Below are 55888 nucleotides of genomic sequence, written 5' to 3' on the forward strand. Positions count from 1 at the left end.
CTGCCATCTCATGAGACCCGATCCCTCCCTCGACATCGAGCCTGCGCCGCTGGGCTGGCGCCACCTCGGACTGGCGGCGTTGATGGCGCTTTGCAGCACGGTCTACGCCGGCATGCCGCTGAATCCCTACGCACCTTCCAGCTTCGCATTGCTGGCGACCACCTGGGCCAGCCATCTGCTGCAGATCGGCCTGCCTGTGCTGCTGTTGACGCGCCTCGCCGACCGGGCCCTGGCGCGCGGCGCAGCCCTGCTGCCGGCCTATGGCATCGTGCTGCTGCTGGTGCTGCTGTGGGGCCAGGCCCTCGTAGTTCCGTTTCAGGAGCTGATCAGCCAGGGCCAGGTCAAACTGGATCTGGCACGCCGCTGGGGTGAGACCATGAAGCTGTTCCTTCCGCTGGCCTTGGGCCTGGGCGCCTACGCGCAATGGCGACGCGCGCAGCTGTCGGCCGCGCGGCTGCGGGCCTGGCAACTGGCCGGCCAGCAGGCCCGCGGCGAGTTGCAGGCCGCGCGGCTGCAGGCCTTGCAGGCGCGGGTCGAGCCGGAGGAATTGCTGCAGCGCCTGCGCGCCGTCACGACGCTGGCTGGTCAGGACGCCGCTGCGGCGGACGGCGCGCTGGTCGACTTGATCGCGCAGTTGCGCACCCGACTGGCGCAGGGCGCCGAAGCACGATGAGAGCCCTGATCGCCGAGGACGAACCGCTGCTGGCGAACGGCATCCGCGACGCTCTGGCGCGGGCCTGGCCCGAGCTGGAGATCTGCGCCATCGCGCATGACGGCCAGACCGCCTGGCGCGAGTTCGAGCGGCTGAAGCCCGACATCGTCTTCCTCGACGTGCAGATGCCCGGTCTGTCGGGGCTGGAGCTGGCGCGACTGATCGGCGCCCAGGCGCACCGGGTCTTCATCACCGCCTTCGCGCATTTCGCCGTCAGCGCGTTTGATGAGGGCGCGGTGGACTATCTGCTCAAGCCTCTGGATGCAGCCCGGCTGGCGCTGTGCGTGCAGCGGCTCAAGCAGCGCCAGGCGCAGCCGCCGGCCGACCTGGAGCAATTGCTTGCACGGTTGAGCCGGCTGGAGGCCGCCATGCCGGCGCCGGCGCAGCAGGCGCCGCTGCGCTGGCTGACGGTGCAGCAGGGGCGGGATCTGCTGCTGGTGACGGTCGACGACATCCTCTACCTGCAGGCCGACAACAAATACGTGGCCGTCGTGACGGCCGAGCGCGAGGCCCTGGTCAGCAGTTCGCTGAAGGAGCTGCAGCAGCGCCTGGACCCGGAGATCTTCTGGCGCGTGCACCGCGGCACCGTCGTCAACATCACCGCGGTGCGCAGCATCCACCGCGGCCTGGGCGGGCGGCTGCGCCTGCATCTGCGCGAGCGCGACGAGACCCTGGCCGTCGGGCCGGACTACGCCCATCTCTTCCGTCAATGGTGAACAAGGAGAACCGCGATGAGCCGTGATCACGAGCACCTCGGCTGGCGCCTGGCGCGCTGGGCCTATGGCTTCTTCTACCTGGCCAGCGGCCTGCACATGGGGGCCGTCAAGGCCGGCCTGCTGCCGATGCCGGACTTCCACCACACCGAGGCCGGCGCGGCCTTCCACCGGGCGATGACGGCCACGGGCTTCCTGGACCCCAGCATCGCGCTGGGCTATGAGATCGGCGGCTTCTGCCTGCTGCGGCTGCGCACGGCACCGCTGGGCGTGGTGCTGCTGGCACCGCTGGTGCTGGTGATCTTCCTGTTCAACCTGTTGCTCAGCCCGAGCTGGCCCTGGGGCACGGCCCATCTGCTGTGGCTGCTGGTCCTGGCCTGGCATCTGCGCCCGGCCTTCACCCCGCTGTGGCGTTACGCCTGAGGTTCAGCCGCGGCGTACGCGCCGCAGTTCGTCCAGGATCAGCAGGATGGCGCCGACGGTGATGGCGCTGTCGGCCACGTTGAAGGCCGGAAAGTACCAGCCGCCGGCGTGGACCTGGATGAAGTCGACCACATAGCCATGAATGGCGCGGTCGATGACATTGCCCAGGGCCCCGCCCAGGATCAGCGTCAGCGCCCAGCCGAACAGCTTCTGGTGGCCGTGGCGGCGCAGCATCCAGACGATGAAGGCGGCCGCCGCCAGGCCCAGGCCCAGGAAGAACCAGCGCTGCCAGCCCGAGGCGCCGTGCAGGAAGCTGAAGGCCGCGCCGAAGTTGTGGGCGCGCACCACGTCGAAGAAGCTGGTGACCGGGTGGACGTCACCGAGCTGGAAGGTGCGCAGGATGAGCACCTTGGTGAGCTGGTCGGCCAGGATGATGAGGGCGGCGATCAGCAGCCAGGTGGTCAGGCCGGAAGACGAGGACGACGAGCGAGAAGGCATGGTGAGGGTCGCGAGGCGAGGGCCGCCAATGTAACTTGCCGCCGAGGCGGGGCTTGTAGGCGCAAGAGAAGCGGCGTAGAAGGAAAGAACTCCCAACACGCTGGAGAACGACGCCATGCGAAAGCGCATCTACTGGCTGCTGCCCCATCTGAGCAGCGCGCGGCGGACGATGGACGAGTTGTTGCTCGCCCGCATCACCGAGCACCACATCCATTTCGTGGCCGCCGAGGGCGCGGCGATGGACGGCCTGCATGTGGCCAATGTGCTGCAGACCTCGGACCTGGTCGAAGCGGCCCAGAGCGGCGCCCTGATCGGTTCCGGCCTGGGGGCCGCGGGCGGCGTGGCGGCGGCGCTGGCGATCAGCGCGGCCTCGCCGGCTGCCGTCGTCATCGGTCTGGCGGCCGTGGGTGCCATGCTGGGCACCTGGTCGTCCAGCATGATCGGCAGTTCGACGCCGAGCCGGCGCCTGAAACGCTTCGAGCAAGCCATCGAGGAGGGGCAGTACCTGCTCATCGTCGACGTGCCGCGCACCCGCATCACCGAGATCGAGCAACTGCTGGAACGCACCCACCCCGAAGCGCACTTCGAGGGGGTCGAACCCAACGTGCCCGCGTTTCCGTAGCCCCCGAGGGGAGCGAGAGCCGTGGCTCCAAGCTCGCCTGCGCGAGCTTGGACAGCTCGAGCGCCACACGCGTCTCGCGTGTGGCAGCGATGCATGCGGCATTGAGCCGCATGCACATCGCCTGCGGGCCGACTTGGGGCGGCCCTGCGTCCGTCCGCCCAGAAACGCAAAACCGCTTTACGCGATGGTGCGGGTTTCTCCTGCGCCGTAGAGATTGCTGTCGCAGCGCCCGCACAGCGTCGGGTGCTCGGCATTGCTGCCGACGTCGGCGCGGTAGTGCCAGCAGCGCTCGCACTTGGCGTGGCTGCTGGGCGTCACCGTCACGCCGAGTTCGGCCGCGGACATCAGCTTGACCGCCGAGGTGATGAAGACGAAGCGCAGGTCGTCGCCCAGGCTGTCCAGCAGCATCTGGTCCTGCTCGTTGACCTTGAGCACCAGCTCGGCCTGCAGCGAGGCGCCGACGGCGCCCGTCGTGCGCACCGCCTCGATGGCCTTGTTGACCTCGTCGCGGATCTCGTGGATGCGATTCCACTTGGCCAGCAGCGAGGCGTCCGTCTTTCCGAAGTCCCAATAGGTCTCGGTGAAGATGCTCTCGCCCTTGGCGAACAGGGCCCAAGCTTCTTCAGCCGTGAAGCTGAGGAAGGGGGCCATCCAGCGCAGCATGGCATGCGTGATCTGCCACAGCGCCGTCTGGGCCGAGCGGCGCGCCAGGCTCTTGGGCGCTGTCGTGTAGAGGCGGTCCTTCAGCACGTCGAGGTAGAAGGCGCCGAGGTCTTCGGAGCAGTAGACCTGCAGCTTGGCGACGACGGGGTGGAACTCGTAGCGCTCGAAGTGGGCCAGGATGTCGGTCTGCAGCTCGGCCGCGCGGGCCAGGGCGTAGCGGTCGACTTCCAGCAGATCGGCCGGTGCAACGGCGTCCGTCGCCGGATCGAAGTCGCTGACGTTGGCGAGCAGGAAGCGCAGCGTGTTGCGGATGCGGCGGTAGCTGTCCACCACGCGGGCCAGGATCTTCTCGTCCAGGCCGAGGTCGCCCGAGTAGTCGGTGGCAGCCGTCCACAGGCGCAGGATCTCGGCGCCGAACTTGTCCGACACGGCCTGCGGTGCGACCACATTGCCCATGGACTTGCTCATCTTGCGGCCCTGGCCGTCGACGACGAAGCCATGGGTCAGCAGGCCCTTGTAGGGCGCGCGGCCATAGAGGGCGCAGGCAATCAGCAGCGAGGAGTGGAACCAGCCACGATGCTGGTCATGGCCTTCCAGGTAGAGGTCGGCCTCGGGGCCGCTCTCGTGGCCGGCACCCTTGTGGCTGCCCTTGAGCACGTGCTCGAAGGTGGAGCCGGAGTCGAACCAGACGTCGAGGATGTCGTTGCCCTTGGTGTAGTAGGCCGCTTCGGCGCCCAGCCACTCGGCGGCGTCGAGCTTGGACCAGGCTTCGATGCCGTTCTGCTCCACCAACTGCGCGGCTCGTTCGATGAATTCCAGCGTGTTCGGGTGCGCCTCGCCCGTGTCCTTGTGCAGGAAGATGGGCAGGGGCACGCCCCAGCTGCGCTGGCGCGAGATGCACCAGTCGGGCCGGCCGGCGATCATGTCGTGCAGGCGGGCACGGCCGTTCTCGGGATAGAAGCTCGTCGCCTCGATGGCGGCCAGGGCGGTCTTGCGCAGGCTGTCGGGGGCCTTGTTCGTCGTGAACAGGCCGTCACCTTCGTCCATGCGCACGAACCACTGGGCCGCGGCGCGGTAGATGACGGGCGACTTGTGGCGCCAGCAGTGCGGGTAGCTGTGGGTGAGCTTGCTTTGCGCCATCAGCCGGCCGGCGTCCAGCAGGGCCTGGGCGATGACGGGGTTGGCCTTCCAGATGTGCTGGCCGCCGAACAGCGGCAGCTCGGCCGCGTAGGCGCCGTTGCCCTGCACCGGGTTCAGGATGTCGTCGAACTTCAGGCCGTGGGCGACGCAGGACTGGAAGTCGTCCAGGCCGTAGGCGGGCGCGGAGTGGACGACGCCGGTGCCGTCTTCGGCGGTGGCGTAGTCGGCCAGGTAGACGGGGCTTTCGCGGTCATAGCCGGGATGGACGTGCGCCAGCGGGTGCTTGAACTTCAGCAGTTCCAGCTTGCGGCCGGGCACCGTGGCCACGGCCTGGCCTTCCAGCTGCCAGCGCGCCAGGCACTTCTCCACCAGCGCCTCGGCGACGACGAAGAATCCCTTGGGCGTGTCGACCAGGGCATAGGGCAGCTCGGGGTTGAGGTTGAGCGCCTGGTTGGCCGGGATGGTCCAGGGGGTGGTCGTCCAGATGACGGTGAAGGCGTCCTTGGTCAGCGGCGCCACGCCGAAGGCGGCGGCCAGCTTCTCGGGCTCGGCGGACAGGAAGGCCACGTCGACTGCCGGGCTCTGCTTGTCGGCGTATTCGATCTCGAACTCGGCCAGGGACGAGCCGCAGTCGAAGCACCAGTAGACGGGCTTGAGGCCGCGATAGACGAAGCCGCGTTCGAACAGGCGCTTCAAGACGCGGATCTCGCCGGCCTCGTTGGCGAAGTTCATGGTCTTGTACGGGTTGTCCCATTCGCCCAGCACGCCCAGGCGCTTGAAGTCGGTGCGCTGGCCGTCGATCTGCTCGGTGGCGTAGGCGCGGCTCTTGGCCTGCACCTCGTCGCGCGGCAGGCCGCGGCCGAAGGTCTTCTCGATCTGGTTCTCGATGGGCAGGCCATGGCAGTCCCAGCCGGGGATGTAGGCCGCGTCGAAGCCCGCCAGCTGGCGCGCCTTGACGATCATGTCCTTCAGGATCTTGTTGGCGGCGTGGCCGATGTGGATCTGGCCGTTGGCGTACGGCGGGCCGTCGTGAAGCACGAATTTGGGCTTGCCGCAGCGGGCGTCGCGCAAGCGCTTGTACAGGCCTTGCTCATCCCAGGCCTTGACCCAGCCCGGCTCGCGCTTGGGCAGGTCGCCGCGCATGGGGAAGGGCGTGTCGGGCAGGTTGAGCGTGGAACGATAGTCCGGGGTGGTCATGGCATGCGGCCAGACGAAAAGTCTGGCGGGTCTGGCAGTCGAGAAGCGGGGAGGGCGGAATGAGAGCGGCGGGGAGCCGCTTCAAATTCGGTCGCGCGTGGTCTGGCGACGCTGGGCGGCGTGGGTGGCCAGGAAGGCGCGCGCTGCAGCCGTGTCGGCCGCGATGGCAGCCGTGAGCGCATCCAGCCCGTCGTACTTGGCTTCGTCGCGAAGTTTGTGCAGCAGTTCCACGCGGGCCAGTTTACCGTAGCCCCCCTCGGGACCCAGTTCGGATTCAGGCCAATCCAGGCAATGGACTTCCAGCAGCACCCGGCCGGCGTCTTCCACCGTCGGGCGGTTGCCCAGGCTGGCGACGCCGGGCAGGGGCTCAGGCGCCAGGCCGTGGACGAGGACGGCAAAGATGCCGTGCGCGGCGGGCTTGTCGTGGGGAAAGCGCAGGTTCAGCGTGCGAAAGCCGTCGGCGGCGCCGGGTCTGGATTCGCCGAGCTGGCGGCCCAGCTTGCGGCCATGCGTCACATGACCCGAGATGGCATAGGGCCGGCCTAGCAGTGACGCCGCTGCAGCCATGTCGCCCGCCGCCAGCGCCTCGCGCACGGCCGAGGAGCTGACGCGCAGGCCGTGCACCTCGTAGCTCATCATGCGGGCCACGTCGAAGCTCTGGGCCCGGCCGGCGGCGTCCAGCGTGGCGTAGTCGCCCTGGCGCTTGGCGCCGAAGCGGAAGTCGTCGCCGACGAGGACATAGCGGGCGCCCAGGCCATCGACCAGCACCCGGCGGATGAAGTCCTGGGCCGGCAGCGAAGCCAGGGTCTCGTCGAAACGCAGGATGACGACCTGGTCGATGCCGCAGCGCTCCAGTTCGCCCAGCTTGTCGCGCAGCGGCGCGATCCGGGCCGGCGCGAGTTCGGGTTTGCCGGCCTTGGCGGCGAAGAAGTCGCGCGGATGCGGCTCGAAGCTCATCACGCAGGTCGGCAGGCCGCGGTGGCGGGCCTCGGACTGCAGCAGGGCCAGCATGGCCTGGTGGCCGCGGTGCACGCCGTCGAAGTTGCCAATCGTCAGCGCGCAGGCGGGCGCAATGCCGGGGTGGTGGAAGCCTCTGAAAACTCGCATCGCCCCTATTGTCCCCAGACCTCGGTGGGGCTGCCGACCCAACGCCATTCACCCGGCTTCAGGTCGGGCGACAAGGTCAGTGCGCCGAACTGTGGGCGGTGCAGGGCCTCCACCCGGTTGCCGACGGCCGCCACCATGCGCTTGACCTGGTGGTATTTGCCTTCGACCAGGGTCAGCCGCAGCAGGGTCTCGTCGACGATTTCGGCGCCTTCGGCCTTGCTGATCTCGGGCGGGCGCTGGAACTTGCCTGCTAGCTTGCTCTCGGGCTCCTTGAGCTCGACGCCGGCCAGCAGCTGCTCGACCATGGCGGTCGTCAGCGGATGCTTGCACCGCGCCTCGTAGACCTTGGGCACGTGGTGCTTGGGCGATGTCAGCTTGTGGATCAGCGTGCCGTCATCGGTCAGCAGCAGCAGGCCGGTCGTGTCTTCGTCGAGCCGGCCGATGGGCTGCAAGCCGCGCTCGCGCAGCGGCGCCGGCAGCAGGCTCAGCACACTGGGGTGGTGCTTGGGCTTCTGCGAGCACTCATAGCCGGCCGGCTTGTTCAGCAGGACCAGGGCCTTGTCGAAGAAGGGCCACTCCTGCCCGTTGACCGTGAAGCGCAGCCCCTCGGTCTCGAACTCGGTATCGGGCTCTTCGACGACTTCGCCGTTGACGCTGACCTCGCCGTGCCACACCAGCCCCGCGCAGAGGCGGCGCGTTCCGAAACCCTGGCTGAACAGGATCTGCGACAGCCTTTGCTTCACTTGGCCTGGGCCGCGGACTTCATCGGCTGCACGTCGCCGCAGTCGGCGCCCAGCCAACGGCCTTCACCACTGACCTTGGTGACCTCGGTCTTGCCCTGGCGCTGGTGGCGCACCGTGACGTCGTTGGTGAAGCCCTCGTTGCCGCGCAGGGTGACGGTGGCGTCGCCCTCGGAAGCCGGGTCGGTGCAGACGAAGTGGGTCTGGATGGTGTTGCCGCTGCGCTTGATGTCCTGGGTGCAGTTGCCCTGATGGTTGACCGGCGCCATGTTGCGCTCGGCCTGCTCCTTGGTGACGCAAGTCTTGATGGTGATGGCGCCTCCCGCCATGCTGACGTTGACGCCGCGGCTGGCCATCATCTTTTCCATCATCTGGCGCTGCTCGGCGGGCATGCTCTCCATGGCCTTCTGGGCTTGCGCCATCTGGGCCTGGCGGGCCGGGTCGAGCTGGGGCGTCTGCTTGAACTCCCACAGCCCAGGTTTCATCGTCTGGGCGTGGGCAGCGCCAGCGGCAAGGCCGGCGAGCAACAAGGCGGCGGTGAGCTTCATCGGATGACCTCCAAGCAGGCTGAGAGGGCAGCGCCGACAAGCGCTGCCTATGCAAACACCCCCGCAGTGTCCTGCATCCGAGCGCTGACTTCACCCAGGTGATGCAGGGTGTCGCCCCATTGCATCTCCATGACCGTCAGGCGCTTGAAGTAGTGGCTGCCGGCGTACTCGTCGGTGACGCCGATGCCGCCATGCATCTGCGTGCAGGCCTGGCCGACAAAGCGCATCGAATTGCCCAGCTGCACCTTGGCCTGGGACACGGCGCGGCGGCGTACCGCCGGAGCGTCGCCCAGGCGCAGCGTCGCGAAGTAACTCATGGAGCGGGCCAGTTCGAGCTGCATCTTCACATCGGCCGTGCGGTGGCGCAGGGCCTGGAAGCTGCTGATGACGACGCCGAACTGCTTGCGGGTGTTGAGGTACTCGACGGTCAGCGCGAGGTATTTCTCCATGACGCCGACGGCCTCGGCGGCTTGTGCGGCGATGCCGATGTCGGCCGCCAGTTCCAGCAGGGCCAGGCCCTGGTCGGGGCCGGCGATGAGCTGGGCGGGCGTGTTGTCGAGATGGACCTCGGCGGCGCGCGAGCCGTCGTACACCGAGTAGGGACGCGTGTGCAAGCCGGCGGCCGAACCCTCGACGAGGTAGAGGGCGATGCCCTCCGCTGCGTCATCGGCGCCCGATACGCGGGCCGGCACGATGAAGGCGTCGGCCACGTCGCCGGCCGGCACCAGGCTCTTCACGCCCGTCAGCTTGCCGTCGACAGCGCGCGTAGTGACGCGGCTCAGGCGGTAGCGCGACTTGGCTTCCTGGTGAGCCAGCACGACGAGGGCTTCGCCGCCGGCAATGCGAGGCAGCCAGGCGGCCTGAAGTTCGTCCGGGGCCTTGCTCAGCAATGCCGGCGCGATCAGCGCGCCCTGGGCCACCGGCTCCATGACGAGGCCGCGGCCGAGTTCTTCCATGACCACCATCGCCTCGACGGCGCCGAAGCCCAGGCCGCCGTGGGCCTCAGGGACGGCCAGCGCGGTCAGGCCCAGGCCGGCCAGGCCTTCCCAGGCGGCGCGGTCGAAGCCACCGGCGCGTTCGATCTGCGTGCGGCGCTCGAATCCGTAGTCCTTGTCGACGAAGCGGCGGACGGCGTCGCGCAGGGCTTGCTGGTCTTCAGAGAAATCGAAATCCATGTCTTGTCTCCCTGCTCTCAGCCGAGCACCGTCTGCGCGACGATATTGCGTTGCACTTCGTTCGAGCCGCCGTAGATGGTCGTCTTGCGGACGTTCAGGTAATTGCCGGTCAGCGGAATGGCGTGCGAGGCGCCGCCGATCCAGGCGCCGCCCAGCCACTGGTCGCCCTGCCAGCCGGCCTCCATGGCCTCGTGGACATAGGGGAGGGCCAGCGGGCCCCCGGCCAGCATCATCAGCTCGGTGTAGCGCTGCTGCAGCTCGCTGCCGCGGATCTTCAAGAGGCCGGCGACGTCCAGCGGCTGCTTGCCGGTGCGTTCGCCGGACAGCACGCGCAGCACCATCATCTCCAGTGCCACCACGTCGACCTCGCAGAGCGCGATCTGGTCGCGGAAGCGCTGGTCTTCCATCAGGCCTTCGGCCTTGGCGATGCGCTTGAGGCGCTCCAGCTCGCGCTTGGCGCGGTTCACGTCGGCGATGTTGGTGCGCTCGTGGGAGAGCAGGTGCTTGGCATAGGTCCAGCCCTTGTTCTCTTCGCCGATCAGGTTTTCGGCCGGTACCTCGACGTTGTCGAACCAGACCTCGTTCACCTCGTGCTCGCCGTCCAGCATGATGATGGGCTTGACGCTGACGCCTGGCGTCTTCATGTCGATCAGCAGGAAGCTGATGCCCGTCTGGGGCTTGCCTTCATTGGAGGTGCGCACCAGGCAGAATATCCAGTCGCCGAATTGGCCCAGCGTCGTCCAGGTCTTCTGGCCGTTGACGATGTATTTGTCACCCTTGCGCTCGGCGCGGCACTTCAGCGACGCCAGGTCCGAGCCCGAGCCCGGTTCGCTGTAGCCCTGGCTCCACCACACCTCGCCGCTCATGATGCCGGGCAGAAAGCGCTGCTGCTGCTCGGGCGAGCCGAAGGCCATGATGACGGGCGCGACCATGACGGGGCCGAAGGGCACGATGCGCGGCGCGCAGGCGAGGGCGCATTCCTCTTCGAAGAGATGGCGCTGCACCGCGTTCCAGCCCGGGCCGCCGAACTGCTTGGGCCAGGCCCAGCCATGCCAGCCCTTGGCGCCCAGGATCTTGGCCCAGCGCTGCAGATCGTCCTTGTTCAGGCGCAGTGCGTTGCGCACCTTGTGGGCGATGTCGGCCGGCAGGTTGGCGCGCACCCAGTCGCGCACCTCGGCGCGGAAGGCCAGTTCCGCATCGGTGAAGTTGAGGTCCATTTGTCTCTCGCGTCGCTGCGTTGTCGTGATGGGAATGCCAGGCTTTTTAGCACGGTCGTTCGCATGCTGGCTGTCCGGCCAGGGACAGAAAGCGAGCGGGCGCGGAAAACAAAAAAGCCGCCCGGAGGCGGCTTTTCAGTCGAGATGACCCGGATCAGGCGGCGAGCTTGGCCTTGCGACGACGCAGGCCGGCCACGCCGACGAGGGCGACGCTGGTCAGGGCCAGGGTGGCCGGCTCCGGAACCTTGACGGTTTGGCCGCCACAGACGCCATTGGCGTCAACGTTGCCCGTGCACTTGGTGCCGGCCACGGCGTAGAGCTTGAAGTAATCGTCGCCGACGTTCGTCGTGCCGATGTTCTCGGTCTGCGCGCTTTGGGTAAAGCCGCTGTTGTAGGCCGTGATCAGCCACCAGCTGGAGGTCTTGCCGAGGGCATTGACCGCGTTGTACGGGTTGACCTTGTCGTAGGCAGCATCGCCGTAGTTGCCGACCAGTTCCCAGCCTGCCATGGTGCCCGCGGCCGTGCTGGTCAGGGCGGTCGGCGCGCCGGCGCCGGTCCAGCGGAACACCGAGAGGTCGACCGTGACACCCGACGTGCCGGTGCAGCCGCTGGCGCAGTTGGTGTTGGTGCCGTCCGACGTGTAGCCCAGGCCGATGCTGGTCAGAACGGTGGAGGCGCTGAACTGAAGCAGCACGCCTTCCGTGTTGCCGTTGTTGTCGAGCGCGTGGTAGGGCGAACCGCTGTCGGTGCCCGTCGTCATGCCCTGACCGTTGCCGGAGTAGTCGGTCAGGGTGCCCGAGGCCCAGGTGCCCGACAGCTTGTTCGAGGCATTGAGCGTGTTGGCGACATAGAAGCCGGACATGGTCGCCGTGTAGGTCGCGCTGCTGCTGTCGCTCACGGTGGCCGAGGTGGTATCCAGACTCCAGTACGCCTGGGCGGCGCTGCTCCAAGCCAGGCCGGCGACGAGCGCAATCAGCGCGGTCTTGCGAATGGAAAGGACGTTCATTGGAATTTTCCTTGGTGGTCGCCAGCCGGCGGTCAAATTACGAGCAATTACAAGCAAACTCAATGCCAGCGGGAATTTCCCTTTGCCGTTCAAGCACTTGGCAAACTGCTTTGTCCGGGCTGATAAAAATTGTAAGGACAATCGACAACGAAACTGGGGGGGTAGCCCCCTCAGTTAAGGGTGGCGAGCAGTTTTCTGGCGTCTTCGACCGAGGCAAAGCTCACATTGGGCTTCAGGGCGGCAGCAAGTTCGTCCCTGGCCTCGGCCTTGCGCCCGGCCTTGGCCAGCACTGCGGCGAGGTGGTAGCGGATCTCCGGCTCATCGGGCGCCCGCAGCCGTGCCTCCCGCAGCAGTTGCAGGGCACGCTCGTCTTTGCCGGCCAGATGGTTGGCCCAGCCGGCCGTGTCCATCAGCATGGGATTGCGCGTGTCGACCTTGTAGGCGCGCTCCGCCATGTCGACGGCGCCCGGATCGCGGGTCTGCATCAACACGTTGGCAAGGCTGTTCAGGGTTTCCGCGTGGTTGGGACGCTGCTTCAGGATGGCCTCGTACTGCTTGCGCGCGGCGCCGTAGTCGCGAGCGCGGATGTCCTGCTCGGCGATGGCGCTGCGCACGGCGAGGTCGCCGGGATTGCGCTTGAGCCAGTTCTCGCCGAGTTCGACGGCGGCCTTGGGGCCGCTTTGTTTACCCACGGCGCGCATCAGGCGGGCGAGACTGGCCTGGGACTTCTCGATGTCGTGCGCCTTGCGCAGGGCGTCGATGGCCGCCGCGGCCTGGCCGCGGAAGGTGGCCACTTCGGCCAGCAGGTTGTAGCCCATGGCGGATTTCGGCGCCGCCTGGATGACTTGCCGGGCCCGCTGCTCGGCCTTGGCAGCGTCGCCCTGGACCAGATCGATGCTGGAGAGCATCGCCTGCGCAGGCATGAAGTCGGGACTGCCGCTGAGGGCCTTGTCCAGGCTGTAGGAAGCACCGCTGTAGTCCTTGATGCCGACCTGCTGGCGCGCGACCTCGAGCAGGCGCGGCGCATCGAAGGCGGCGCGGCGCGCGGCATTGGTCAGGGTGCTCTTGGCGCCAGTCGTATCGCCATTGGCCGCCTGGGCGCCGGCATAGGCCTGCAGGGCCTCGACGTCTTCGGGCAATTTGGCCAGCAAGGCCTTGGCGGCGTCGACGGCGCGGGCTGGCTGGCCCTTGCGGAGATGCCAGGCCACCAGCGCGAAGTTGGCGCGGGTTTCCCGCGCACCGCTGGCGGCCGCGGCGCTTTCCAGCCACTTGAGCGCCTCGTCGTCCTTGCCCCAGCGTTCGTGCAGCAGGGCCAGTTCGAACAGGATGTCGCCGTTGCGCTCGTTCGTCTTCAGGGCCTCGCGCAGCCGCTTGTTGGCGGCCTCGAAATTGCCGGTGACGGTGTCGATGCGCGCCAGGCCCAGACGGGCTTCCATCAACTGCGGATCGAGCTTGAGGGCTTTTTCGTAGCCCGCCCGCCCGCCTGGATAGTCGCCGGCCTGCGTCTTGGCATAGGCCTGGACCATGAGGACGGTCGCGATGTTCGGGTTGGCGCGGGCGAGGGACTCGGCGACGGCCAGGGCCTTGGCGGGCTGGTTCTCGCGCAGGTGCAGCGTGATCAGCGCCAGGCCGGCGTAGGTCTGCCTGGGATCGGCCTTGTAGGCCTTGGCGAGCTCCTCGGCGGCGGGGGCCGTCTTGCCGCTCTGCAGCAGCGAAAGTCCCAGGGCGGTGCGGTATTCGGGCGCGTCCTTGGCCCGGATGGCCTCCTGCATCAGCGCAACGGCGCGTGCATGCCGCCCCTGGCTCATGTGGGCCGAAGCCAGCATCAGCAGGGCCTGGCCGTCGCCGGGGCGCACCTTGACGTAGCCATCGAGCAATTCGATGGCGCGGTTGACATTGGGTTCCTTCAAGGCAACCTGGGCCAGCAGCTTGACGAGAGGGCTGCCGGGCTGCTGCCGGGAGGCCAGTTCCAGGAAAGGCTTGGCCTTCTCCAGTTCGCCCAGGCTGTAGTGCGCCAGGCCGTTGAGCATCAGCAACTGGGTGCGGTAGCGGATGTACTCGATGGGCACGGGGTCGAGCAGGTCCGTGATGCGCTTCAGGGATGCGCGCGAGGTCGCCGCGTCATGGGCCCGATCGGCCAGCACGGCACGCAGGTAGGCGCCGCGTGGGTCGTTGGGCTTGATGGCCTGCAGTTCATTGACCTCGGCCAGGGCGTCGGCGTCGCGGTTCAGGTCGACCAGCAGGCCGGCGCGGGCGAGATGGGACTCGGCGTGCTTGGGCTGTGCCTTGAGGGCCCGTTCGTAGCCGTCCAGCGCCTGGGTCACCTGGCCGCTGGCGTGGAAGATCGAGGCCTTCTGGTAGAGGGCTTCGGCGTTGTCGGGCCCCAGCTTCAGGGCCTGGTCCGCCGCGGCGTGGGCCTCCGTGAACTGGCGGCTGCGCACACGCAGCGGCACTTCCGCCAGCCAGGCGTTCACATCGTTGGCGTTGAGCGACCGCCCTTCCAGGATGGTGGCAAGCGCCGCCTTGCTGTCGCCCATGTCCGATTGGGCCAGCGCCCGTTCGAGCATCAGCTGCTGCTGGATGCCCGTCGGCAGGCCGGCTGGCTGCAGGCGCGGGTCCGCCAGCATCTGCGGCTGCTTGCCCTGCGCGTTCATGGCCATGGCGAGCGGCACGGCAACTTCGGCACGGTTGACGCCGAGGCGGATGGCTTCGCTGAGTTCGACCTCGGCCGCGGCGGGCTGGCTGTCGTCCAGCAAGGCCTTGCCCAGCAGCACGTGGACGGGGAGCTGGCTCTTGTCAGCCTGCAACGCGTTCTTCAGCTGGAGGATGGCGCCGGGGATGTCGCGCTTTTCGTAGCGCTGCAGCGCGTCCTCGTAGAAACGCGAGGCCTTGGCAGCGTCCTGCGCCTGCGCGGCAGGCGTGCCGGCGATCAGCAGGGCGGCGAGCAGGCCGGGAAGCGAGGCGGGCAACAGGGCGCGTGGAGGGGTCATCGAGGCGGGCCGGCGGAAAGTGGGCGCCGGATTCTTGCAGAACCCCGTCCGATGCGATCAGTAGCGCAGCTCCAGCGTCATGACATCGTTCTCGCGCCGCATCTGGAAACGGTTCAGGAAGCTGTTGCCGAGCAGCACATGACTCATCTGGCCGGGCACCACGATGGCCTCGACGTCGCGGACTTCGACGGTGCCGATGCGCACGCTGGCAACTTGAATCTGGTAGGCCGGCACGACGCCATTGGCGGTCTGCGTGACGATGCGCCTGCCGTACAGATAGCGCAGGCCCAGTTTGTCGGCTTCGATCTGGCCGATGGAGATGCTGGTGGCCCCGGTGTCGACGAGGAAGCTCGTGACGTGGTCATTGATCGTGCCCAGCGTCGTGAAGTGGCCACCGGGGCCGGCCGGCAACACGATCTGGCGCGATGGGGCGGCGCCCTGCGAAAGCACCCGTCCCGGTGCCGCGCCCAGGGTCAGCGTTTCACGCCGGCCGCCGTATTCGATGACGGCCCGGCCGTCCTCGATGGCAATCAGGCGGACGCCCTGCACGGCCGCGCCGATTTCGACGGTGCGCGGCTGGCCGTCGATGATCAACAGCGCCGCGCGTGAGCCCAGCATGCCGTTCAGCTGCACCTGGCCGGGCGGCAGCGCCAGGGCTTGACCCAAGGCCAGCAGCAGGGACAGGGGCGCCAGGCGCCCCGCAAGGCCGTCCATGTTCAGTCGCGGAAGTTGTTGTAGGTGAGCGGCGTGTCGCTGAAGTTCTTCTTCAGGTGGGCTATCGCCGTTTGAAGGTCGTCGCGGTTCTTGCCGGTCACGCGCACGGCATCGCCCTGGATGCTGGCCTGGACCTTGAGCTTGCTCTCCTTGAGCGAGTTCACGATCTTCTTGGCCAGCGTGGCCTCGATGCCTTCCTTGATCTTGTAGACCTGGCGCACCTTGTCGCCACCAAGCTTCTCGATCTTGTCCTGCTTGTCCAGGAAGCTGATGACGACGTCCTGCTTGGTCAACTTGCCGTAGAGCACGGCCTCGATCTGCTCGAGCTGGAAGTCGCTGTCGCCGGTGGCCTGGATTTCCTTGTCCTTGAGCTCGACCTTGGCGCCGGTGCCCTTGAAGTCGAAACGGGTGCCGATTTCCTTGATGGCGTTGTCCACGCCATTGCGGATCTTGACGTGATCGGGCTCGAGAACGGTGTCGAAGCTGGGCATTTGCAGGGCCGGTGGATGGAATCGGCGAAAATTTTCCCATGTCCACGCCCTTGCAGACCCCCTCGAACGGAGTGCCGGCTCCCCTTTACGTCGAGACCGACGTCAATCTCAAGCCCTACAACACCTTCGGCCTGCCTGCCGTGGCCAGGCGCCTGGTGCGCATCCGTGAGGCGGCCGACGTGCGCCGGGTGGTCGACCACCCGGACCTGGGCCGGGCGCCGAAGTTCGTGCTGGGTGGCGGCAGCAACCTGGTGCTGACCAAGGATGTCGATGCCGTCGTGCTCAAGGTGGAAATTACCGGCATCCGGCTGTTGGAGGAGCGCGACGACGCCTGGATCGTCGAGGCCGGCGCCGGCGTCGTCTGGCATGACTTCGTCACCTGGACGCTGGACCACGGTTACCCCGGCCTGGAGAACATGGCGCTGATCCCCGGTACCGTCGGCGCGTCGCCGGTGCAGAACATCGGCGCCTATGGCATCGAGGTCAAGGACAGGCTGGAAGCGGTCGAGGTCATGGACCTGGTCACCGGCCGGCCGGCCCTGCTGCCGGCCGAAGTCTGCCGCTTCGGCTACCGCGACAGCGTCTTCAAACACAGCGACTTCGGCGGCCTGGCGGGCAAGAGCGTCATCACGCGGGTGCGGTTTCGCCTGCCCAAGCCCTGGCAGCCGGTGCTGGGTTACCTCGAGATCGAGCGCAAGATGGCCGAGACCGGCATCACGGCACCAGACGCGCGCCAGATCTACGACTGGATCTGTGCCGTGCGCCGCGCCAAGCTGCCCGACCCGGCCGTCATCGGCAATGCCGGCAGCTTCTTCAAGAACCCGGTCGTCACGGCCGAGCAGTGCCGCGACATCATCGGCCGCGACCCCGGCATCGTTCACTACCCCATGCCTGATGGCAGCGTGAAGCTGGCCGCCGGCTGGATGATCGATGCCTGCGGCTGGAAGGGGAAGACGGTGGGCGGAGCGGCGGTCTACGAGAAGCAGGCCCTGGTGCTGGTCAACAAGGCGGACGCACGCGGCGCTGAGGTCGTGACGCTGGCGCGCGCCATCCAGGAGAGCGTCTACGGTCGCTTCGGCATCCGGCTGGAGCCGGAGCCGGTGGTCGTCTAGGGCCTGTTAACGCCACGGCAACGGGTCGCGTTGTGGCCAGAAAGGCCGCAGGCACGACAGCAGACCGCAAGCGGGGTTCGACCCAGCGAGGCTGAGCCCGGACACGGGCAGGCCTGAGGCCTGACCGTGCCTGGCGAAGGGCCAAGCCCTTGGCTTGGCGCGGCCTGCAAGGCCTGCGGCCTTTCTGGCCACAACCCTTCGGGCAGGCCCGCCGCAAGGGGCCACTCGTTGTTGCAGCCCTGGCCCGCGCATGAGTGCGGGCGGCGCGCCGCGTCTAGATTGGCCCCTTGCGGCGGGCCTGCGCGGCCCATTGCCGTGGCGTTAACAGGCCCTGCACGTGAATCCTGCCGCCCGCGAGCGGCTGGCCGGATCGATCATGGCGCTTCCGCAGTCAACGGAGGATGGCCATGGATGGGATGACCCTGAACCGGCGCATGTGGCTGGCCTGGCTGGGCAGCTTGAGCGCGCCGGCCCTGGCGCTGGAGCCGCTGCTGGCGAGGAGCGCGCCGCCGGGCATTGACCCGCGCCCCTATCTCGTCAGCGAAAAATTCGACGGCGTGAGAGCGCTGTGGGATGGCAAGGTGTTGAAGTTCCGCAGCGGCCGCAGCGTGGCGGCGCCGGCCTGGTTCCTGGCCGAGCTGCCCTCCCAACCCTTGGATGGCGAGCTGTGGATGGGGCGGCGCAGCTTCGATCCGCTGTCGGCGGCCGTTCGGCGCACCGAGCCGGTCAATGCCGAATGGCGCCTCATCAGCTATCGGGTCTTCGAGTTGCCGGCGGGCGATGGCGATTTCGAAAGGCGCGCCGCGAGACTGGCGACCCTGGCGGGTGGCGTCGTCATGCCAGTGAAGCAGCAGCGCCTTGATTCCAACGCCGAACTTCGGGCGATGCTCAGGCAGGTGGTCGACGCGGGTGGTGAAGGCCTGATGCTGCATCGTGCCGACGCAGCGCTGGCCTCGGGACGCAGCGACCTGCTGCTCAAGCTCAAGCCGCAGGCGGATGCCGAGGCCATCGTCGTCGGCCATGAACCCGGCACCGGGCGCTTCGCTGGCCAGCTCGGCGCCCTGGAGGTGCAGACGGCTGAAGGGGTTCGCTTCAAGCTCGGCACCGGCTTCAGCGAGGCCCAGCGGCGGGACCCGCCGCCCGTCGGCGCCACGGTCACCTACCGCTATCGTGACCTGACGTCGGGCGGCAAGCCGCGTTTCGCGAGCTTTCTGCGCGTGGCGGAGGCGTTCTGACGGCGCTCAGGCCTGGCCGCTCGCAGGCGGCCAGGCGTTCGTCCGGCGTCGGACAAGCCGCAGGGCTTGTCCTCGGTCCGGTCTTACAGCCAGCTCAGCAGCTTCTGCAGCCACAGGGGCAGGGGGCGGCCGGGGACGTAGTTCTGGCGGTATTGGCTGTACATGGCAGGGCTCCTCAGATCGAATACTGTCGATTTATACAGTATTCGATCCGGCCCCGCCAGTAGTGCTCCGGGAAATTACTGCTCGATCTGGGGCAGTCCGCCGCCCGCCAGCAACCCGGTGCCGGTGTAGATGCCCAGCTTGGCGCGCGTGTCGGTGATGTCGAGGTTGCGCATGGTCAGCTGGCCGATGCGGTCGGCGGGGCTGAAGGGCGCGTCTTCCACCTTCTCCATGCTCAGGCGTTCCGGGGCATAGGTCAGGTTGGGGCTCTTGGTGTCCAGCAGCGAATAGTCGTTGCCGCGGCGCAGTTCGACGGCCACCTCGCCGGTGACGGCGCGGGCGATCCAGCGCTGGGCGGCCTCGCGCAGCATGATGGCCTGGGGATCGAACCAGCGGCCCTGGTAGAGCAGGCGGCCCAGCTTGCGGCCGTTGTCGCGGTACTGCTCGATGGTGTCCTCGTTGTGGATGCCGGTGACCAGGCGTTCGTAGGCGATGTGCAGCAGGGCCAGCCCCGGGGCCTCGTAGATGCCGCGGCTCTTGGCTTCGATGATGCGGTTCTCGATCTGGTCGCTCATGCCCAGGCCGTGGCGGCCGCCGATCTTGTTGGCCTCGGCCAGCAGGGCGACGGGATCGCGGTATTCGATGCCGTTCAGCGCGACAGGCACGCCTTCCTCGAAGCGCACCGACACCTCTTCGGCCTTGATGGCCACGTCCTCGCGCCAGAAGGCGACGCCCATGATGGGGTTGACGATGCGGATGCCGCTGTTGAGGTGCTCCAGGTCCTTGGCCTCGTGGGTGGCGCCCAGCATGTTGGAGTCGGTCGAATAGGCCTTCTCCGCGCTCATCTTGTAGGCGAAGCCCTTCTCGGTCATGAAGGCCGACATCTCGGCGCGCCCACCCAGCTCGTCGATGAAGGTCTGGTCCAGCCAGGGCTTGTAGATCTTCAGCGCCGGGTTGGTCAGCAGGCCGTAGCGGTAGAAGCGCTCGATGTCGTTGCCCTTGAAGGTCGAGCCGTCGCCCCAGATGTTGACGCCGTCGGCCTGCATGGCGGCCACCAGCATGGTGCCGGTCACGGCGCGGCCGATGGGCGTGGTGTTGAAGTAGGTGACGCCGGCGGTGCTGATGTGGAAGGCACCGGCCTGCAGGGCGGCAATGCCTTCGGCGACGAGTTGGGCGCGGCAGTCCACCAGCACGGCCTTTTCGGCGCCGTACAGCATGGCCTTGCGCGGAATCTCGTCGTAGTCGGGCTCGTCGGGCTGGCCCAAGTTGGCCGTGTAGGCATAGGGCAGGGCGCCCTTGAGCTTCATCCAGTGCAGGGCGGCGGAGGTGTCGAGGCCGCCGGAGAAGGCGATGCCGACCTTCTGGCCGACGGGAACGGATTGGAGGATCGTGGACATGGTGGTCTCTTCAGGCCTTCAAGCGATAAGGTGTTGCCACTCGGGGTGGCGCTGGAGGTAAAGCTGGACGTAGCTGCAGGCCGGCACGACCTGCAGGTGTTCGGACCGGGCCCATTGCAGGCCGGCCTCGACGAGCCGGGCCGCGAGGCCCTGGCCGCGGTAGGCCTCGGGCACGCCGGTGTGGGTGAAGGCGACCTGGCCGGGGCTCAAGGCGTAGTCGAGCACGCTGGTTGGCGTGGTCGGCAGCGTGAAGCGCTGGTTGTCTGGCTCGTGGACGGGTGTCATTCCGCGGCGGCCTTCAAGGCGACGGGATGGATCTCGACCGAGGCATTGGCGGTCGACACATAGACGCTGCCGTCCTGGATGCTGATCTGCAGCTGCATGCTGCGCTCAGCCAGGGCGGCGAGGGCCTGCGATTGCTCGGCCGGGATCTGCCACACCGCCACGCGGGGCGCGCGGGTGAGCTTGTTCTCGAGGCCCGCCCACCACACCGGCGTGCTGGACGCGAAGCTGTAGACGCTGACGCGCCGCGCGCGGCCGTGGGCCTTCATCAGGCGGCGGTCGTCGGGCTGGCCGAGGTCGACCCAGTGCTGCACCTCGCCGGTGAGATCGAGCTGCCAGAGGTCGGGTTCGTCGACGTCGGACAGGCCCTTGGTGAACTCGAGCCGGCCGTTGAGGTCGTCGGCCGGCACGTTCAGCGCGAAGGCCAGCACGCGGATCATCAGCCTTTCCTCGGTTTCGCTCGGGTGGCAGGCCAGCGTGAGGTTGTGGTCGCCGTAGACATGGCGGTCCATGTCGGCGATCTGGAGCTGGGCTTTGTAGATGGTGGCTTTGAGCGCCATGGGCAGGTGGTAACCAAGAGCAGCCCCTGATTATCGCGGCGAAGCCTCATGGCATGATTCCGGTTCCCGTTTGGAACCTTCGCAACCCGGTTGCGCCCTCTTCATGAAACGCATTCTTCTTTCGCTGGCCCTGGTCGTCGCCGTCTCCGCCCAGGCACAGATCACCAACAACACCAAGGCCAAGATCGACCCGAAGAACAACAAGGTCAGCAACCCGGTTGTCGAGAAGCCCAAGGCCAAGCTGATGACGCGCGACGAGCTGCGCGCCTGCATGGACACGCAGGAAGCCAACAGCAAGGAAGCCGAAGCCATCAAGGCCGACCAGGCCGCCTACAAGGCCAATGCCGAGCAGCTCAAGGCTGAAAAGGCGTCCATCGAAGCCGGCGAAGCCGCCCTGGCCAAGCAGGTCACCGAGGTCAAGGCCGAGCGCGAGGGCATCCTCAAGGCCCACGAGACGCTGACCGCCGAAGCCCCCAAGCTCGAGAAGGCCGAGCTCAAGGCCCGCAACGAGGCCTACCAGGCCCGCGCCACCGCCTTCGGCCCCATGGTCGAGGCCCTGAAGGCCGCCGACACCGAGCAGGGCGCCAAGCGCAAGGCCTTCTCCGACAAGGTCGATGCGCTGGACGCGCAGTTCAAGGCCATCGAAGACCGCACCGAGAAGCACTTCGACGCCAACGACAAGTGGAAGGCCGAGTGCCAGAACAAGGCCTACGACGAGAACGACGAAAAGGCCATCCGCAAGGAAAAGGCTGCCGCCGCCAAGTGATCCGCGGCACGCGCTGAACCCGACGACGGGCCGCCTCCGGCAGGAAGCGGCCCTTTTTGTTTTTTGCCAGGACAACCCGCATGAGCATCAACCCGCTGCTGCAGGACTGGGCCGGCCCACACGGCCTGCCTCCCTTCGCCGACATCGCCCCGGCGCATTTCCAGCCCGCTTTCGACATCGCGCTGGCCGAGCATCGCGCCGAGATCGACGCCATCGCCGCCCAGGCCGAGTCGCCGAGCTTTGCCAACACCCTGGCCGCCTTCGATGCCAGTGGCCGCCGGTTGACGAGGCTGGAGCATCTCTTCTATACCTTGGCGGCATCGGCCACGTCGCCCGAGTTGCAGGCCGTGCAGCGCGCCATGGCCGCGCCGCTGGCGGACCATGGCAGCGCCGTCTACATGCACCAGGGCCTGTTCGCTCGTGTCGAGGCGCTGTTCGAACAGCGCGAGCAACCCGGCCTGACGTCCGAGCAGCGCCGCCTGCTGGAGCGCGTGCATCTGGACTTCCTGCGCGCCGGCGCCCGCCTGGCGCCCGAGGCGCGCGAGCGCTACGCCGCCGTGATGGCCCGCCTGGCCGAGCTCAACACGCGCTTCGCGCAGAACGTGCTGGGCGCCGAGAGCAGCTACCAGCTGCGGCTGACGACCGAGGCCGAACTCGCCGGCCTGCCCGGCTTCGTGCGCGCGGCGGCCCGTCAGGCGGCCCTCGATCGCGGCCTGGAGGAGGGCATCCACGTCATCACGCTTTCGCGCTCGCTGATCGTGCCCTTCCTGAGCTTCAGCGCCCGGCGCGACCTGCGCGAGCAGGCCTGGCGCGCCTGGGTAGGCCGGGGCGACGACACGGGCCAACACGACGACGCTTGCGACAACCGCGAGATCTGCCGCGAGATCCTCGAGCTGCGCGCCGAGCAGGCCCGCCTGCATGGCCACAGCTGCTACGCCGACTACGCGCTGGAGGACACCATGGCGCGCAACCAGGCCGCCGTCATGGGCCTGCTGGAGCGCGTCTGGCACCCGGCCCTGGCTGCCCAGGCCCGCGAGCGCGAGGCCGTGAAGGGCGCGATGACGGCCGCTGGTGCCACGCACGCCCTCGAGGCCTGGGACTGGCGCTTCTACGCCGAGCAGGCCAAGCGGGCCCGCTTCGAGCTCGATGAGGCCGAGGTCAAGCCCTATTTCTCGCTGGACCGCATGGTGGCCGCCATGTTCGACTGCGCCAGCCGCCTGTTCGGCCTGCAGTTCAAGGCGCGGCCCGACCTCGCCGGCTATCACGCCGACGTGCGCGCCTACGAGGTCTCCGACGCCGACGGCTCGCTGCGCGGCCTCTTCCTGCAGGACAACTTCGCCCGCCCGACCAAGCGCAGCGGCGCCTGGATGAATGCGATGCGCAACCAGAGCCGGGCCCTCGGCGCCACGCCCGTCATCCTGAACAACAACAACTTCGCGCGCGGCGCCGCCGGTGAGCCGACGCTGCTCAGCTTCGACGATGTGCGCACCCTCTTCCACGAGTTCGGCCACGGCCTGCACGGCCTGCTGAGCAGCGTCGAGCACGAGCGCCTGGCCGGCACCCAGGTGCTGCGCGATTTCGTCGAACTGCCTTCGCAGCTCTACGAGCACTGGATGGCCGAGCCCCAGGTGTTGAAGACCTTCGCCCGCCACTGGCAGACCGACGAGCCTCTGCCGGATGTGCTGCTGGCCAAGCTGCAGGCGGCGCGCCAGTTCGGCCAGGGCTACGAGACGCTGCGCTACACGGCCAGCGCACTTGTCGACATGGCCGCCCATGCGCTGCCGGGCGCACCGGCCGATGTGGTCGACTTCGAGCGCGACACGCTGGCGAAGTGGCAGCTGCCGGCCGAGGTCGGGCTCAACCACCGGCTGACGCATTTCCAGCATCTGTTCAGCAGCGCGGGCTATGCGGCGGGCTATTACGTCTACCTGTGGGCCGAGGTGCTGGACTGCGATGCCTTCGATGCCTTCGTCGAGGCGGGCAATGTCTTCGACGCTGCCGTGGCAGCACGACTGCGCGAATGCATCTACTCGGCAGGCAACAGCCGCGAGCCGGGCGAGGCCTTCAGGGCCTTCCGGGGGCGCGACCCGGTGGTGGAACCCATGTTGAAGGATAGAGGTCTGCTGCCTGCCTGATGTACAACCCTGGCGCGCGGCCGGCATGCGTGCGGTCGCGCCGTTATCCAGGGAGAACATCAGATGATCAAGCAACGCATTCGCCTGCCGGCCGTCGTGCTGGCAGCTGCCCTTGGCCTCGCCGGCTGTGGTGGGGGTGGCGGCGCTTCCGGCGTCCCCAGCCTGCCGGCGCCGCCCGACTCGGCCCTGCTGGGCGTCAGTGCAAACAACTACCAGGAAGTCGGCCGGGCTGCCGTGTCCAGCGCCTTCTACCTCGGAGAGACCGGCGGCACGCTGACCGGCGGCCAGGGCGGCGGTGCGCGCCTGCTGGGCCATGTGGCCGACGTCGCCCGCCGCACCGTGCTCGAAGCGCGTGGACAGGCGGCGCGGTCGGCACCGCTGGACCTGCGCCAGACGTTCAGCTGCAGCCAGGGCGGCTCGCTCGTGTTGAGCATCAGCGATGCCAACGGCAATGGCAATGTCGACATCGGCGATGCCGTCGACATGGAGGCCCGGGCCTGCAAGGAAGACGACACCCTGCTGCAGGGCCGCATCGGCCTGAGCATGAAGGCGCTGACGGGCGTCTTCTACGGCAACAGCTTCAGCGCAACGCTCGGCATGACGCTGACGGCCTTCAGCACCACCCGCGGCAACAACACCGTGCAGGGCGACGGCAGCCTCGAGCTGTCCTTGACCCAGAGTCCGGCCGGCGTGAGCGAGGTGACGCTGGCGACACCCCGGCTTGCGCTCAGCGGCACGCTGGACGGCCAGCCGTTCTCAACGACCTTGACCGACGTCAAGCTGAGCCTGCGCATCGAACCCCAGTCGAACGGCGGCGAGAAGAGCAGCCTCAGCTACAGCGGCGGCCTGGCCAGCAGCCGCTTTGGCGACCAGCAGGTGCTGATCACGACGCGTCTGCCGCTGGAGGCCACGGGCAGCGATGCCAATCCCAGCAACGGCCAGCTGATGGTCAAGGGACGCGGCAACTCGACGCTGCGCATCACGCCGTTCAGCGCGAGCCAGGCGCGCCTGGAAGTGGATGCCGATGGCGATGGGGTCTATGAAACCCAGGTGCTGAAGACCTGGGCCGAGCTGCGCTGAAGGTCGCTAGTGCTCGGGCCGGCGCCAGAGCCAGATCGCCACGACCAGCATCGCCGCCGGCGCGCCGATCTTGGCGGCCAGATGCAGGGGCGACAGCGCCAGCACGAGAGTGCTGGCGGCCATCATGGCGCTGGCCAGCCACTTGGCCCGGCGTGGCACGGCGCCCCGCTCCCGCCAGCGGCGGATGTGCGGGCCGAAATGGGCGTGATTGAGCAGCCAGCTGTCCAGTGCCGGCCAGCCCCTGCTGGCGGCCCAGGCGGCCAGCAGCAGGAAGGGAACGGTGGGCAGCACCGGCAGCACGATGCCGAGAAACCCCAAGGCCAGGCTCAGCAGGGCCAGCGCCCGCCACAGCAGGCTGCGCAGGGTCACGCTATTTCAGACCCCCGCTGAGGAACTGCTGCAGCCGCTCGCACTGGGGCCTGATCAGCATTTCTTTGGGGTTGCCTTCCTCCTCCACGCGCCCCTGGTGCAGGAAGAGGCAGTGGTTGGAGACTTCGCGCGCAAAGCCCATCTCGTGGGTCACGACGATCATGGTGCGGCCCTCGGAAGCCAGGTCGCGCATGACCTTGAGGACTTCGCCGACCAGTTCGGGGTCCAGGGCCGACGTGGGTTCGTCGAAGAGCATGACCTCGGGGTCGACGGCCAGGGCCCGGGCGATGGCCACGCGCTGCTGCTCGCCGCCCGACAGCTGGGCGGGGTAGACATGGGCGCGGTGAGACACGCCGACGCGCGCCAGCAGGGCCTGGGCGCGGGCTATGGCCTCGGCCTTGGGCTTGCCCAGCACATGCACGGGCGCCTCGATGACGTTCTCCAGCACCGTCATATGGGCCCAGAGGTTGAAGTTCTGGAACACCATGGCCAGGCGGGCGCGCCAGCGCTGCAGCTGGGCGGCATCGGCGGCCTTCAGGCTGCCATCGCGGTCGCGCACCAGCTTGAGCTGCTCGCCGCCCAGGCTCATCTCGCCCTCGTGGGGCTGTTCCAGCAGGTTGAGGCAGCGCAGGAAGGTGCTCTTGCCCGAGCCCGAGGAGCCGATCAGCGTGACGACATCGCCGCGGCGGGCGCTGAAGGAGATGCCCTTGAGCACCTCGCGCTCGCCGAAGCGCTTGTGGATGTTGGTGGCCTGGAGTTGGATATCGCTCATGTTGTTCTTGTTGTCGTTCAGGCGCCGAGCAGCTTGCCGGTGCGCAGGGCTTCCTTGCCGGCGACCTTGGCCACACGCATGCCCGCGTTCGCGAAACGCAGGAAGTCGCGGGCGAAGAACAGGCCGTCGACGGGGCTCTTCAGCTCGGTGACCTGGGCCGTGAAGGGATCGATGACATGGGCCAGTACGTCACCGGCCCGGACCTCGGCGCCGACCTCCTTGACGAAGGTCAACACGCCGGCCACGGGCGACTTGATGGGCATGCTGCCGGCCAGCGGGCGGGCGTCGCCGACCGCGTCGGGCAGGGCCGGCTTGTCGCCCTGGATGAGGCCGCGCCAGCGCAGGAAGTCGATGATGTGCCTGGCGTCGGCCGAGGCCAGTTCGTGGGTCACATCGGCGGCGCCGCGCAGCTCGACGGTGACTGACAGGCAGGCCTGCGGGATGGGGAAGCGGCCGCCGAAATGCTTGTCCCACTTCCACCAGACCTGGGAGCAGGCCTCGTCGAAGGGGTTGTCGCCCGAGTCCTGGGCCAGCAGCGTCAGGCGCGAGCGCAGGAAACGCGCCAGCGCTTCGCAATTGGGCCAGCAGGGCGTCTCGGTGTAGAGATGCATCAGGGCCTGGGCGTCGCAGTGCAGGTCCAGCACGATGTCGGCGTCGCAGGACAGGGCCATCAGCGTGCGGCGCTGGGCCTGCAGCTCGGTGTCGACCGGTGCCGCCTCGACGGCGGCCTTGAGCGCGCGGCGCAGGACGCTGACGTTGGCTTTGGCGTCATTGCCGAGCTGGGGCTCGACAGCGGCGGCCACGGCGTCGATCTGATCCGGGTAGTGGCGGTTGAAGTTCTCGCCCGTCGTCAGCTCGAAGCGGCCCAGGTGGGCGTGCAGCAGGAACTGGCTCAGGCCGATGGGGTTGGCGACCGGCACGAGGACGATCTCGCCCGTGATCTGGCCCGCGGCTTCCAGCGCGTCGAGCTGCTGGCGCAGATGGTGGGCCACCAGCATGCCGGGCAGCTCGTCGCCATGCAGCGAGGCCTGGATATAGGCCTTCTGGCCGCCGGGGCGGCCGTAGTGCAAGGAGATCAGCTCGCGCTGGGTGCCCGGGGCGGGGGAGAGCAGGGGGTGACGATGGATTTGCATGGTCAGCGGGACATCATCGGCTTGAGCCAGCGGTTTTCTGCCCAGCGGAACAGGCCGACCAGGCTGAGCGTCATCATGAAGTAGAAGGCGCCGGCGGTGATGAAAGCCTCGAAGGGCAGGTAGTACTTGGCGTAGACCTGCTGGGCCGCACCGGTCACGTCCAGCAGGGTCACGGTGCTGGCCAGCGAGGTGCCATGCAGCATGAAGATGGCCTCGTTGCCATAGGCCGGCAGGGCACGGCGCAGCGCGGCGGGCAGCACGATGCGGCGCAGCATCAGGCCGCGGTCCATGCCGAGCGCCTTGGCGGCCTCGATCTCGCCGGCGGGCAGGGCGCGGATGCTGCCGGCAATGATCTCGGTCGTGTAGGCGGCCGTGTTCAGCGTGAAGGTCAGCCAGGCGCAGAAGGTGGCCGAGGACAGCCAGGGCCAGGCCCAGCTGTCGCGCACGATCTCGAACTGGGCGGCGCCGTAGTAGATGAGGAAGAGCTGCACCAGCATGGGCGTGCCGCGAAAGACATAGGTGTAGAGCCAGACCAGCCGTGACGGCCAGCCCAGGAACACCGTGCGCACGACGGCCAGCGGCACGGCCAGCACCAGGCCGCCTGCCAGCGACAGCAGCAACAGCTGCAGCGAGGTGACGAGCCCGTGCAGATAGAGGGGGAAGTTCTCGGCGACGGCGTCGAAGTTCATAGCTGGCCCCGCTTCGTGCCGATGGCCAGGCGGCGTTGCGCCCAGGCGAACAGGAGCTCGGACACGCTGGTGAAGACGAGGTAGATGACGGCCACGGCCAGGTAGAAGGTGAAGGGCTCGCGCGTCGTGCCGGCGGCCTGCTTGCCGCGCGTCATCAGGTCGGACAGGCCGATGATGGAGACGATGGCGGTGCTCTTGATCAGCACCAGCCAGTTGTTGGAGATGCCGGGCAGGGCGTGGCGCAGCATCTGCGGCAGGGTGATGCGCCACAGCACCAGGCGCGGGCTCATGCCATAGGCCAGGCCCGCTTCGCGCTGGCCGGGCGGCACGGCCAGGAAGGCGCCGCGGAAGGCCTCGGTCAGGTAGGCGCCGAAGATGAAGCCGATGGTCATCACGCCGGCGATGAAGGGGTCGATGTCGATGTAGTCCTCGTGGCCCAGCATGGGTGCGAGGGCATTGATGCCGAGCTGGCCGCCGTAGAAGACGAGCAGCATCAGCACCAGGTCGGGCACGCCGCGGATCAGCGTCGTGTAGGTGCCGGCGATGCCGCGTGCGACCCGCGAGCGCGACAGCTTGGCCAGGGCGCCGACGAGGCCCAGCAGGGCGGCGATGGCCAGCGAGGACAGGGCCACCGCCAAGGTGACGGCGGAGCCTTCGATCAGGCTGGGGAGGAATCCGTGCAGCAACATGGGAAGAGGAGGGCGGCGCTCAGCGCTGCGGGTTCACGAGGTCGAAGCTGAAGTAGCGGTCGTTGAGGGCTTTCAGGCTGCCATTGCCGCGCAGGGCGACCAGGGCCTCGTCCACGCGCTGGCCCAGGGTCGCCGCTTCGCTCTTGCGCAGCCCCACGCCTATGCCCTTGCCGTAGTAGCGCTGGTCCTTGCCGAAGTCGGGTCCGACGAAGCCGAAGCCGCGGCCGTCGGCATGGTTGAGGAAACCGAACTGGGCGATGACGGCATCCACCAGGGTCGCGTCCAGGCGCCCCGATTTCAGGTCCAGGAAGACCTGGTCCTGGGTGGCATAGCGCACCAGCTGGATGCCCTGGAACTGCTCGGCCAGGAAGCGCTCGTGGATGGTGCCGCGTTCCACGCCGATGCGCTTGCCCTTCATGCCCGCCGCGCTGACGTCGAGGTCCTTGTCGCCCCGCATGACCAGGCGGGCCGGCGAGTAGTAGTAGGGCGTCGAGAAGGCGATGACCTGCTGGCGCTCCGGCGTGATGGACATCGAGGCCATGATGGCGTCGATCTTGCGCGACTGCAGCGCCGGAATCAGGCCGTCGAACTCCAGGATGACGGGCGTGCACTGCACGCCCAGCCGGGCGCACAGGGCCTGGGCAATGTCGACCTCGAAGCCCTTGAGCTGGCCGTCGGTGCCGATCTCGCTGAAGGGCGCATAGCCCACCGCGAAACCGACGCGCAGGCGCTGCAGCGGCTGGGCCCACGCCGTGCCGGCGAGGGCCAGCGAGGCGGCCAGGGCGGAGCGGCGTCGCATCAGGGCTGCTTGGTGCGCGGCGCGATGTCGTAGTCGAAGTATTTGTCGGCCAGCTTCTTGAACGTGCCGTTGGCCTGCACCGCGTCGATGGCGGCGTTGAACTTCTTGCCCAGCGTCGCTTCATCGGCCTTGCGCATGCCCACGCCGGTGCCGACGCCGAAGACCTTGTCGTCCATGATGGCCGGGCCCGAGAAGGCGAAGCCCTTGCCTTCGGGCTTCTTCAGGAAGCCGAAGTCGCCGGCGGGCGAATCCATCAGCGTCGCGTCGATGCGGCCGCTCTTCAGGTCCAGGAAGACCTGGTCCTGGCTGCTGTAGCGCACGATCTCGCTCTGCTTGAAGTTGGCCGCGGCATAGGTTTCATGGGTCGTGCCGCGCTGCACGCCGATCTTCTTGCCCTTCAGGCCCGTGGCCGTCGGGTCGAGCTTGACGCCGGCCTTGGCGATGAGGCGGGCCGGGGTGTTGTAGTAGGGCTTGGAAAAGGCGATGACCTTCTGGCGCTCCTCGGTGATGGAGACGCTGGCGAAGATGGCGTCCACCTTGCGCGACTGCAGGGCCGGGATGAGGCCGTCGAAGTCCTGCTGCACCAGGGTGCACTGGGCCTTCATCTCGGCGCAATAGGCCTGCACCAGCTCGATCTCGAAGCCTTTGAGCTTGCCGTCGGGGCCGATCTCGGAGAAGGGCGGGTAGGCGCCTTCGACGCCGATGCGCAGCTTCTTCCATTCAGGGGACTGGGCCTGGGCGACGGAGGCTGCCAATGCCAGGGCTAGCAGGACGGATTTCTTCATGTCGGACCTCTTGGGTAGGACGGATTCAGCGGGCGACTTGAGGTAGCCAGTCGCGCAAGGCCGCAAGGGTAGCAGCCGGGTCTTCCTCCTGAGGCACATGGCCTAGGCCCGGGAAAACCACCAGACGGCTGCCCGGTATGCCTTTTTCGAACTCGTGGCCCCAGCGCAGCGGGATGAGCCGGTCACGTTCACCCCAGAGGATGAGGGTGGGCACCTTGATCTCGGACAGGCGCTGAAAGGGCCCCGGGGCGAGCTGGTCCATGCGCCTCATCAAGGCGACACGGTTGCCTTCGCGCAACGCCAGTTCGTAGTAACGGTCCACCAGGGCGGCGGTGACGCGGCTCTTGTCGCCATAGACGTCGAGCACGCTGTCCTCGATGGCGCGGCGCGGCAGCACCCAGCGCATCGGTTCGCGCAGCACCGGGATGCGGGCGATGCGAAAACCCAGCGGCAGGGACTCGGGCTCGAAGGCGAAGCCCGCGGCGTCGACGAGGACGAGTCCGGCCACCCGGGCCGGATCGGCCAGGGCCAGCTGCCAGGCGATCTCGCCGCCCAGGGAGTTGCCGGCGACGATGGCGCGGCCCACGCCCAGGCGGGAGAGGAACTGGCGCACGAAGGCGACATAGCGCGGGTCGCTGTAGTCGTTGTCGGCATTGGGTCCGGTGAGGCCGAAACCGGGCAGGTCGAAGCTGATGACGCGCCGGGTGGCGCTGAGGCCGTTCGCCCAGCCTTCCCAGGTGTGCAGGCTGGCGCTGGTGCCGTGGATCAGCACGATGGGCAGCGGGTCGCTGCTGGGGCCCTGGTCGCGGTAGTGCACGAGCAGGCCGTCGACGTCGATGAAGTCCGAGGGTGGCGGTGCCCAGCGCGGCACCAGGCTTTCCAGGGATCGGTCGGGCGCCTTGCTGACGGCAAAGCCCAGGGCGGCCAGCATCAGCAGGATGCCGAAGGCCTTCAGCGCGAATTCACCGAATCGACTGCTCATGTTGGGGAGAGGTCCGCGTTGACGCCTCGGCGGTCGTCGAAGACGAAGCAGTTGCCGTGATAGTGCTTGCCGCCGGTGTCCTCGAAGTATTTCAGGATGCCGCCGTCCAGCTGCCAGGCGTTCAGGCCTTGCTCCTCCAGCACCATGGCCGCCTTCTCGCAGCGGATGCCGCCGGTGCAGTAGCTGACGACGGTCTTGCCGACGAGTTCGTCGCGATGGGCGGCCAGGGCCTCGGGAAAGTCGCTGAACTTGTGCAGCCGCCAGTCGACGGCGCCGTCGAACGCACCCTCGTCCACCTCGAAGCCGTTGCGCGTGTCCAGCATGACGACCTCTCGGCCGTCGTCGTCATGGCCCTGGTCAAGCCAGCGCAGCAGCGTCGCCGGGGCCAGCGCGGGTGCGCGCGGGGCCAGGTCGGGGCGCACGGCGGGCCGGTTCATGCGGATGATCTCGGGCTTGACCTTGACCTTGAGCCGCTGGAAAGGCTGCACCTCACTCCAGCTTTCCTTGGGCTTCAGCGAGGCAAAGCGGGCGTCGTTGCGGAGCTCGTCGACCCAGCTGTTCACGGCGTCCGCCGGGCCGGCCAGGAAGAGGTTGATGCCTTCCTCCGCGATCAGCACGGTGCCCTTGAGGTCCAGGACTTGCGCCCGGGCTTCGAGACGGTCGCGCAGCGCCGCCGTATCGGTCAGCGAGACGAAGAGGTAGCAGGAGATGTTGAGGATGGGGCCGGACTGCATGGGGCCGCGATTATCGCGGCCGCCTCAATCCGCCCACATGGAGGCGATGGCGCGCACCTCGTCCAGGCAGGCGTTCAGCGCGTCCACCACCCGTGGATCGAAATGGCTGCCGCTGCCGCCGCGGATGAAGGCCAGGGCCTCGTCGTGGCTCATGGCCTGCTTGTAGGGGCGCACGCTGATCAGCGCGTCGTAGACGTCGGCCACCGCCATCAGCCGGGCCGACAGCGGGATGGCCTCGCCGGCCAGGCCGTCGGGGTAGCCGCTGCCGTCCCACTTCTCGTGATGGTGGCGGGCGATCTGCTTGCCGAAGGTCAGCATTGGGCCGGCGTCTTCGCCCAGCTTGTCGATGGCGCGCTGCAGCAGGTCAGCGCCATGCTCGGCATGGGTCTTCATGACCTGCCATTCGTCGGCCGACAGCTTGCCGGGCTTGAGCAGGATGCCGTCAGGGATGGCGACCTTGCCGATGTCGTGCAGGGGCGCGGCCTTGGCGAGCTCGTCGATGGCTTCGGCCGTCAGGTCCGCGGGGCCGTCGGGCTGGGCAGCGATCCACTGCGCCAGCGTGCGAACGTATTCCTGGGTGCGCTGGATGTGGTTGCCGGTGTCGGCGTCGCGGAACTCGGCCAGGCCCACCATGACGAAAAGGGTGGTGTCGCGCAGCCGCTCGACCTCGACGCGGCGCGCTTCCAGCTCGCCGCTCAGCTGAGCGTTGTGCCTCAGCAGATGGTCTTCCGCCAGCTTGAGCTGCAGATGGGTACGCACGCGGGCCAGCACGGTGGCCGGGTTGAAGGGCTTGTGGATGAAGTCGGCGCCGCCGGCCTGGAAGCCCGCGCTCTCGTCCTCGGGGCGCGTCAGGGCGGTCAGGAAGATGACGGGCACGCGGCGGGTCACCGGGTCGGCCTTGAGCTGGCGGCAGACCTCGTAGCCATCGAGCTCCGGCATCATGACGTCGAGCACGATGAGGTCGGGAGGCTGGCGGCGGCAGATCTCCAGCGCCTTGGCGCCGCTGACGGCCAGCTGCACGCGGTAGTCGGGCTTGAGCACCTGGGCCAGCAGCGTCAGGTTGGCCGGCGTGTCGTCGACGACGAGGACGGTGGCCTGTGTCATGGCCTGGGGTGGGGCGGCGATCTCGGGCGGCATCATCGTCATGGCTTGCTCGCGTCCTTGCTGTCGCCGCGCAGCGCGGCCTGGGCCTCGTCGAAATCGAAGCGCTGCATGGCGCCGGCCAGGGCCTTGGCCTGGGGGGCGGGCAGGGCGTCGATGAAGGCGGATTCGTGCTGTTCGTACAGGGTCAGCGCATTGCTGTCGGCCTCGCCGAGCAGGGTGTCGAGCTCGCTGATCAAGGTGTTCGGGTCGACGCCGGGCGTGGTCGTGTCCACCACGTCGGGCAGCGGCAGGTCGACGGGCAGGGGGCGGTCCAGGTCCAGCAGGCGGCGCAGCATATGGGGTAGCAGGGGCTTGGCGCACAGGGCCTCGGCACCCAGGCGCAGCGCGCGTTCGCGCAGCACCGGCGTGTCGAAGGCGCTCAGCAGCACGATGCGGCGGGCGCGCGGCGGGCCGCTGTCGTGCAGGCTGGCGAGCAGCTCGCTGCCCTCCATGTCGGGCAGCACCCAGTCGACCAGCAGCAGGTCGTAGGGCTGGCTGGCTGGCACGGCGACCAGCCGCGTCAGGGCCTGGCGGCCCTGGGACAGCAGGTCGACGCGGCTGGTCGGCGCCACGGCCTTCAGCAGGGCGATCAGGGTGTCGTGACCGCCGCTGTGAGTGGCCTGGACCAGCAGCACGCGCCGGGGCGGCGGGGCCGTGGGCGGCGCCAGGTCCGGGCAGGGGGCTGGCGGCAGGCTGAGCTCGAACTCGCTGCCGCGTCCCGGCGAGCTGCGGGCCGTCAGCGTGCCGCCCATGCGCTCGGCCAACGCGCGGCAGATGGCCAGCCCCAGGCCGGTGCCGCCGAAGCGCCGCGTGGCACCTGCCTCGGCCTGGGCGAAGGGCGTGAACAGCCGTGCCAGCTGCTCCGCCGCCATGCCCACGCCGCTGTCCCGCACGCGCAGCACCCAGCCGCCGGCGGCGTCGACCGAGGCGCTGAGCTTGACCTGGCCCGCCGGCGTGAACTTGACGGCATTGACGAGCAGCTCGGTGAGGAGCTGGGTCAGGCGCACCGCGTCGCCGCGGCGCGCGCCGGCCGCGCCCAGCAGTTCGGGCGAGGCGATGTCGCAGATCAGCTCCAGCTGCTTGGCCTGGGCCGCCGGCCGCACCGCGTCGAAGGCCGTGGCCAGCAGCGGCTCGAGCTGCAGCGGCTCGGTGGCCAGCTGCATGCGCCCGGCATCGAGATCGGCGTAGTCCAGCAGGCCGTCGATGAGCTTGACGAGGGATTCGCCGGCCTTGGCCACCTCGGTCAGGCGGCCACGCTGCTCGGCGTGCAGCCGGCCGTCCAGCAGCAGGCGCGTCAGGCCCAACACCGTGTTCATGGGCGTGCGGATCTCGTGGCCGATGTTGGCGAGGAAATCCGACTTGGCCCGGGAAGCCGCTTCGGCCGCGGCGCGCGAACGTTCCAGCTCGGCCAGGCGGGCCGCGATCAGGTCTTCGGCCGTGGCCAGGCCGCCGGCGGCCGGGGCCAGTTGCGTCAGCCGTCCGATCTGCCGCGACAGGCCCCACAGCGCGACACAGAACATGGTCTGGCACAGGCCCAGATTGGCGATCAGCGGCCAGCCTTCCAGCAGCCACTGCGGCGGCGTGCCGAAGAAGCGCAGCAGGGTGGGCGGCGCCAGCATGAGGACGAGCAGGCCGAGCGAGATGAACAAGGCCTCGCGGGCGCGCCAGGTCGCGAACAGCAGCAGGCTGCCGCCCATGGCCCAGGGCGCGAAGCTGCCCAAGGTGTAGAGGCTGGGCCCGGGATCGGGGCGCAGCGTGAAGACCAGCATGGTCAGGGCGAAATACAGGGCCAGCAGCGTGACCCCGATGCGCTGCCAAAGGCGCAGCCGCTGCGGCCGCCGCCAGACGAGCAAGGCCAGCACCGAGAAGGCGGTGGCGATGAGGGGGTAGGCGATGCGGTCGCTGGGTTCGATGACGCCCAGGGTCGCCTCGCTGGCCCAGGCGAACAGCGCCGAGGCGACGATGACCTTGAAGAGCCAGCGGGTGCCGACCGGTCCGAGGACGACGATGACGGGCGACCTCAAGGCTGGCCCTTCAGCGCGATGGCCGCGGCGTCGAAGTCGAGGGCGGCCAGGGCCCGGTCCAGGCGCTGGTGCAGTTCCGGCGCCAGGCCGCTGTGGGCGCCATGGGCCTGCCACCAGTCCAGCGCGCGGCTGTCGCTCTGGGCCAGCAGCCGGTGCAGCTCGGCCATGTCGCCCGGCCCGCTGGCACGCGGCGGCGGCGCGGCATCCCAGCCGCGCGTCAGCGCCGCCTGGATCTCGGCCTGCAGCAGGCCAAGCGCGGGCTCGACGCGGCCGAGATGGCGTTGCGCACCGTCGGCGTCGGCCACCGCGGCGCTGCGTTCCAGCGCGAGGGCCACCAGGTGCAGGGGATGGGCGCCCAACGTCGCGGCCAGCCCCTGCAGGGTGTGTGCGGCACGGCGCAGCTCGGTCCAGTTGCCGGCGGCCAGCCAGTCGGGCCAGCCTGCCAATCCGGCGGCGTACTGGTCGGCGAAACCTTGCAGGGTGCGGCGGTACAGCGCGGACTGGCCGTCGAACTGGCGCAGGCCGACCTGCAGGTCCAGCGTCGGGCGGGCGGGCGCTGGCGCCGGCGCGGGGCGGTAGCGTTGCAGCTCGCGCACCAGGCGGGTGACGTCCAGCGGCTTGGCGATATGGCCCTGCATGCCGGCCGCCGTGCACTGGGCACGCTCCTCGGCCAGTGCATGGGCGGTCATGGCGAGGATGGGCAGGGCGTCGAACTCGGGCAACTCGCGCAGCTTGCGCGCGGCGCTGAGGCCGTCGAGCACCGGCATCTGCAGGTCCATCAGCACCAGGTCGTAGGCCGAGGGGCCGCGGGCCAGCAGGCGCTCCAGGCCTTCCTGGCCATTGCCGGCGACATCGACCTGGGCGCCCCGGCTGCTCAGCAGGCGCAGCGCGATTTCCTGGTTGACGGGGTGGTCCTCGACGAGGAGGACTCGCAGCCCGGCGAGGGATTGGGCATCAACGCCGGCGTGACGGTCGGCCGGCGCTTCGTCGAGCAGGCGGCGCAACTCACCGGGCAGCAGGGGCTTGGGACACAGGGCTCGCGCGCCGAAGCTGCGTGCCTGCGTGGTGGCCTCGTCGGCGCCCGGCGGACACAGCACGGCAATACGCAGGGCCGGATGGTCGCGGCGCAACTGGGCCAGCAGTTCGGCCCCGGTCGCGCCCGGGCCGGGCAACTGCCAGTCCATCAGCAGCCATTCGAAGGGGTGGCCTGATTCGCGCGCCTCGACCAGGGCGGCCAAGGTGTCGGCCGCGTCGTGGCTGGCGGCCAGGCCCTCACCCAGGCCGAGATGGCGCAGCAGGGCCAGCGTCGCCTCGCGTCCTTCGGGGCGCGCCTTGGCGAGCAGCAGTCGTTGCGGCTTGAGCGGCGCGGGGGCCGTCGCGGCGGAGTCCAGCGGCAGCAGCAGGTGGATATGGAAGCTGCTGCCGCGACCGGGCGCGCTTTGCACGTCCAGGCTGCCGCCCATCAGCTCGACGAGACGGTGCGTGATGGCCAGGCCCAGGCTCGTGCCGCCGTAGCGCCGCTGGATGGCGGCATCGCCCTGGCCGACCTCGCGGAAAAGACCGTCGAGCTGCTCGGCGCTCATGCCGATGCCGCTGTCCTGGACGGTCAGGGTGAGCGGCACGCGGTCCTGCGCGTCGGTGGGCGCTGCGGCCAGGCGCAGCTGCACCAGGCCGGCGGGCGTGAACTTCAGGGCGTTGGACAGCAGGTTGACCAGCACCTGCTGCAGACGCAGCGCATCGCCGCGCAGCTGCCCGCGCGCGCCCAGCAGGCTGGCATCGGCCCAGTCGCAGACCAGGGCGACGGCGGGGTTGGCATGCACCGGCCGCACCAGCTCCATGGCCTGGCCGACGACGTCCTCCAGGCGCAGCGGCAGGGACTCGATCTCCATGTGGCCGGCCTCGATCTTGGAGACGTCCAGCACGTCGTTGACGAGGCTGAGCAGGACGCGCGAGGCGGCGTCGGCCTTGGTGAGCAGGTCGCGCTGTTCGGGCGTGAGCTGGGTCTGCAGTGCCAGCTGCGTCATGCCCATGACGGTGTTCATGGGCGTGCGGATCTCGTGGCTGATCTGGGCCAGGAAGCGTGTTCGGCCTTCGGCAGCGGTCTTGTGGGCCTGGGCCGCGTCCACCTTGCGACGCAGAGCGAGCACGCACAGCGGCGGCAGGGGCAGCAAAAGGGCATTAATCACCAAGGCGGCGTCGACAGCTGCGCCGCCCACGCTGCGCAGGTTCCAGAGCAGGGCGAGAAGGGCCAGCAGTGCCGCCATGGCAAGCCAGAGAAGACCGAGCGTGAGCGTGCGCTGGGGCATGAAGCGATCGCGTGGGAGCTGGTCGATTATGGGAGGGCGACAGGCGCGAAATGTGCGACGGAATCCACGCCGGCGCCCTGGGGAAAGCCCAGGGCATGCCACTGGTCGGGGGGCAGGTGCAGCGGTTATTCTGATTTGCCATGCCGCTCATCCTCGTAGTCGACGACCAGCCGAGCAACATCCACGCCCTCTACCAGCTGCTGGTGGATGAATGCGAGGTGTCCATGGCCACCAGCGGCGCCGAGGCCCTGGCCTTCTGCGCCCAGCAGCTGCCCGACCTGATCCTGCTCGACGTGCTGATGCCCGAGATGAGCGGCTACGAGGTCTGCGACCGCCTCAAGGCCGACCCGCGCACGCGCGGCGTGCCGGTCATCTTCGTCACCGTGCAGGGCAGCGCCGACGACGAGGCCCAGGGCTTCGCCCATGGGGCGGTCGACTACATCCCCAAGCCCTTCGTCGACGTCGTCGTCAAGGCGCGGGTGCGCACCCAGCTGGCGCTCAAGCTGGCCTCGGAGAGCTTCGCGCGTTCGCAGATCGAGCTGTTCCAGCGCGACAAGCTGGCCTCGGTGGGCCGCACCATCTCGGGCATTGCCCAGGAGCTGAGTTCGCCGCTGGGCAACGCGCTGATCTCGGCCTGTACCTTGCAGGACGACCTGACCCATCTGCGCGGCCTGGCTGGCCAGGGCAACATCAAGCGCAGCGACCTGGACAAGCATCTGCGCGTCAGCGAGGAGAGCGTCGGCCTGGTGCTGTCCAACCTGCAGCGCACCCTGTCCATCGTCGATTCCTTCCTGCAGTCCACGGCCGACAACTTCGGCGACCAGCGCCGCAGCTTCTCGCTGCTGGAGCTGGTGCATGAGGTGGTGGCCGGCCTGGCGCCGGCCCTCGAAGCCCACCAGGTGCGCTGCGAGCTCGACGCCGCCGACGACCTGCATCTGCTGAGCTTCCGCGGCGCCCTGGCCAAGGTGCTGTCGACGCTGATCCAGAACGCCGTCAAGCATGCCTATCGCGAGGCCGGCGGCGAGGTGCATCTGCGCGTGCGCCCGCTGGGCACCGACCAGCTCGTCGTCACCGTGCAGGACCACGGCGTCGGCATCCCGCCCGGCATGCTGGGCCGGGTCTTCGATCCCTTCTTCTCGACGCGCTTCGGCCCCAACCGCAGCGAGCCGGGCCTCTACATCGTGCGCAACCTCGTCACCTTTGCGCTGGGTGGGCAGATCCAGGTCGAATCCACGCCCGGCCTGGGCACGACAGTGCGCCTGACCCTGCCGCTGATTTCTCCCGAGGCGCGGCGAGCGGCGGGTTGATGCTGGAAGGCATGAGGGCCCGACTGGCGCTGCTGGGCGGCCTGCTGCTGGCCCTGGCGGTGGCCCTGGCCTTGTACCTGGTGCAGAGGCCGTCGGCCGAAGCTGCCCGCGGCCCCATCGTCATCGGCCTGCTGCATGCCCTCAGCGGCCCGATGGCGGCGAGCGAGGCGCCGCTGGTGGCGACCGTCAAGCTCGCCGTCGAAGAGATCAATGCCGCCGGCGGCCTGCTGGGCCGGCAGGTCGAGCTGAAGATCGAGGACACCCGCTCCGAACCCCGCGTGGCGGCCGCTGCGGCCGAGCGGCTCATCAGCAACGAGCATGCGGTGGCGCTGTTCGGCTGCTGGTCGTCGAACTGCCGGCAGGCGGTCAGGCCGGTCGTCGAGATCCACCGCCATCTGCTGTTCTACCCGCTGGCCTACGAAGGCATGGAGCAGTCGCCCAACATCATCTACACGGGGCCCACACCCAACCAGCACGCCTTCCCCGCGGCCGACTGGGCCATGAACGGCTTCGGCCGGCGGGTCTACCTCGTCGGCACCGATGCCCTCTACCCCCGGCGCGTCAACGCGATGCTGCGCGACTTCGTGCTGCTCAGCGGCGGCAAGGTGCTGGGTGAGCGTTATGTGCCGCTGGCCAGCGGCGACATGGCCGGCGTGCTGGCCGACCTGCAGACCCTGCAGCCCGATCTCGTCCTCAGCACCATCGGCGGCAGCAGCAACCGCGCTTTCTTCGATGCGCTGGTGGCGGCCGGCCTGACCGACCTGCCGCTGCTGTCCCTGCGTGCCGCCGAGCCCGAGATGACCGCCTACGACGGCGGTCGGCTTGATCGCCATTTCACGGCCTGGAGCTATCTGCAGTCGCAGCCCGGACCGGCCAACCAGGACTTCCTGGCGCGGCTGCGGCGCAGCCAGGGCGAGGGCATCCAGGCCTGCGACCCGGCGGTGTCGGCCTATGTCGCCGTGCAGCTCTGGGCCGCGGCGGTGCGCGAGGTCGGCAGCACGCAGACCGACGCGGTCAACGCCAATGTGCTGCAGCAGAGCGTGTCGACGCCGCAGGGCTTCGGCGCGGTGGACAGCCAGAGTCGCCATCTGTGGCGCCAGCTGCGCATCGCCCAGGTCAAGCCCGGCGGTCAGCTCGGCGAGGTGTTCGCGCTGCCGCGCTACATCAGGCCCGCGCCCTGGCCCGCCTTCCGCTCGGCCGAGCACTGGATGACCGTGGTGCCGCGCACCGAGGGCGCGCCATGATGGCCGCGGCACCTGCGGTCGAATCGACGCGGCCGGCATGGCGCGTCGGCCCGGCCCTGCTGCTCGGGCTGATGCTGTTGTCGGTGCTGCCCCTCGGCCTCGTCGGGCTGTGGCAGCTGTCCAGTTTTGAGACCAGCCTGCACGAGACGGTGACCGAGGGCCTGGTCGCGATCGCGCGCAAGAAGGTCCACGAGATCAACGAATACCTCAACGAGGTCGAGGTCGATGGCCGCCTCGTCGCCCAGGCCACCGACACGCGCCAGCTGCTGGTGCAGCGCGGCGATGCCGTCGCCACGCACGTCAGTGCCGGCAGCCGCGCCTTCTTCGAGCGCCTCTACGACAGCGGCAAATACCTCAACCTGCTGCTGGTGCAGCCCGATGGCCGCATCAGCTTCGCGATGAAGGCGCCGCCCGGCTCGACACCCGAGCTGGCGCGGCTGGACGGCGGTGCCTACGAGGGCAGCGAGCTGCTGACCGCCCACCGCCGCGCCCTCGGCCAGCTGGATCCGCAGCTGACACCGGCGCAGCGTCTGCGCGGTGAAGGCCCGTCGACCCTCTTCCTGGTGCATCCGGTCGTCGATGGCGATCGGGTGCTGGGCAGCGTGGTGCTGCAACTGGACCTGGACCGCCTGCTGCGCGTCGCGACCGAACGCTCGGGCCTGGCGCTGACGGGCGAGACGGTGCTGGTGCAGCGCGAAGGTGAGCGTGCCGTCTTCATCAACGAGCTCAAGCGGCCGCCGACGCAGACGCTGACAGGCTCCCTGGATCTGGCTTCGCCCACCCCAACGCCGGCGGTGCTCGGCCTCAGGGGGCAGAGCGGCAGCGGCTTGATGCGTGACTACGCCGGCACGGAAGTCGTCGCGTCCTGGCGCCACCTGCCCGCGCTGGACTGGGGCATTGCCGTCAACATCGATGCGGCTGAGGCCTTTGCGCCGGCGCGCGCCTTGCGCGACCGTCTGGCCATCGCCCTCGGTCTGTCGCTGCTGCTGGCCCTGGGCCTGGGGCTGCTGCTCGGCCGCCGTCTCGTCGAGCCCATCGAGATGCTGAGCGGCGCGGTCGCCCGCATCGCCGGCGGCAAGCTGGACGAGCGCGCGCCGGTCTGCGGCTTCACCGAGTTCCGCGGCCTGGCCCGCAGCTTCAACCAGATGACCGAGCAGCTCGTCGTCGAGCGCCAGTTGCTGGAGGCGCGCGTCGAGCAGCGCACCCGCGCCCTCAACGACAGCGAGCAGCGCTTTCGTGGCGTCTTCGAGCGTGCCCAGGTCGGCATCGCGCTGTGCGACGCTGCAGGGGTCATCCTGGACGTGAACCAGGCCTTGACGGCCATGCTCTGCCGCGACGCGGGCGCGCTGCGCGGTGCCAAGCTGGCCGACCTGCCGGACTTCCGGCCCGGCCGCCTGGCGGGTGGCGAACTGGCGCGGCTGGCGGCCGGCCGCATGGAGCATGTCCGCTTCGAGCGTGGCTTTGCGCTGCCCGGGGGCGGCGAGCTGTTCGCCGACGGCAGCGCCAGCGCCATCCGCGACCGCCGCGGTCGCCTCGTCAATGTCGTGCAGATGCTGGTCGACGTCACCGAGAGGCATCGCGCCGAGGTCGATCTGGTGCGCGCGCGCGTCGCGGCCGAGGCGGCCAGCCAGGCCAAGAGCGACTTCCTGGCCAATATGAGCCACGAGATCCGCACGCCGATGAGCGGGGCTCTGGGCATGCTCAACCTGCTGCTGCGCACCGAGCTCTCGTCGCGCCAGCTGGACTATGCGAGCAAGGCCCGCACGGCGGCCCAAGCCCTGCTGGCCGTCATCAACGACGTGCTGGACTTCTCCAAGGTCGAGGCCGGCAAGATGGAGCTGGACCCGCACCGCTTCGAGCTCAGCGACTTCATGCGCGAGCTGGCCGTCATCCTGTCGGCCAATGTCGGAAGCAAGGACATCGAGGTGCTGTTCCGCCTCGACCCGCGCCTGCCCACGGCCCTGGTGGGCGACGCGACGCGGCTGCGCCAGGTGCTGCTCAACCTGGCCGGCAATGCGCTGAAGTTCACCGAACGCGGCGAGGTGGTGCTGGGCCTGACGCTGCTGGGAGAAACCGCCGGCAAGGCGCGCCTGCGCTTCGAGGTCCGCGACACCGGCATCGGCATTCCGGCGGACAAGCTGGAAGACATCTTCGTCGGCTTCAGCCAGGCCGAGCAGTCGACCTCGCGCCGCTACGGCGGCACCGGCCTGGGCCTGGCCATCAGCCGCCGCCTGGTCGCGCTGATGGGCGGCGAACTGAGCGTGGACAGCCGTGTCGGCGAAGGCAGCCGCTTCCACTTCGAGCTGACGATGGAAGCCGCCGCCGCCAGCGGCGAGGCCGACACGGCCCAGCGCGGCCTCAAGGTGCTGGTCGTCGACGACAACCCGATGGCCCGCGAAGTGCTGCAGGGCATCGGTGAGAGCCTGGGCTGGGATTGCGACATGGCGGCCAGCGGCGAGCAGGCCCTGGCCCTCGTGCACCTGGCCGCCGAGCGCGGCGAGCCGCACTATCAACTCATCCTGATGGACTGGCGCATGCCGGGGCTGGACGGCTGGGAGACCTCGCGCCGCATCCGTGACAGCCATGAGTCCGACGCGCCGGTCATCATCATGGTGACCGCCCATGGCCGCGAACTGCTGGCCGAGCGCAGCGAGCAGGACATCCAGGGCCTGGGCGGCTATCTCGTCAAGCCGGTGACGGCCTCCATGCTGCACGACGCCGTCGCCGAAGCCACACGCGGCGCGCCCGCGCCGCTGCCGCGGGCCGCCGGTGGTGAACTGCGTCTGCTGGGCATGCGCCTGCTCATCGTCGAGGACAACGGCTTCAACCAGCAGGTGGCCCAGGAATTGCTGGAAGGCGAGGGCGCTGTCGTGACAGTCGCTGGAGGCGGCGTCGAAGGGGCCCATCTCGCCCGGGTCAGCGAGCCCGGCTTCGACGCCATCCTGATGGACCTGCAGATGCCCGACATCGACGGCTTCGAGGCGACGCAGCGCATCCACAAGCACCGCCCCGATGCCCTGGTCATCGCGATGACGGCCAATGCGATGGAGTCGGATCGCCAGGCCTGCCTGGCCGCCGGCATGCGCGACCACGTGGCCAAGCCGGTCGACCTGGAGCAACTCGTGGCTTGCCTGCGCCGCCACGTCGGCCCGGTCGCGCCGCGGCCGGCGCCGCCCGTCGCGCCGGCGCCGCTGCTGGACAAGGAAGCGGCCCTGCACCGCCTGGGTGGACGCCAGGCCTTGTACGAGCGGCTCGCCCGCTCGTTCGCGCAAGATGCGCCGGTCGAACTGGAAGCCTTGAGGCGCCATCTGCAGCAGCAGACCATTGCCGATGCGACCCGGGTGCTGCACACGCTGCGTGGCCTGGCGGGTGCCGTCGGTGCGACGGCCCTGGCCGCCGTGGCGGGCCGCCAGGAGCTGGCCCTGCGCGAGGGCAGCGACATGGGCGCCGTCGATGTGGGCGCCCTGCAAGGCCTGCTTGACGCCAGCCTGGCTGCCCTGGAAGCCGTGGCGGCGCCCGCTGCAGCCGCACCGCCGAGCACGACCCTCGACCCGCTCGAGACCCTGCGCCGGCTGCGGCAATTGCTGGTCGAGCGCAATATGCGCTCGGTCTCGGTCTGCGAGGAGTTGACGGCCCAGCATGCCGGCGCTCTCGGCCCCGAACTCGCCGCGCTGTCGACCGCCGTGGGCAGGCTGGACTTCGCTCGCGCCCTCAAGGCCTGCGACCTGCTGCTGGACCGCCTCAACCCGCGCTGAGTGGCAAAAGCCATTCCCGGGGCGCGGGAAGGGGCTGGCTTGAGTACAATGAGAATCATTCTCATCAAATCGACTCGCCCGCCGAGCCCGCCCCATGTCCGAGCCGCTGCCTTCCAGCCTCGCCGCCGCCCCTGCCGGGCAGGCGCTGACCGTCAGCCGAGTCAGTGCACCGGGGCATTCGCCGGAATGGGCGGCCTGGCTGGCTGACCTGGGTTTTCTGCCGGGCGAGGCCGTGCGCGTGCTGCGTCGCGGCGCCCAGGCGACGGGCAATCTGGTGGTGCGGGTCGGGCAGTCGACGTTTGCGCTGCGCCACGCCGAGGCCGAATGCATCGCCGTGACACCCCGCGCCCATGGCTGAGGCCGTCGTCCACGTCCATCGCGGCGGCAAGCTGGTCGCCCTGGTCGGCAATCCGAACTGCGGCAAGACGGCTCTTTTCAACGGCCTGACCGGCAGCCACCAGAAGGTTGCCAACTATGCTGGCGTCACCGTCGAGCGCAAGGAAGGCCGGCTGCTGACGCCCGCCGGCAAGACGCTGCGCCTGCTGGACCTGCCCGGCACCTACAGCCTGCATCCGCGTTCGCCCGACGAACGCGTGACCTGCGACGTGCTGGCTGGCCGCGCCAAGGGCGAGAAGCGGCCCGACCTCGTCGTCTGCGTGCTGGACGCGACCAATCTGCGCCGCAACCTGCGCCTGGTGCTGGCGGTGCGCCGCATGGGCCTGCCCATCGTCGTCGCGCTGAACATGGCCGACCTGGCCGCGCGCCGCGGCCTCAAGGTCGACGCGGCGGCCCTGAGTGCTCAGCTCGGCCTGCCGGTGGTGCGCACCGTCGCCATCCACAAGGAAGGCCTGGACGAACTGCGTGGCCTGCTCGACAAGCCCGAGGTCTGGGAGGCGGCACCGCTGCCCAGCGCCGGCGAGCAGCAGGTCGACGATCACGTCACCGTGAAGACGCTGCTGCGCGCCCTGCATCTCGACGAGGAGCTGCCCCATCTGCCCAGCGACCGCGTCGACCGCGTGCTGCTCCATCCGGTGGCCGGCTCCGTCATCCTGGCCGTGCTGCTGTTCTTCCTCTTCCAGGCCGTGTTCTCCTGGGCCGAGCCGCCCAAGGACGCCATCGAGGGCGGCATGGCCTGGCTCGGCGTGCAAGTGGGCACCTGGCTGCCGCAAGGCTGGTTGCGCAGCCTCATCGTCGATGGCGTCATCGCCGGTTGCGGCAGCGTGCTGGCCTTCCTGCCGCAGATCCTGATCCTGTTCTTCTTCATCCTCGTGCTGGAGGAGTCGGGCTATCTGCCGCGCGCGGCCCTGCTGCTGGACCGGCTGATGGGCAGCGTCGGCCTGTCGGGCCGGAGCTTCATCCCGCTGCTGTCGAGCTTTGCCTGCGCCATCCCCGGCATCATGGCCACGCGTTCCATCGCGAATCCGCGCGACCGCCTCGTCACCATCATGATCGCGCCGCTGATGACCTGCTCGGCGCGGCTGCCGGTCTATGCCCTCTTGATCGGCGCCTTCGTGCCGCGTCGCGACGTGGGCGGCTTCGAGCTGCAGGGCCTGGTGCTGTTCGGCCTCTACTTCGCCGGCATCCTCGGTGCGCTCGCGGTGGCCTGGGTGTTGAAGCGCTTCACCGATGCCGGCCGCCTGGTGCGGCCGCTGATGATGGAGCTGCCCAGCTACCACTGGCCGCATCCGCGCTCCATCGCCATCGGGCTGTGGCAGCGCGCCATGATCTTCGTCAAGCGCGTCGGCGGCATCATCCTGGTGCTGACACTGGCCCTGTGGCTGCTGTCCAGCTTCCCGGCACCGCCCGAAGGCGCGACCGGCGCGCCCATCCAGTACAGCGTGGCGGGCTACCTGGGTGCGGGCCTGGCCAAGATCTTCGAGCCCATCGGCTTCAACTGGCAGATCAGCCTGGCCCTGGTGCCCGGCCTGGCCGCGCGTGAGGTTGCCATCGGCGCCCTCGGCACGGTCTACGCGCTGTCCGCCACCGGCGACGAGGCTGCGCAAGCCCTGTCGCCGCTGATCGCCCAGAGCTGGAGCCTGGCCACGGCGCTCTCGTTGCTGGCCTGGTATGTGTTCGCGCCGCAATGCATCGCGACGCTCGCGGCGGTGAAGCGCGAGACCGGCGGCTACAAGATGCCGCTGATCATGACGGGCTATCTGTTCGGACTGGCCTATCTGGCGTCCTTCATCACCTACCGCGTGGCGCTCTACTTCGGCGGCTGAGGCGGCACGGGCCGGGTGGGCACGGAGGCGCTGCAGACGTCGATGTAGCCGGGGCTGTGCACGAACCAGCCGCCGCGAAAGCGCCGTGCGTCCAGCAACTGCGTCCAGGTCGTGGATTCGGTACGCAGCACCTGCAGGGCCGGCCGCTCTTCGGCCGGCACCTCGGCCAGCAGGCGGATGCGCTGGATGCCGGTGCGCTGCTCGGGCTTGTCGTAGAAGCCCATGGCGGCCGCGCCGCGGGGCAGGGCGGACAGCAGTTCGATCCCCTTGAGCACGCGGCCGACCACGGTGATGTTCAGGTCCAGGCCGCGTGGCGCCTGGCCGATGACGGCATAGAGCTCGGTGCCGTTGCTGGAGTCGACCGCATCGCTGCGACCGGCTCCGACCATGCCGTAGCAATGAGCCAGCCAGGCCTTGCCCGTCTTGGGATCGGCCGCGACGGGCATGCCGCCGGCGAAACCGGTGCGCGGCGCCCAGCCTTCCACGTCGGGCAGCTTGGCGAAGCCGGCATCCTTGCCGATCTTGTCCAGGGCTACCGAGAACTCGGCGGGCAGCTTGGCTTGGGCACCGGCGGGCAGCGGCTTGGCCTTGGCAGCATCCTCGCCGTCGGGGTCGCCCCACTGCGTCACGAAGTTGTCCTGTACGCGCAGGATGGCCAGGCCATCCCAATAGCCGCCGCGCGCCAGGGCACGGATGTTGGCGGCGTGGGCGGGCGCGAAGCGCGGCGCCAGTTCAATGATGACCTGGCCATTCCCTTGGGATGTGACCAGGTCCATCAGCAGCGTGTTCTCGGGGTCCAGGCCGCGCCAGTCGCCGGCGGGCGAGGCGGCCAGGATTTCCTGGGCCGTTTTCTTCGGAGCGACCGCCTTGGGCTTGGGTGCGGCCAGGGCGGTGGACAGCAGGCCGGCGGTGGCCAGCGCGAGTGCGAGGTGTTTCATGGCCGCGCAGCTTAACGGCCGGTCCACGGGCTGCGGCTTGGCGCAAACCTCAGGGTAGGAAGCGCTGCAGTTCGCGGGCGCGCAGGGCTGAGGCGATACGGGTAGCGAGCGCCTGGGCTTCAGACGTTTCCCTCTCGAAGCGAGACGCCACACAGCCGTCGCCGCGCAGGCAGCCCAGCCAGACTTCGGGGTCGCGTTCATCGCAGGCGAGGCCGAAGTGGCAGGGCAGCAGGCGCAGGGCCGCTTGTGCGGTGCCGGGGTCGAGGCGCTGGCCGTCGAAGAAGAGGCGCGGCTCGCCGTCGACGCGGCGTAGCAGCAGGCGTTCGCCGAGTTCGTCGAGCAGCAATGGGTCGGGGCGGGCCATGACGGCATTCAGCAGGGCTGCGTCGTCGAGATCGGACTGCTGGATGGCAAGCAGAGCATCACCGGCAGTCGCCTCGTCGGCGGCGATGTTGACCAGGGCCAGCCACTCGCCGTTGGCGAACTGGCTGCAGCCGGCCGCGAGCGCGGCCCGCCGGGCCACGGCGCGTTGGTGGCGGGCGTCGTTGGCGTCGGACGGTTGGTCTGGCGGTTGCAGGCTGGCCAGGGCATCGCAGCGCCGCGCCAGCGCACGAGCATGCAGTCGGCTGCCGGCCGCCAGGGCTGCCTGCACGCTGGCGCGCAGGCTGGCCTCGGGCGCCGCGAGCAGATCGGTCAAGCTGAGCCTGGGCGCAGTCGCAGCCGGTTGCATCACTGATCGCGCACGCGGCTCGACCGGCTTCTGCGCAGGCTTGGGCGCCGGCGCGACCACGGCTGGCGCAGGCACGACCTCGGCTTCCGCCGCGGGCTGCCCCCACCACGCCCAGGCCAGCAGCGCGACGCCCAGCGCCAGCGCCGTCGGCGGGGCGATCACCAGACCGCTTGCGGCCACCCGTCGGACCCCCAGGTCACGTTGTTGATGAAGAGGACGGGCGCCCCGTTGTTCTGCGCGTCATAGGCATGCCAGGCCATCACCGAGCCGTCGGCCAGCAGCGACTGGCCGCCCGGGCCCTTGAAGCGCGAGCCGCTGCTCGCCAGCACCGTGCCGCCGCCCGACAGCATGGCAACGCCGGCCTTGTCGACATAGGGGCCGGTGATGGAGGTCGAGCGGCCGACGACGATGTAGTAGGTGCTGCTGGCGCCCTTGCAGCAGGCGCCCTTGGAGGCGAAGAGGTAGTAATACGTCGTGCCGTTGATGGCCTTCTTGACGACAAAACCGTTCTCGATGCCGTTGGTCGAGTCCTTGGCAATGTTGACGATGCCGCCTGACGGCGGCTTCAGGTTGACCTTGCTGACGCGGGTGATGTGGATGCCGTTCCAGAACGAGCCGAAGACGAGGTAGGTGTCGCCGTTGTCGGCCACGACGAAGCTCGGATCGATGGCGTTGTAGCCGTCGCCGGACTTGGACGTCAGGATGGCGCCCTGGTCCACCCACTGGCCGGCCGCAATGCCGCCGGCCGAGGTCGTCAGGCCGATGGCCGACTTCTGCGAGCCGAAGCTGGAGATGGCGTAGTAGCAATAGCCGTTGCCCGCGTACTCGCCGCAGCCGGGCGCCCAGACCATGGCGGTCTTGCCCGTGGGCAGATAGCTGGACCACCAGGACAGGCCGCCGGGGAAGATGGGCAGGCCCTGGGTCCAGGCCGTGCCGTTGCTGGAGTATTTGACGCCGATACCGCCGTTGTCGGTGGTCTCGAAGATCCACCAGGTCGAGCTGGTCTTGTAGATGTTGGGGTCGTGGGTGCCGAGCGAGCCGGTCAGTGTCCAGGGCGCCGCTTGTGCAGGGGCCAGCAGGGCGCCGAGCGCGCATGCAGCGGCCAGGCGCACGAGGCGCTTCAAGGTCAGGAACATGGTTTGTCTCCGGGTGTGGCGGGCCGCCTCATTGCGGGCGGCCTCGTGAGTTGCCCGGAACCGGCGCCGGCCCCAGGCAAGCCAATTAAACATGACTATTTATTGATAAACACCCGAAGTAACGCCGATTCAGCAATTGGCATCGCTTAAAAGTAATACTAAAACTTTTCTGACATCGTTGGGTCATGTAAGCGTTGCCATGGCACTTCGGCAGGCAGGTGGCGCCGGCTTCCTACAATGCCTGGATGCCCGAGACTGCCGTTCAAGACCTCCCGTTTGTCCACCTGCGCATGCACACCGAGTTCTCGGTCGTGGATGGCACCTTGAGGACCGACGACGCCGCCGATGCGGCCGCCAAGGACGGGCAGGTGGCGGCGGCCATCACCGACCTGGCCAATCTCTTCGGCGGCATCAAGTTCTATTCGGCCTGTCGCAAAAAGGGCGTGCAGCCCATCCTCGGCGCCGACTGCTGGCTGGAGAGTGACGCCACCGACAAGCCGCCGACCCGCCTGCTGCTGCTGGTGCAGGACAAGCAGGGCTATCTCAACATCTCCGAGCTGCTGTCGCGCGCCTGGATCGACAACGTGCAGCGCAACCAGGCCTGCCTGAAGTGGGAATGGCTGCAGGAGCTCAATGGCGGCCTGATCTGCCTGTCGGGCGCCCAGCATGGCGGCCTGGGTCAGGCCCTGATGCAGGGCGACAAGGTGCGCGCCCGCGAATGGGCGCAGAAGCTGTCCGAGACCTTCCCCAACCGCTTCTACATCGAGCTGCAGCGCGCCGGCTTGGCCGGCCAGGAGGCCCTGGTGCAGGCCAGCGTGCCGCTGGCGGCCGAGCTGGGACTGCCGGTCGTGGCGACCCATCCCATCCAGTTCCTCGGCGAGGACGACTTCGAGGCCCATGAGGCGCGTGTCTGCGTGGCCGAGGGCGAGACCCTGGCCAATCCCAAGCGCATCAAGCGCTTCCTGCCCAGCCAGTACTTCAAGACCCAGGCGCAGATGCGCGAGCTGTTCAAGGATGTGCCCAGCGCCATCCAGAACACGACCGAGATCGCGCGCCGTTGCTCGCTGACCCTGGTGCTGGGCAAGCCGCAGCTGCCCAACTTCCCGACGCCGCTGCTGGAAGACGGCACGCCCATGCCGATGGACCAGTACTTCCGGGAGCTGAGCCACGAAGGCCTGGTCGGTCGGCTGGCGCATCTCTTCCCCAACGAGGCCGAGCGCGACAAGGAGAGACCGCGCTATGTCGAGCGCCTGGACTTCGAGCTCAACACCATCATCAAGATGGGCTTCCCGGGCTACTTCCTCATCGTGTCGGACTTCATCCGCTGGGCCAAGGAAAACGGCTGTCCGGTGGGCCCGGGCCGGGGCTCGGGCGCCGGTTCATTGGTGGCCTATGCGCTGCTCATCACCGACCTGGACCCGCTCAAGTACAACCTGCTGTTCGAGCGCTTCCTGAACCCCGAGCGCGTCTCGATGCCCGACTTCGACATCGACTTCTGCCAGGGCAACCGCGACCGCGTCATCGACTACGTCAAGGACAAATACGGCCGCCCGGCGGTCAGCCAGATCGCGACGTTTGGCACCATGGCCGCCAAGGGCGCGCTGCGCGACATCGGCCGCGTGCTGGGCATGGGCTTCGGCCATGTCGACTCCATCGCCAAGCTCGTTCCCGCCCCGCCCGGCAAGACGGTCACGCTGGCCAAGCTGCCGCCCAACTTCGATCCGGACAAGGCCAAGATGGTCTATGCGCGGCATGAGTCGCCGGAGATCGAGGAGCGCGAGAAGTCCGACGAGGAGGTGGCTGGCCTCTTGGAAATGGCGGCGCGCGTCGAAGGTACGGTGCGCTCCATCGGCATGCATGCCGGCGGCGTGCTGATCGCGCCCGGCAAGATCACCGACTTCTGCCCGCAGTACCAGCAGCCCGGCTCGACCTCGGCCGTCAGCCAGTACGACAAGGACGACGTGGAGGCCATCGGCCTCGTCAAGTTCGACTTCCTGGGCCTGGCCACGCTGACCATCCTGGAGCTGGCCAAGGACTTCATCGTCGCCCGCCATGCCGACCGCAAGGACTTCGACTGGGCCAATGTGCCCCTGGTCGACAAGAAGGTCTTCGACCTCTTCGGCAAGGGCCTGTCGGAAAGCATCTTCCAGTTTGAATCGCCCGGCATGCAGCGGCTGCTGAAGGATGCCAAGCCCTCGCGCTTCGAGGACCTGATTGCCCTGGTGTCGCTGTACCGGCCGGGCCCGATGGACCTGATCCCGTCCTTCGTCGCGCGCAAGCATGGCAAGGAGGTCATCGAGTACCCGCACCCGCTGCTGGAACAGGTGCTGGCCGAGACCTACGGCGTCTTCGTCTACCAGGAGCAGGTGATGCAGTCCGCCCAGGTGCTGGGCGGCTACAGCCTCGGCGGTGCCGACATGTTGCGTCGCGCCATGGGCAAGAAGAAGGCCGACGAGATGGCCGCCCACCGCGCGATGTTCCGCAAGGGCGCGGCCGAGAAAGACATCAATGAGCAGAAGGCCGACGAGGTCTTCGACCTGATGGAGAAGTTCGCGGGCTATGGCTTCAACAAGTCGCACGCCGCCGCCTACGCCTTGCTGAGCTATCACACGGCCTGGCTGAAGACGCATTACACGGCCGAGTTCTACGCCGCGAACATGACCATCGAAATGGACGACACCGACAAGCTCAAGGTGTTGCTCAACGATGCCAAGATCTTTGGCGTCGAGTTCCAGCCGCCCTGCGTGAACAAGGGCATGTATCGCTTCGAGCCGCTCTCCAACCGCCTGGTGAACTATGGCCTGGGCGCCATCAAGGGCACGGGCCGCGGCGCCATCGAGGCCATCATCGCGGCGCGTGAGGCCGGCGGGCCTTTCCTCAGCTTCTACGACTTCTGCCTGCGCGTGGACCGCAAGTCGGTCAACAAGCGCGTGGTGGAGGCGCTGATCAAGGCCGGCGCCTTCGACAGCATCAATCCCGAGCGCTCCAAGCTGCTGGCCAGCGTCGCCCGTGGCTACACCCATGCCGAGACGACCGAGGCCAATGCCGACCAGGGCGGCCTGTTCGATTTCGGCGATTCGCACGCCTCCAGCACCGCCGAACCCGACCTTGTCGACGCGCCGCCCTGGAGCATCAAGGAGAGACTGTCTCTCGAGAAGACCGCCATCGGCTACTACCTGTCGGGCCACCTCTTCGACCAGAGCGGCTCGGAGGTCAGGCGCATCGTCAAGCGTCAGATCGCCGACTTGGCAGACAGCCGCGAGCCGACGCTCGTCGCCGGCATCGTCAGCGGCATGCGCGTCATCAACGGCCAGCGCGGCCGCGTCGCCATCTTCAAGATCGACGACAAGAGCGACGCCATCGAGGCCGTGGCCAACGAGGAATTGCTGAACGCCAACAAGGAATTGCTGGCCGAGGACGAACTCATCATTGCCCAGGGCAAGGTGCAGAACGACCGCTTCTCCGGCGGCCTGCGCATGAACGTGCAGGCGGTCTGGAGCCTGGCGGCGGCGCGCGCCAAGTTCGGCCGCCACCTGCTGCTCGGCAATGCCGGCTCGGCGGGGCTGATCAAGGAGCTGGTGGAGCGTTTCCCGCCCCGCGACGTCGAGACGGAAGAGGGCGGTACGAGGAAACTGGGCCTGCCGGTGCGGGTGTCGGTCAAGGCCGAAGCCGAGGCCGGTGGCGTCGGTGCGCGTTGGCTGGTGGAGCTGGGCGAAGCCAGCCGCTTCTGGCCCGCCGACGATGCTTTGGCCAAATTGGGCACGGCGGCTGAGGTCATTTACGAAGTTGGATAAGGCTTGGCATCGGCGATGATCCTCGCCAATGCTGCAAGCCGTGCCCAAGCCCCTGTCGCAGCCGATGGGGCTCAACCGTACGCAGCCGGTCACGGGGCTGATCCTGACCGGTGGCGGCGCCCGCGCGGCCTACCAGGTGGGTGTGCTGGCGGCAATCGCCCAGTTGCGCCGTGATGCCGGCCAGACCCAGCACAACCCTTTCCCCGTCATCAGCGGCACCTCGGCCGGCGCCATCAACGCGTCGACGCTGGCCTGCCACGCGGATGACTTCGACGGTGCCGTCGACGGCCTGGTGCACCTCTGGCAGGGCCTGCATGTCGAGAACATCTACCGAGCCGACGCCTTCGAGGCGGTGCGCAGCGGCGCGCGCTGGCTCAGCATGCTCAGCCTGGGCTGGGCCATTGCCCGCTGGACCCGCAGCCGCCCACGCAGCCTGCTGAACAACGCGCCGCTGCGCGAACTGCTGGCGCGTTATCTCGACATGCACCGCATCGAGACCATGCTGGACGGCGGCCATCTGCGTGCGCTGGCGCTGACGGGCTCCAGCTACACCTCGGGCCAGCACGTCACCTTCTTCCAGACCCACCACCACGTCGTGCCCTGGCTGCGCGAGCAGCGCATGGCCGTGCAGGCCAAGCTGACGCTGGTCCACCTGATGGCCTCGTCGGCCATCCCCTTCATCTTCCCGGCCGAGCTGATCGAGCTCGAAGGCCTGCCGGAATGGTTCGGTGACGGCTCGATGCGCCAGAGTGCGCCCATTTCGCCGGCCGTGCACCTGGGCGCCGAGCGGGTCCTCGTCATCGGCGCCGGCCGCATGAAGGAGCCCGAGGGCCGGCGCGTCGGCGCGACAGAGCAGCACCCCAGCATGGCCCAGATCGCCGGCCATGCGCTGTCCAACATCTTCCTGGACGCGCTGTCGGTCGACGTCGAGCGCCTGCGCCGCATCAACCGCACGCTGGCCCTGCTGCCGCGCGAGACGCGGGCGGCCACGGCGCTGCGGCCCATCGAGCTGCTTGTCATCGCGCCCAGTCGCCGCCTGGACGACCTCGCCGGCGAGCACCAGGCCAGCCTGCCGAATTCGGTGCGCGCCATGCTGAGGGCCTTCGGCGTCAGCGGCAAGGGCAACAAGACCAGCGGTTCGGCCCTGGTCAGCTATCTGCTGTTCGAGCCCAGCTTCGTCAACGAGCTGATCAACCTGGGCATGAGCGACACCCTGGCCAAGCGGGCCGAGGTGCAGCGCTTCTTCGGCTGGCCGGCGCGGGCGCCGCAGATCGATCCCAGCCTGCTGAGGCGCAGCCGTTCAGCCGGGTTCGCGGCCGGTTGCTGAGAAAGGCTGACCGGCCACGCGCAGGCCGGCGGCGGACAGCTTGCGGGCCATGGCGGTTTTGATGCCTGGCACCCGTTGCGTCAAGTCGGTCCAATCCTTGTATGGCCTCGAAGCGAGCAAGCGCTGCACGAGGGCGGGGCCAAGGCCAGGCAAGGATTCCAGTTCGGCCCGCGTCGCCGTATTGGCCTCGACTTCGGTCTGAGCCAGGGCCGGCGCAGCCGCCCACAGCAGCAGCGCCCGGCGTTTCATACGTCGCCCGCCTGGGCCCTCACCATGGCCGCATAGGCGCCGTCGCGGGCGATCAGCTCGGCATGGGTGCCGGTCTCGACCAGCTTGCCCGCGCCCAGCACATGGATGGCGTCGGCGTCGCGGATGGTGGAGAGGCGGTGGGCGATGACGATCAGCGTCTTGCGGCCCGACCAGGCGGACAGGGCCTGCTGCACGGCGCGTTCGCTCTCGGTGTCCAGGGCCGAGGTGGCCTCGTCGAAGATCCAGATCGGTGCGTCCTTGTACAGGGCCCGCGCGATGGCCAGGCGCTGGCGCTGGCCGCCGGACAGCTTGCTGCCGTTGGCACCGACGGCCGTCTCCACGCCCTCGGGCAGGGTCTGCACGAAGTCCCACAGATGGGCGGCGCGCAGGGCGGCCTCGAGTCGCGCGTTGTCTCGAGGTTGCGCGTAGGCGATGTTGTTGGCCACCGAGTCGTCGAAGAGGACGATGTCCTGGGACACGACGGCGAACTGGCGACGCAGGCTCAGGCGCGTCAGCGTCTCGACGTCATGGCCGTCCAGCAGCACACGGCCGCCGTCGGGCCGGCCGAAGCCCAGCAGCAGATGCACGATGGAACTCTTGCCCGCGCCCGAGGCGCCCACCAGGGCCGTCGTCTTGCCGGCAGGGAAGGCCAGACTCAGCCCGTCCAGGGCGGGCTGGGCCGCGCCGGGGTAGGTCAGGCTGACGTCCTGCATGGCCAGTTCGCCGTGAGCGTGCCCCGGCAGCTCGAGGCTGCCGCTGTCGACTTCCTTGGGCAGATCCATCAGCTCGAAGCAGCCCTTGGCGATGACGTTGGCGCGGGTCAAGGGTGCGGCCAGGTCGGACAGGTGGCGCAGGCGCGAGGTCAGCAGGATGAGGGCGGTGACGAACTCAGCGAAGGCCTGCACGCCGGTGCCCTCGTGACGGGCCTGCCACAGCGCCACGCAGATGATGAAGGACAGGCCCACGCTGGCCACCAGCTGCGACAGCGGCTGCGACAGCGCGCCGGCCGTGACCGTCTTCATGGTGTTGCGCCTTACCTCCTGCGAGACGTCCGCGAAGCGCTCACGCTCATAGCCTGCGGCGCCGAACTGCCGCACGACCCGCCAGGCCCGCGTCAGGTCGTCCACCTTGTTGACCAGCAGCAACTGGGCGTCATAGGAGCGTGAAGCCATCAGCCGCACGCGCTGGTTGACCTTCTTCATGACCAGGGCCATCAGCGGCGTCACGACCAGCGCCAGCAGCGTCAGCTGCCAGTTCAGGAAGAACAGATAGACCAGGATGGCCAGCGCGGGCAGGCCGTCGCGCAGCACGCTCATGCCGACGTCACCCACCAGCTGCAGGATCTGCTGCGGGTCGTTGACGACCTTGCTGACCGCCGTGCCGGGCTGCATGCGCGTGTAGACCTGGGCGTCCAGCCGCAACAGCGCATCGGCGAGAGCGGCGCGGAAGTCCAGCACGCTGCGGGTGACGGTCCAGTTGAACAGGTACTGGCCGGCGAAGCTGAACACGCCGCGGATCACGTACAGGCCGATCAGCGTGACCGGCACCATCCACAGCGGGAAGGCATCCTTGGTGAAGCCCTCGCCGAAGGCATAGCCGATCAGCTTGGGCAGCATGGGCTCGGTGGCCGCGGCGCCGATATAGGCAATCACGGTCAGCAGGGCGCCCCAGCGGTGGGGGTAGACGAACTGGCCGAGGCGGCGGCCGACAGAGGCGTTGGTGTCGAGAGACATGGGGCGGGATTGTCGCGCCTACACTGCGCGCCCCATGTCGAACGATTCCGCCTTGAGAGCGCGTCCGAAAGTCGTTCATTTCGTGACCGGCGGTTTTTCCGGCGCCACCCAGGTCGCCGTCGACCTCTGCCTGTCGGCCCTGCAGGGCGGGCCTTTCGAGCCCGTCCTCATCCTGCGCCACAAGCCTCACACCCCCATGGCCCGCGTGGACGCCCTGCGCGCCCAGGGCCTGCAGCTGCTGCTGGTGCCCGCCCACTGGGTGCACCGACGCACGCAGATCGAGCTGGCGCGCCTGCTGACAGAGATCCAGCCCATCGCCTTGCTGGCCCACGGCTTTCCTGAA

The 55888-nt window shown here is 68.8% G+C and carries 49 protein-coding genes (2 of these 49 only partly in view); 18 read left to right on the top strand and 31 right to left on the bottom strand.

The genetic code is table 11. From position 1 onward, the window contains the following. The 4 genes in view from AC3WOE_RS18860 to AC3WOE_RS18875 are tightly spaced (at most 15 nt apart) and all read left to right on the top strand, a layout consistent with a single transcriptional unit that may run on beyond the window. Positions 1-14: the end of a sensor histidine kinase gene (locus AC3WOE_RS18860; RefSeq protein WP_492692598.1), read on the top strand. 1081 nt of this gene lie to the left of the window's left edge; the window shows 14 of its 1095 coding nt (coding positions 1082-1095); the start codon falls outside the window, past its left edge; it ends in the stop codon at positions 12-14. Next, positions 11-673, top strand: coding sequence for a hypothetical protein (locus tag AC3WOE_RS18865; RefSeq protein ID WP_492692600.1), 663 nt, complete (start codon positions 11-13; stop codon positions 671-673). Before AC3WOE_RS18860 ends, AC3WOE_RS18865 begins: the two co-directional genes overlap by 4 nt. Then, positions 670-1428 carry a LytR/AlgR family response regulator transcription factor gene (locus AC3WOE_RS18870; protein ID WP_492692602.1) on the top strand — a complete coding sequence of 253 codons (759 nt, stop codon included), beginning with the start codon at positions 670-672 and terminating at the stop codon, positions 1426-1428. The genes AC3WOE_RS18865 and AC3WOE_RS18870 overlap by 4 nt, the downstream gene beginning before the upstream one ends. Before the next feature lie 15 nt (positions 1429-1443). Next, positions 1444-1848, top strand: coding sequence for a hypothetical protein (locus tag AC3WOE_RS18875; protein WP_492692605.1), 405 nt, complete (start codon positions 1444-1446; stop codon positions 1846-1848). 3 nt (positions 1849-1851) lie between these two features. On the opposite strand, the gene lspA is transcribed toward AC3WOE_RS18875, so the two are convergent. Then, positions 1852-2346: a signal peptidase II gene (gene lspA / locus AC3WOE_RS18880; RefSeq protein ID WP_492692606.1), complete on the bottom strand. Its 495-nt coding sequence runs from the start codon at positions 2344-2346 to the stop codon at positions 1852-1854. Between the two features lie 115 nt (positions 2347-2461). On the opposite strand from lspA, the gene AC3WOE_RS18885 reads away from it, so the two are divergent. After that, the gene (locus AC3WOE_RS18885) at positions 2462-2968 is read left to right on the top strand and encodes a DUF1269 domain-containing protein (RefSeq protein ID WP_492692607.1); all 507 of its coding nucleotides are present in this window, start codon (positions 2462-2464) and stop codon (positions 2966-2968) included. Between the two features lie 177 nt (positions 2969-3145). Here AC3WOE_RS18885 and ileS read toward each other — a convergent pair whose 3' ends face one another. The 10 genes from ileS to AC3WOE_RS18935 form a co-directional block, all read right to left on the bottom strand. After that, positions 3146-5968 (bottom strand): isoleucine--tRNA ligase, encoded by a 2823-nt coding sequence (ileS, locus tag AC3WOE_RS18890; RefSeq protein ID WP_492692609.1) that lies wholly within the window; start codon positions 5966-5968, stop codon positions 3146-3148. 81 nt (positions 5969-6049) lie between these two features. Further along, the gene (locus AC3WOE_RS18895; RefSeq protein ID WP_492692611.1) at positions 6050-7075 is read right to left on the bottom strand and encodes a bifunctional riboflavin kinase/FAD synthetase; all 1026 of its coding nucleotides are present in this window, start codon (positions 7073-7075) and stop codon (positions 6050-6052) included. 5 nt (positions 7076-7080) lie between these two features. Next, the gene (locus AC3WOE_RS18900) at positions 7081-7818 is read right to left on the bottom strand and encodes a pseudouridine synthase (RefSeq protein ID WP_492692613.1); all 738 of its coding nucleotides are present in this window, start codon (positions 7816-7818) and stop codon (positions 7081-7083) included. Beyond that, entirely contained in the window at positions 7815-8363 is a 549-nt protein-coding gene (locus AC3WOE_RS18905; protein WP_492692615.1) for a DUF3617 domain-containing protein, read from the bottom strand. The genes AC3WOE_RS18900 and AC3WOE_RS18905 overlap by 4 nt, the downstream gene beginning before the upstream one ends. Before the next feature lie 47 nt (positions 8364-8410). Beyond that, complete coding sequence (locus AC3WOE_RS18910; protein ID WP_492692617.1) at positions 8411-9538, bottom strand: acyl-CoA dehydrogenase family protein; 1128 nt, start codon at positions 9536-9538, stop codon at positions 8411-8413. Positions 9539-9555: 17 nt separating this feature from the next. Next, a complete protein-coding gene (locus AC3WOE_RS18915) occupies positions 9556-10755 on the bottom strand; it encodes an acyl-CoA dehydrogenase family protein (protein WP_492692619.1) in 1200 nt (399 codons plus the stop codon). Positions 10756-10909: 154 nt separating this feature from the next. After that, positions 10910-11761, bottom strand: a complete 852-nt coding sequence (gene xdp1, locus AC3WOE_RS18920) for an exosortase-dependent surface protein XDP1 (RefSeq protein ID WP_492692621.1) — start codon at positions 11759-11761, stop codon at positions 10910-10912. Positions 11762-11931: 170 nt separating this feature from the next. Continuing rightward, positions 11932-14751 carry an XrtA/PEP-CTERM system TPR-repeat protein PrsT gene (gene prsT, locus AC3WOE_RS18925; RefSeq protein WP_492692623.1) on the bottom strand — a complete coding sequence of 940 codons (2820 nt, stop codon included), beginning with the start codon at positions 14749-14751 and terminating at the stop codon, positions 11932-11934. Positions 14752-14808: 57 nt separating this feature from the next. Next, positions 14809-15465: a retropepsin-like aspartic protease family protein gene (locus AC3WOE_RS18930; protein ID WP_492692625.1), complete on the bottom strand. Its 657-nt coding sequence runs from the start codon at positions 15463-15465 to the stop codon at positions 14809-14811. 2 nt (positions 15466-15467) lie between these two features. Further along, on the bottom strand, positions 15468-15956 hold the full coding sequence (locus AC3WOE_RS18935; protein WP_492692627.1) for a YajQ family cyclic di-GMP-binding protein: 489 nt from the start codon (positions 15954-15956) through the stop codon (positions 15468-15470). Positions 15957-15994: 38 nt separating this feature from the next. Here AC3WOE_RS18935 and murB point away from each other — a divergent pair, with 38 nt between their 5' ends. Continuing rightward, positions 15995-17068, top strand: a complete 1074-nt coding sequence (gene murB / locus AC3WOE_RS18940) for a UDP-N-acetylmuramate dehydrogenase (RefSeq protein WP_492692629.1) — start codon at positions 15995-15997, stop codon at positions 17066-17068. A 407-nt stretch (positions 17069-17475) separates the two neighbouring features. Then, positions 17476-18303 carry a DNA ligase gene (locus AC3WOE_RS18945; RefSeq protein ID WP_492692631.1) on the top strand — a complete coding sequence of 276 codons (828 nt, stop codon included), beginning with the start codon at positions 17476-17478 and terminating at the stop codon, positions 18301-18303. 239 nt (positions 18304-18542) lie between these two features. Here AC3WOE_RS18945 and argG read toward each other — a convergent pair whose 3' ends face one another. The 3 genes from argG to AC3WOE_RS18960 are packed head-to-tail and all read right to left on the bottom strand — an operon-like array spanning position 18543 to position 20704. Further along, positions 18543-19862 (bottom strand): argininosuccinate synthase, encoded by a 1320-nt coding sequence (gene argG, locus AC3WOE_RS18950; RefSeq protein WP_492692633.1) that lies wholly within the window; start codon positions 19860-19862, stop codon positions 18543-18545. 18 nt (positions 19863-19880) lie between these two features. Next, positions 19881-20147, bottom strand: coding sequence for a GNAT family N-acetyltransferase (locus tag AC3WOE_RS18955; RefSeq protein WP_492692635.1), 267 nt, complete (start codon positions 20145-20147; stop codon positions 19881-19883). Beyond that, positions 20144-20704: a YaeQ family protein gene (locus AC3WOE_RS18960; RefSeq protein ID WP_492692637.1), complete on the bottom strand. Its 561-nt coding sequence runs from the start codon at positions 20702-20704 to the stop codon at positions 20144-20146. The genes AC3WOE_RS18955 and AC3WOE_RS18960 overlap by 4 nt, the downstream gene beginning before the upstream one ends. A 103-nt stretch (positions 20705-20807) precedes the next feature. Between AC3WOE_RS18960 and AC3WOE_RS18965 the strand changes: the two genes are divergently transcribed. The 3 genes from AC3WOE_RS18965 to AC3WOE_RS18975 all read left to right on the top strand — a co-directional run bounded on the left by AC3WOE_RS18965 (position 20808) and on the right by AC3WOE_RS18975 (position 24685). Further along, positions 20808-21470 (top strand): hypothetical protein, encoded by a 663-nt coding sequence (locus AC3WOE_RS18965; RefSeq protein WP_492692639.1) that lies wholly within the window; start codon positions 20808-20810, stop codon positions 21468-21470. A gap of 80 nt (positions 21471-21550) precedes the next feature. Then, entirely contained in the window at positions 21551-23605 is a 2055-nt protein-coding gene (locus AC3WOE_RS18970; RefSeq protein ID WP_492692641.1) for a M3 family metallopeptidase, read from the top strand. Positions 23606-23668: 63 nt separating this feature from the next. Then, positions 23669-24685, top strand: coding sequence for a hypothetical protein (locus AC3WOE_RS18975; protein WP_492692643.1), 1017 nt, complete (start codon positions 23669-23671; stop codon positions 24683-24685). Positions 24686-24691: 6 nt separating this feature from the next. Here AC3WOE_RS18975 and AC3WOE_RS18980 read toward each other — a convergent pair whose 3' ends face one another. From AC3WOE_RS18980 to AC3WOE_RS19035, 12 genes are read right to left on the bottom strand one after another with little or no spacing between them, the layout of a single operon-like run. After that, positions 24692-25054, bottom strand: coding sequence for a YbaN family protein (locus AC3WOE_RS18980; protein WP_492692645.1), 363 nt, complete (start codon positions 25052-25054; stop codon positions 24692-24694). 1 nt (position 25055) lies between these two features. Further along, entirely contained in the window at positions 25056-25826 is a 771-nt protein-coding gene (locus tag AC3WOE_RS18985) for an ABC transporter ATP-binding protein (RefSeq protein ID WP_492692646.1), read from the bottom strand. A 17-nt stretch (positions 25827-25843) separates the two neighbouring features. After that, complete coding sequence (locus AC3WOE_RS18990; protein ID WP_492692648.1) at positions 25844-26959, bottom strand: succinylglutamate desuccinylase/aspartoacylase family protein; 1116 nt, start codon at positions 26957-26959, stop codon at positions 25844-25846. Between the two features lie 2 nt (positions 26960-26961). Next, positions 26962-27648, bottom strand: coding sequence for an ABC transporter permease (locus tag AC3WOE_RS18995; RefSeq protein WP_492692650.1), 687 nt, complete (start codon positions 27646-27648; stop codon positions 26962-26964). Continuing rightward, positions 27645-28337, bottom strand: a complete 693-nt coding sequence (locus tag AC3WOE_RS19000; protein WP_492692651.1) for an ABC transporter permease — start codon at positions 28335-28337, stop codon at positions 27645-27647. Before AC3WOE_RS19000 ends, AC3WOE_RS18995 begins: the two co-directional genes overlap by 4 nt. 19 nt (positions 28338-28356) lie before the next feature. Then, entirely contained in the window at positions 28357-29136 is a 780-nt protein-coding gene (locus AC3WOE_RS19005) for a transporter substrate-binding domain-containing protein (protein WP_492692652.1), read from the bottom strand. After that, complete coding sequence (locus AC3WOE_RS19010; RefSeq protein ID WP_492692654.1) at positions 29136-29921, bottom strand: ABC transporter substrate-binding protein; 786 nt, start codon at positions 29919-29921, stop codon at positions 29136-29138. The genes AC3WOE_RS19005 and AC3WOE_RS19010 overlap by 1 nt, the downstream gene beginning before the upstream one ends. A 25-nt stretch (positions 29922-29946) precedes the next feature. Then, a complete protein-coding gene (locus AC3WOE_RS19015; protein WP_492692656.1) occupies positions 29947-30903 on the bottom strand; it encodes an alpha/beta fold hydrolase in 957 nt (318 codons plus the stop codon). Next, a complete protein-coding gene (locus AC3WOE_RS19020; RefSeq protein WP_492692658.1) occupies positions 30900-31637 on the bottom strand; it encodes a sulfurtransferase in 738 nt (245 codons plus the stop codon). Before AC3WOE_RS19020 ends, AC3WOE_RS19015 begins: the two co-directional genes overlap by 4 nt. Positions 31638-31661: 24 nt before the next feature. Continuing rightward, a complete protein-coding gene (locus tag AC3WOE_RS19025; RefSeq protein ID WP_492692660.1) occupies positions 31662-32783 on the bottom strand; it encodes an HD-GYP domain-containing protein in 1122 nt (373 codons plus the stop codon). Then, positions 32780-34804, bottom strand: a complete 2025-nt coding sequence (locus AC3WOE_RS19030; RefSeq protein WP_492692662.1) for an ATP-binding response regulator — start codon at positions 34802-34804, stop codon at positions 32780-32782. Before AC3WOE_RS19030 ends, AC3WOE_RS19025 begins: the two co-directional genes overlap by 4 nt. Then, positions 34801-37110: a hybrid sensor histidine kinase/response regulator gene (locus tag AC3WOE_RS19035; RefSeq protein WP_492692663.1), complete on the bottom strand. Its 2310-nt coding sequence runs from the start codon at positions 37108-37110 to the stop codon at positions 34801-34803. The genes AC3WOE_RS19030 and AC3WOE_RS19035 overlap by 4 nt, the downstream gene beginning before the upstream one ends. A gap of 140 nt (positions 37111-37250) precedes the next feature. On the opposite strand from AC3WOE_RS19035, the gene AC3WOE_RS19040 reads away from it, so the two are divergent. The 5 genes from AC3WOE_RS19040 (at position 37251) to feoB (ending at position 45638) form a co-directional block, all read left to right on the top strand. Continuing rightward, entirely contained in the window at positions 37251-38417 is a 1167-nt protein-coding gene (locus AC3WOE_RS19040) for a response regulator (protein WP_492692665.1), read from the top strand. Between the two features lie 11 nt (positions 38418-38428). After that, positions 38429-39661 carry an urea ABC transporter substrate-binding protein gene (locus AC3WOE_RS19045; protein WP_492692666.1) on the top strand — a complete coding sequence of 411 codons (1233 nt, stop codon included), beginning with the start codon at positions 38429-38431 and terminating at the stop codon, positions 39659-39661. After that, positions 39658-43416: a response regulator gene (locus AC3WOE_RS19050; RefSeq protein WP_492692668.1), complete on the top strand. Its 3759-nt coding sequence runs from the start codon at positions 39658-39660 to the stop codon at positions 43414-43416. Before AC3WOE_RS19045 ends, AC3WOE_RS19050 begins: the two co-directional genes overlap by 4 nt. Positions 43417-43510: 94 nt before the next feature. Then, positions 43511-43774 carry a FeoA family protein gene (locus AC3WOE_RS19055; RefSeq protein ID WP_492692669.1) on the top strand — a complete coding sequence of 88 codons (264 nt, stop codon included), beginning with the start codon at positions 43511-43513 and terminating at the stop codon, positions 43772-43774. Further along, positions 43767-45638, top strand: a complete 1872-nt coding sequence (gene feoB, locus AC3WOE_RS19060) for a ferrous iron transporter B (protein ID WP_492692670.1) — start codon at positions 43767-43769, stop codon at positions 45636-45638. The genes AC3WOE_RS19055 and feoB overlap by 8 nt, the downstream gene beginning before the upstream one ends. Here feoB and AC3WOE_RS19065 read toward each other — a convergent pair. The 3 genes from AC3WOE_RS19065 to AC3WOE_RS19075 are packed head-to-tail and all read right to left on the bottom strand — an operon-like array spanning position 45623 to position 48442. After that, the gene (locus AC3WOE_RS19065; RefSeq protein WP_492692671.1) at positions 45623-46576 is read right to left on the bottom strand and encodes a peptidylprolyl isomerase; all 954 of its coding nucleotides are present in this window, start codon (positions 46574-46576) and stop codon (positions 45623-45625) included. The genes feoB and AC3WOE_RS19065 overlap by 16 nt on opposite strands. Before the next feature lie 49 nt (positions 46577-46625). Next, positions 46626-47468, bottom strand: a complete 843-nt coding sequence (locus AC3WOE_RS19070) for a hypothetical protein (RefSeq protein ID WP_492692673.1) — start codon at positions 47466-47468, stop codon at positions 46626-46628. After that, the gene (locus AC3WOE_RS19075; RefSeq protein WP_492692674.1) at positions 47465-48442 is read right to left on the bottom strand and encodes a family 43 glycosylhydrolase; all 978 of its coding nucleotides are present in this window, start codon (positions 48440-48442) and stop codon (positions 47465-47467) included. The genes AC3WOE_RS19070 and AC3WOE_RS19075 overlap by 4 nt, the downstream gene beginning before the upstream one ends. A gap of 245 nt (positions 48443-48687) precedes the next feature. Between AC3WOE_RS19075 and dnaE the strand changes: the two genes are divergently transcribed. Beyond that, positions 48688-52236: a DNA polymerase III subunit alpha gene (dnaE, locus tag AC3WOE_RS19080; protein WP_492692676.1), complete on the top strand. Its 3549-nt coding sequence runs from the start codon at positions 48688-48690 to the stop codon at positions 52234-52236. Between the two features lie 28 nt (positions 52237-52264). Beyond that, the gene (locus AC3WOE_RS19085) at positions 52265-53563 is read left to right on the top strand and encodes a patatin-like phospholipase family protein (RefSeq protein ID WP_492692677.1); all 1299 of its coding nucleotides are present in this window, start codon (positions 52265-52267) and stop codon (positions 53561-53563) included. On the opposite strand, the gene AC3WOE_RS19090 is transcribed toward AC3WOE_RS19085, so the two are convergent. Together AC3WOE_RS19090 and AC3WOE_RS19095 are read right to left on the bottom strand one after the other, a co-directional pair. Beyond that, on the bottom strand, positions 53537-53812 hold the full coding sequence (locus AC3WOE_RS19090; protein WP_492692678.1) for a ComEA family DNA-binding protein: 276 nt from the start codon (positions 53810-53812) through the stop codon (positions 53537-53539). The two genes, AC3WOE_RS19085 and AC3WOE_RS19090, sit on opposite strands and share 27 nt — an antisense overlap. Then, a complete protein-coding gene (locus AC3WOE_RS19095) occupies positions 53809-55545 on the bottom strand; it encodes an ABC transporter transmembrane domain-containing protein (RefSeq protein WP_492692679.1) in 1737 nt (578 codons plus the stop codon). The genes AC3WOE_RS19090 and AC3WOE_RS19095 overlap by 4 nt, the downstream gene beginning before the upstream one ends. Before the next feature lie 34 nt (positions 55546-55579). On the opposite strand from AC3WOE_RS19095, the gene AC3WOE_RS19100 reads away from it, so the two are divergent. Further along, a protein-coding gene (locus tag AC3WOE_RS19100; RefSeq protein ID WP_492692681.1) for a glycosyltransferase crosses the window boundary here: on the top strand, positions 55580-55888 show its 5' portion. It continues 822 nt past the right edge of the window; only the first 309 of its 1131 coding nucleotides appear in the window; the start codon lies at positions 55580-55582; its stop codon lies beyond the right edge, outside the window.

Source organism: Roseateles sp. FW305-36 (genome assembly GCF_058787015.1).

What these genes read in the sequence shown, in the direction of transcription:
- AC3WOE_RS19015 (WP_492692656.1), bottom strand. Translation starts at nt 30,903, where the DNA reads ATGAGCAGTCGATTCGGTGAATTCGCGCTGAAGGCCTTCGGCATCCTG.
- AC3WOE_RS19075 (WP_492692674.1), bottom strand. Translation starts at nt 48,442, where the DNA reads ATGTTCCTGACCTTGAAGCGCCTCGTGCGCCTGGCCGCTGCATGCGCG.
- AC3WOE_RS18885 (WP_492692607.1), top strand. Translation starts at nt 2,462, where the DNA reads ATGCGAAAGCGCATCTACTGGCTGCTGCCCCATCTGAGCAGCGCGCGG.
- AC3WOE_RS19010 (WP_492692654.1), bottom strand. Translation starts at nt 29,921, where the DNA reads ATGAAGAAATCCGTCCTGCTAGCCCTGGCATTGGCAGCCTCCGTCGCC.
- AC3WOE_RS18995 (WP_492692650.1), bottom strand. Translation starts at nt 27,648, where the DNA reads ATGAACTTCGACGCCGTCGCCGAGAACTTCCCCCTCTATCTGCACGGG.
- AC3WOE_RS19085 (WP_492692677.1), top strand. Translation starts at nt 52,265, where the DNA reads ATGCTGCAAGCCGTGCCCAAGCCCCTGTCGCAGCCGATGGGGCTCAAC.
- AC3WOE_RS19040 (WP_492692665.1), top strand. Translation starts at nt 37,251, where the DNA reads ATGCCGCTCATCCTCGTAGTCGACGACCAGCCGAGCAACATCCACGCC.
- AC3WOE_RS18945 (WP_492692631.1), top strand. Translation starts at nt 17,476, where the DNA reads ATGGATGGGATGACCCTGAACCGGCGCATGTGGCTGGCCTGGCTGGGC.
- AC3WOE_RS18865 (WP_492692600.1), top strand. Translation starts at nt 11, where the DNA reads ATGAGACCCGATCCCTCCCTCGACATCGAGCCTGCGCCGCTGGGCTGG.
- AC3WOE_RS18875 (WP_492692605.1), top strand. Translation starts at nt 1,444, where the DNA reads ATGAGCCGTGATCACGAGCACCTCGGCTGGCGCCTGGCGCGCTGGGCC.
- AC3WOE_RS19090 (WP_492692678.1), bottom strand. Translation starts at nt 53,812, where the DNA reads ATGAAACGCCGGGCGCTGCTGCTGTGGGCGGCTGCGCCGGCCCTGGCT.
- feoB (WP_492692670.1), top strand. Translation starts at nt 43,767, where the DNA reads ATGGCTGAGGCCGTCGTCCACGTCCATCGCGGCGGCAAGCTGGTCGCC.
- AC3WOE_RS19065 (WP_492692671.1), bottom strand. Translation starts at nt 46,576, where the DNA reads ATGAAACACCTCGCACTCGCGCTGGCCACCGCCGGCCTGCTGTCCACC.
- AC3WOE_RS18905 (WP_492692615.1), bottom strand. Translation starts at nt 8,363, where the DNA reads ATGAAGCTCACCGCCGCCTTGTTGCTCGCCGGCCTTGCCGCTGGCGCT.
- AC3WOE_RS19055 (WP_492692669.1), top strand. Translation starts at nt 43,511, where the DNA reads ATGTCCGAGCCGCTGCCTTCCAGCCTCGCCGCCGCCCCTGCCGGGCAG.
- AC3WOE_RS18895 (WP_492692611.1), bottom strand. Translation starts at nt 7,075, where the DNA reads ATGCGAGTTTTCAGAGGCTTCCACCACCCCGGCATTGCGCCCGCCTGC.
- argG (WP_492692633.1), bottom strand. Translation starts at nt 19,862, where the DNA reads ATGTCCACGATCCTCCAATCCGTTCCCGTCGGCCAGAAGGTCGGCATC.
- AC3WOE_RS18965 (WP_492692639.1), top strand. Translation starts at nt 20,808, where the DNA reads ATGAAACGCATTCTTCTTTCGCTGGCCCTGGTCGTCGCCGTCTCCGCC.
- AC3WOE_RS19045 (WP_492692666.1), top strand. Translation starts at nt 38,429, where the DNA reads ATGAGGGCCCGACTGGCGCTGCTGGGCGGCCTGCTGCTGGCCCTGGCG.
- ileS (WP_492692609.1), bottom strand. Translation starts at nt 5,968, where the DNA reads ATGACCACCCCGGACTATCGTTCCACGCTCAACCTGCCCGACACGCCC.
- AC3WOE_RS18915 (WP_492692619.1), bottom strand. Translation starts at nt 10,755, where the DNA reads ATGGACCTCAACTTCACCGATGCGGAACTGGCCTTCCGCGCCGAGGTG.
- AC3WOE_RS18970 (WP_492692641.1), top strand. Translation starts at nt 21,551, where the DNA reads ATGAGCATCAACCCGCTGCTGCAGGACTGGGCCGGCCCACACGGCCTG.
- AC3WOE_RS19035 (WP_492692663.1), bottom strand. Translation starts at nt 37,110, where the DNA reads ATGCCCCAGCGCACGCTCACGCTCGGTCTTCTCTGGCTTGCCATGGCG.
- AC3WOE_RS19095 (WP_492692679.1), bottom strand. Translation starts at nt 55,545, where the DNA reads ATGTCTCTCGACACCAACGCCTCTGTCGGCCGCCGCCTCGGCCAGTTC.
- AC3WOE_RS18955 (WP_492692635.1), bottom strand. Translation starts at nt 20,147, where the DNA reads ATGACACCCGTCCACGAGCCAGACAACCAGCGCTTCACGCTGCCGACC.
- AC3WOE_RS18960 (WP_492692637.1), bottom strand. Translation starts at nt 20,704, where the DNA reads ATGGCGCTCAAAGCCACCATCTACAAAGCCCAGCTCCAGATCGCCGAC.
- AC3WOE_RS19020 (WP_492692658.1), bottom strand. Translation starts at nt 31,637, where the DNA reads ATGCAGTCCGGCCCCATCCTCAACATCTCCTGCTACCTCTTCGTCTCG.
- AC3WOE_RS18870 (WP_492692602.1), top strand. Translation starts at nt 670, where the DNA reads ATGAGAGCCCTGATCGCCGAGGACGAACCGCTGCTGGCGAACGGCATC.
- AC3WOE_RS19025 (WP_492692660.1), bottom strand. Translation starts at nt 32,783, where the DNA reads ATGACGATGATGCCGCCCGAGATCGCCGCCCCACCCCAGGCCATGACA.
- AC3WOE_RS18975 (WP_492692643.1), top strand. Translation starts at nt 23,669, where the DNA reads ATGATCAAGCAACGCATTCGCCTGCCGGCCGTCGTGCTGGCAGCTGCC.
- AC3WOE_RS18985 (WP_492692646.1), bottom strand. Translation starts at nt 25,826, where the DNA reads ATGAGCGATATCCAACTCCAGGCCACCAACATCCACAAGCGCTTCGGC.
- xdp1 (WP_492692621.1), bottom strand. Translation starts at nt 11,761, where the DNA reads ATGAACGTCCTTTCCATTCGCAAGACCGCGCTGATTGCGCTCGTCGCC.
- dnaE (WP_492692676.1), top strand. Translation starts at nt 48,688, where the DNA reads ATGCCCGAGACTGCCGTTCAAGACCTCCCGTTTGTCCACCTGCGCATG.
- AC3WOE_RS18990 (WP_492692648.1), bottom strand. Translation starts at nt 26,959, where the DNA reads ATGCAAATCCATCGTCACCCCCTGCTCTCCCCCGCCCCGGGCACCCAG.
- AC3WOE_RS19000 (WP_492692651.1), bottom strand. Translation starts at nt 28,337, where the DNA reads ATGTTGCTGCACGGATTCCTCCCCAGCCTGATCGAAGGCTCCGCCGTC.
- AC3WOE_RS18930 (WP_492692625.1), bottom strand. Translation starts at nt 15,465, where the DNA reads ATGGACGGCCTTGCGGGGCGCCTGGCGCCCCTGTCCCTGCTGCTGGCC.
- AC3WOE_RS18935 (WP_492692627.1), bottom strand. Translation starts at nt 15,956, where the DNA reads ATGCCCAGCTTCGACACCGTTCTCGAGCCCGATCACGTCAAGATCCGC.
- murB (WP_492692629.1), top strand. Translation starts at nt 15,995, where the DNA reads ATGTCCACGCCCTTGCAGACCCCCTCGAACGGAGTGCCGGCTCCCCTT.
- AC3WOE_RS19050 (WP_492692668.1), top strand. Translation starts at nt 39,658, where the DNA reads ATGATGGCCGCGGCACCTGCGGTCGAATCGACGCGGCCGGCATGGCGC.
- prsT (WP_492692623.1), bottom strand. Translation starts at nt 14,751, where the DNA reads ATGACCCCTCCACGCGCCCTGTTGCCCGCCTCGCTTCCCGGCCTGCTC.
- AC3WOE_RS18910 (WP_492692617.1), bottom strand. Translation starts at nt 9,538, where the DNA reads ATGGATTTCGATTTCTCTGAAGACCAGCAAGCCCTGCGCGACGCCGTC.
- lspA (WP_492692606.1), bottom strand. Translation starts at nt 2,346, where the DNA reads ATGCCTTCTCGCTCGTCGTCCTCGTCTTCCGGCCTGACCACCTGGCTG.
- AC3WOE_RS19005 (WP_492692652.1), bottom strand. Translation starts at nt 29,136, where the DNA reads ATGCGACGCCGCTCCGCCCTGGCCGCCTCGCTGGCCCTCGCCGGCACG.